The organism is Desulfitobacterium metallireducens DSM 15288 (assembly GCF_000231405.2).
Classification (GTDB): domain Bacteria; phylum Bacillota; class Desulfitobacteriia; order Desulfitobacteriales; family Desulfitobacteriaceae; genus Desulfitobacterium_A; species Desulfitobacterium_A metallireducens.
In genome coordinates, this window is the sequence record NZ_CP007032.1 from 3,111,696 (window position 1) to 3,169,366 (window position 57,671).

Annotated in this window: 59 protein-coding genes, 4 tRNA genes and 1 riboswitch (2 of these 64 cut by a window edge); of the genes, 4 read left to right on the forward strand and 59 right to left on the reverse strand. The window is 41.9% G+C overall.

Annotated elements, in window-relative coordinates:
- The 17 genes from DESME_RS14940 to asnS all read right to left on the reverse strand — a co-directional run.
- On the reverse strand, window positions 1–540 hold the 5' portion of the coding sequence (locus tag DESME_RS14940; protein WP_006716789.1) for a M23 family metallopeptidase. Its footprint begins 189 nt before the window's first position; only the first 540 of its 729 coding nucleotides appear in the window; it begins with the start codon at window positions 538–540; its stop codon lies beyond the left edge, outside the window.
- Window positions 541–772: 232 nt separating this feature from the next.
- Window positions 773–1,765: a class II fructose-bisphosphatase gene (glpX, locus tag DESME_RS14945; RefSeq protein ID WP_006716786.1), complete on the reverse strand. Its 993-nt coding sequence runs from the start codon at window positions 1,763–1,765 to the stop codon at window positions 773–775.
- 188 nt (window positions 1,766–1,953) lie between these two features.
- The gene (fsa, locus tag DESME_RS14950) at window positions 1,954–2,595 is read right to left on the reverse strand and encodes a fructose-6-phosphate aldolase (protein WP_006716785.1); all 642 of its coding nucleotides are present in this window, start codon (window positions 2,593–2,595) and stop codon (window positions 1,954–1,956) included.
- 35 nt (window positions 2,596–2,630) lie between these two features.
- A complete protein-coding gene (locus DESME_RS14955; RefSeq protein WP_006716783.1) occupies window positions 2,631–3,485 on the reverse strand; it encodes a class II fructose-1,6-bisphosphate aldolase in 855 nt (284 codons plus the stop codon).
- Window positions 3,486–3,489: 4 nt separating this feature from the next.
- Window positions 3,490–4,164: a hypothetical protein gene (locus DESME_RS14960; RefSeq protein ID WP_006716781.1), complete on the reverse strand. Its 675-nt coding sequence runs from the start codon at window positions 4,162–4,164 to the stop codon at window positions 3,490–3,492.
- A gap of 132 nt (window positions 4,165–4,296) precedes the next feature.
- Window positions 4,297–4,710, reverse strand: coding sequence for a response regulator (locus tag DESME_RS14965; RefSeq protein WP_174377969.1), 414 nt, complete (start codon window positions 4,708–4,710; stop codon window positions 4,297–4,299).
- On the reverse strand, window positions 4,697–5,896 hold the full coding sequence (gene alr, locus DESME_RS14970; protein WP_006716777.1) for an alanine racemase: 1,200 nt from the start codon (window positions 5,894–5,896) through the stop codon (window positions 4,697–4,699). Before alr ends, DESME_RS14965 begins: the two co-directional genes overlap by 14 nt.
- A 15-nt stretch (window positions 5,897–5,911) precedes the next feature.
- Window positions 5,912–7,006, reverse strand: coding sequence for a lipid II:glycine glycyltransferase FemX (locus tag DESME_RS14975; protein WP_006716775.1), 1,095 nt, complete (start codon window positions 7,004–7,006; stop codon window positions 5,912–5,914).
- Window positions 7,007–7,128: 122 nt separating this feature from the next.
- Window positions 7,129–8,721 carry a CTP synthase gene (gene pyrG / locus DESME_RS14980; RefSeq protein ID WP_006716773.1) on the reverse strand — a complete coding sequence of 531 codons (1,593 nt, stop codon included), beginning with the start codon at window positions 8,719–8,721 and terminating at the stop codon, window positions 7,129–7,131.
- Between the two features lie 210 nt (window positions 8,722–8,931).
- Window positions 8,932–9,372, reverse strand: coding sequence for a DNA-directed RNA polymerase subunit delta (gene rpoE / locus DESME_RS14985; RefSeq protein WP_006716771.1), 441 nt, complete (start codon window positions 9,370–9,372; stop codon window positions 8,932–8,934).
- Between the two features lie 109 nt (window positions 9,373–9,481).
- Complete coding sequence (gene argS, locus DESME_RS14990) at window positions 9,482–11,167, reverse strand: arginine--tRNA ligase (protein ID WP_006716769.1); 1,686 nt, start codon at window positions 11,165–11,167, stop codon at window positions 9,482–9,484.
- A complete protein-coding gene (locus DESME_RS14995) occupies window positions 11,164–11,571 on the reverse strand; it encodes a YwiB family protein (protein ID WP_242837408.1) in 408 nt (135 codons plus the stop codon). Before DESME_RS14995 ends, argS begins: the two co-directional genes overlap by 4 nt.
- A 172-nt stretch (window positions 11,572–11,743) precedes the next feature.
- The gene (locus DESME_RS15000; RefSeq protein ID WP_006716766.1) at window positions 11,744–13,108 is read right to left on the reverse strand and encodes a PepSY1/2 domain-containing protein; all 1,365 of its coding nucleotides are present in this window, start codon (window positions 13,106–13,108) and stop codon (window positions 11,744–11,746) included.
- Window positions 13,109–13,119: 11 nt separating this feature from the next.
- A complete protein-coding gene (gene sleB / locus DESME_RS15005) occupies window positions 13,120–13,803 on the reverse strand; it encodes a spore cortex-lytic enzyme (RefSeq protein ID WP_006716764.1) in 684 nt (227 codons plus the stop codon).
- Between the two features lie 174 nt (window positions 13,804–13,977).
- The gene (locus tag DESME_RS15010) at window positions 13,978–15,147 is read right to left on the reverse strand and encodes a pyridoxal-phosphate-dependent aminotransferase family protein (protein ID WP_006716762.1); all 1,170 of its coding nucleotides are present in this window, start codon (window positions 15,145–15,147) and stop codon (window positions 13,978–13,980) included.
- A gap of 46 nt (window positions 15,148–15,193) precedes the next feature.
- Entirely contained in the window at window positions 15,194–15,460 is a 267-nt protein-coding gene (locus DESME_RS15015; protein WP_006716760.1) for a hypothetical protein, read from the reverse strand.
- Window positions 15,461–15,582: 122 nt separating this feature from the next.
- On the reverse strand, window positions 15,583–16,974 hold the full coding sequence (asnS, locus tag DESME_RS15020; protein WP_006716759.1) for an asparagine--tRNA ligase: 1,392 nt from the start codon (window positions 16,972–16,974) through the stop codon (window positions 15,583–15,585).
- Between the two features lie 349 nt (window positions 16,975–17,323).
- On the opposite strand from asnS, the gene gdhA reads away from it, so the two are divergent.
- Window positions 17,324–18,658: an NADP-specific glutamate dehydrogenase gene (gene gdhA, locus DESME_RS15025; RefSeq protein ID WP_006716757.1), complete on the forward strand. Its 1,335-nt coding sequence runs from the start codon at window positions 17,324–17,326 to the stop codon at window positions 18,656–18,658.
- Window positions 18,659–18,822: 164 nt separating this feature from the next.
- Here gdhA and lysA read toward each other — a convergent pair whose 3' ends face one another.
- Both lysA and DESME_RS15035 read right to left on the reverse strand, forming a co-directional pair.
- Window positions 18,823–20,076 (reverse strand): diaminopimelate decarboxylase, encoded by a 1,254-nt coding sequence (lysA, locus tag DESME_RS15030; protein WP_025248853.1) that lies wholly within the window; start codon window positions 20,074–20,076, stop codon window positions 18,823–18,825.
- 118 nt (window positions 20,077–20,194) lie between these two features.
- A riboswitch (Lysine riboswitch) is annotated at window positions 20,195–20,369 on the reverse strand.
- 62 nt (window positions 20,370–20,431) lie between these two features.
- On the reverse strand, window positions 20,432–20,656 hold the full coding sequence (locus DESME_RS15035; protein WP_006716753.1) for a hypothetical protein: 225 nt from the start codon (window positions 20,654–20,656) through the stop codon (window positions 20,432–20,434).
- Window positions 20,657–20,841: 185 nt separating this feature from the next.
- Here DESME_RS15035 and ybaK point away from each other — a divergent pair, with 185 nt between their 5' ends.
- Complete coding sequence (ybaK, locus tag DESME_RS15040; protein WP_006716751.1) at window positions 20,842–21,315, forward strand: Cys-tRNA(Pro) deacylase; 474 nt, start codon at window positions 20,842–20,844, stop codon at window positions 21,313–21,315.
- A 150-nt stretch (window positions 21,316–21,465) separates the two neighbouring features.
- Here the strand turns inward: ybaK and DESME_RS15045 are convergent, their stop codons facing one another.
- Window positions 21,466–23,133 (reverse strand): glutamine--tRNA ligase/YqeY domain fusion protein, encoded by a 1,668-nt coding sequence (locus tag DESME_RS15045; RefSeq protein WP_156922823.1) that lies wholly within the window; start codon window positions 23,131–23,133, stop codon window positions 21,466–21,468.
- Between the two features lie 265 nt (window positions 23,134–23,398).
- Complete coding sequence (locus DESME_RS15050; RefSeq protein WP_006716747.1) at window positions 23,399–23,770, reverse strand: VOC family protein; 372 nt, start codon at window positions 23,768–23,770, stop codon at window positions 23,399–23,401.
- Window positions 23,771–23,876: 106 nt separating this feature from the next.
- Between DESME_RS15050 and DESME_RS15055 the strand changes: the two genes are divergently transcribed.
- Window positions 23,877–24,578: an MBL fold metallo-hydrolase gene (locus DESME_RS15055; protein ID WP_006716745.1), complete on the forward strand. Its 702-nt coding sequence runs from the start codon at window positions 23,877–23,879 to the stop codon at window positions 24,576–24,578.
- Here the strand turns inward: DESME_RS15055 and DESME_RS15060 are convergent.
- The 34 genes from DESME_RS15060 to DESME_RS15215 all read right to left on the reverse strand — a co-directional run bounded on the left by DESME_RS15060 (window position 24,565) and on the right by DESME_RS15215 (window position 54,146).
- Window positions 24,565–25,746: a benzoate/H(+) symporter BenE family transporter gene (locus DESME_RS15060; RefSeq protein ID WP_006716743.1), complete on the reverse strand. Its 1,182-nt coding sequence runs from the start codon at window positions 25,744–25,746 to the stop codon at window positions 24,565–24,567. The two genes, DESME_RS15055 and DESME_RS15060, sit on opposite strands and share 14 nt — an antisense overlap.
- A 37-nt stretch (window positions 25,747–25,783) precedes the next feature.
- Window positions 25,784–26,263 carry a 23S rRNA (pseudouridine(1915)-N(3))-methyltransferase RlmH gene (rlmH, locus tag DESME_RS15065; protein WP_427846196.1) on the reverse strand — a complete coding sequence of 160 codons (480 nt, stop codon included), beginning with the start codon at window positions 26,261–26,263 and terminating at the stop codon, window positions 25,784–25,786.
- A gap of 90 nt (window positions 26,264–26,353) precedes the next feature.
- Entirely contained in the window at window positions 26,354–27,490 is a 1,137-nt protein-coding gene (locus tag DESME_RS15070; protein WP_006716740.1) for a S1C family serine protease, read from the reverse strand.
- Between the two features lie 26 nt (window positions 27,491–27,516).
- A complete protein-coding gene (locus tag DESME_RS15075; protein ID WP_006716738.1) occupies window positions 27,517–28,329 on the reverse strand; it encodes an MBL fold metallo-hydrolase in 813 nt (270 codons plus the stop codon).
- 129 nt (window positions 28,330–28,458) lie between these two features.
- Window positions 28,459–29,109 (reverse strand): tetratricopeptide repeat protein, encoded by a 651-nt coding sequence (locus DESME_RS15080; RefSeq protein ID WP_025248854.1) that lies wholly within the window; start codon window positions 29,107–29,109, stop codon window positions 28,459–28,461.
- A 61-nt stretch (window positions 29,110–29,170) separates the two neighbouring features.
- Window positions 29,171–31,150 carry a molybdopterin-containing oxidoreductase family protein gene (locus DESME_RS15085; RefSeq protein WP_006716736.1) on the reverse strand — a complete coding sequence of 660 codons (1,980 nt, stop codon included), beginning with the start codon at window positions 31,148–31,150 and terminating at the stop codon, window positions 29,171–29,173.
- Between the two features lie 34 nt (window positions 31,151–31,184).
- The gene (gene scfB / locus DESME_RS15090) at window positions 31,185–32,621 is read right to left on the reverse strand and encodes a thioether cross-link-forming SCIFF peptide maturase (protein WP_006716735.1); all 1,437 of its coding nucleotides are present in this window, start codon (window positions 32,619–32,621) and stop codon (window positions 31,185–31,187) included.
- A 192-nt stretch (window positions 32,622–32,813) separates the two neighbouring features.
- Window positions 32,814–32,954, reverse strand: coding sequence for a six-cysteine ranthipeptide SCIFF (gene scfA, locus DESME_RS15790; protein WP_006716734.1), 141 nt, complete (start codon window positions 32,952–32,954; stop codon window positions 32,814–32,816).
- 235 nt (window positions 32,955–33,189) lie between these two features.
- A tRNA-Phe gene (locus tag DESME_RS15095) sits at window positions 33,190–33,265 on the reverse strand.
- An 8-nt stretch (window positions 33,266–33,273) separates the two neighbouring features.
- A tRNA-Glu gene (locus tag DESME_RS15100) sits at window positions 33,274–33,349 on the reverse strand.
- 5 nt (window positions 33,350–33,354) lie between these two features.
- Window positions 33,355–33,430, reverse strand: a tRNA-Lys gene (locus DESME_RS15105).
- Between the two features lie 70 nt (window positions 33,431–33,500).
- Window positions 33,501–34,784: an adenylosuccinate synthase gene (locus DESME_RS15110; RefSeq protein WP_006716733.1), complete on the reverse strand. Its 1,284-nt coding sequence runs from the start codon at window positions 34,782–34,784 to the stop codon at window positions 33,501–33,503.
- 47 nt (window positions 34,785–34,831) lie between these two features.
- Window positions 34,832–36,133 carry an adenylosuccinate lyase gene (gene purB / locus DESME_RS15115; protein ID WP_006716732.1) on the reverse strand — a complete coding sequence of 434 codons (1,302 nt, stop codon included), beginning with the start codon at window positions 36,131–36,133 and terminating at the stop codon, window positions 34,832–34,834.
- A gap of 248 nt (window positions 36,134–36,381) precedes the next feature.
- Window positions 36,382–37,710 carry a replicative DNA helicase gene (gene dnaB, locus DESME_RS15120; protein WP_006716731.1) on the reverse strand — a complete coding sequence of 443 codons (1,329 nt, stop codon included), beginning with the start codon at window positions 37,708–37,710 and terminating at the stop codon, window positions 36,382–36,384.
- Window positions 37,711–37,723: 13 nt separating this feature from the next.
- Window positions 37,724–39,622: a Lon family ATP-dependent protease gene (lonC, locus tag DESME_RS15125; protein ID WP_006716730.1), complete on the reverse strand. Its 1,899-nt coding sequence runs from the start codon at window positions 39,620–39,622 to the stop codon at window positions 37,724–37,726.
- A 36-nt stretch (window positions 39,623–39,658) separates the two neighbouring features.
- The gene (gene rplI, locus DESME_RS15130) at window positions 39,659–40,105 is read right to left on the reverse strand and encodes a 50S ribosomal protein L9 (RefSeq protein ID WP_006716729.1); all 447 of its coding nucleotides are present in this window, start codon (window positions 40,103–40,105) and stop codon (window positions 39,659–39,661) included.
- An 11-nt stretch (window positions 40,106–40,116) separates the two neighbouring features.
- On the reverse strand, window positions 40,117–41,064 hold the full coding sequence (locus DESME_RS15135) for a DUF2232 domain-containing protein (RefSeq protein ID WP_006716728.1): 948 nt from the start codon (window positions 41,062–41,064) through the stop codon (window positions 40,117–40,119).
- A 14-nt stretch (window positions 41,065–41,078) separates the two neighbouring features.
- On the reverse strand, window positions 41,079–41,381 hold the full coding sequence (locus tag DESME_RS15140; RefSeq protein WP_006716727.1) for a MazG-like family protein: 303 nt from the start codon (window positions 41,379–41,381) through the stop codon (window positions 41,079–41,081).
- A 274-nt stretch (window positions 41,382–41,655) separates the two neighbouring features.
- Window positions 41,656–41,886, reverse strand: coding sequence for a 30S ribosomal protein S18 (gene rpsR / locus DESME_RS15145; RefSeq protein WP_006717755.1), 231 nt, complete (start codon window positions 41,884–41,886; stop codon window positions 41,656–41,658).
- Between the two features lie 20 nt (window positions 41,887–41,906).
- Window positions 41,907–42,320 carry a single-stranded DNA-binding protein gene (locus tag DESME_RS15150; RefSeq protein ID WP_006717753.1) on the reverse strand — a complete coding sequence of 138 codons (414 nt, stop codon included), beginning with the start codon at window positions 42,318–42,320 and terminating at the stop codon, window positions 41,907–41,909.
- A gap of 17 nt (window positions 42,321–42,337) precedes the next feature.
- Window positions 42,338–42,625: a 30S ribosomal protein S6 gene (gene rpsF / locus DESME_RS15155; RefSeq protein ID WP_006717752.1), complete on the reverse strand. Its 288-nt coding sequence runs from the start codon at window positions 42,623–42,625 to the stop codon at window positions 42,338–42,340.
- 147 nt (window positions 42,626–42,772) lie between these two features.
- On the reverse strand, window positions 42,773–43,873 hold the full coding sequence (gene ychF / locus DESME_RS15160) for a redox-regulated ATPase YchF (RefSeq protein WP_006717750.1): 1,101 nt from the start codon (window positions 43,871–43,873) through the stop codon (window positions 42,773–42,775).
- A gap of 60 nt (window positions 43,874–43,933) precedes the next feature.
- Entirely contained in the window at window positions 43,934–44,137 is a 204-nt protein-coding gene (locus DESME_RS15165; protein WP_006717749.1) for a DUF951 domain-containing protein, read from the reverse strand.
- A 97-nt stretch (window positions 44,138–44,234) separates the two neighbouring features.
- Window positions 44,235–44,951 (reverse strand): CvpA family protein, encoded by a 717-nt coding sequence (locus DESME_RS15170; protein ID WP_006717747.1) that lies wholly within the window; start codon window positions 44,949–44,951, stop codon window positions 44,235–44,237.
- A gap of 122 nt (window positions 44,952–45,073) precedes the next feature.
- A tRNA-Sec gene (locus tag DESME_RS15960) sits at window positions 45,074–45,171 on the reverse strand.
- A gap of 38 nt (window positions 45,172–45,209) precedes the next feature.
- Window positions 45,210–45,836 carry a CBS and ACT domain-containing protein gene (locus tag DESME_RS15175; protein ID WP_006717745.1) on the reverse strand — a complete coding sequence of 209 codons (627 nt, stop codon included), beginning with the start codon at window positions 45,834–45,836 and terminating at the stop codon, window positions 45,210–45,212.
- 97 nt (window positions 45,837–45,933) lie between these two features.
- Window positions 45,934–46,638 (reverse strand): ABC transporter ATP-binding protein, encoded by a 705-nt coding sequence (locus DESME_RS15180; RefSeq protein ID WP_006717743.1) that lies wholly within the window; start codon window positions 46,636–46,638, stop codon window positions 45,934–45,936.
- Window positions 46,638–47,405 carry an ABC transporter ATP-binding protein gene (locus DESME_RS15185; protein ID WP_006717741.1) on the reverse strand — a complete coding sequence of 256 codons (768 nt, stop codon included), beginning with the start codon at window positions 47,403–47,405 and terminating at the stop codon, window positions 46,638–46,640. Before DESME_RS15185 ends, DESME_RS15180 begins: the two co-directional genes overlap by 1 nt.
- Window positions 47,383–48,339, reverse strand: a complete 957-nt coding sequence (locus DESME_RS15190; RefSeq protein ID WP_006717738.1) for a branched-chain amino acid ABC transporter permease — start codon at window positions 48,337–48,339, stop codon at window positions 47,383–47,385. Before DESME_RS15190 ends, DESME_RS15185 begins: the two co-directional genes overlap by 23 nt.
- Window positions 48,340–48,348: 9 nt before the next feature.
- Window positions 48,349–49,236: a branched-chain amino acid ABC transporter permease gene (locus DESME_RS15195; RefSeq protein ID WP_006717736.1), complete on the reverse strand. Its 888-nt coding sequence runs from the start codon at window positions 49,234–49,236 to the stop codon at window positions 48,349–48,351.
- 153 nt (window positions 49,237–49,389) lie between these two features.
- Window positions 49,390–50,565 carry an ABC transporter substrate-binding protein gene (locus DESME_RS15200; RefSeq protein WP_006717734.1) on the reverse strand — a complete coding sequence of 392 codons (1,176 nt, stop codon included), beginning with the start codon at window positions 50,563–50,565 and terminating at the stop codon, window positions 49,390–49,392.
- A 148-nt stretch (window positions 50,566–50,713) separates the two neighbouring features.
- The gene (selB, locus tag DESME_RS15205) at window positions 50,714–52,612 is read right to left on the reverse strand and encodes a selenocysteine-specific translation elongation factor (protein WP_006717732.1); all 1,899 of its coding nucleotides are present in this window, start codon (window positions 52,610–52,612) and stop codon (window positions 50,714–50,716) included.
- Between the two features lie 21 nt (window positions 52,613–52,633).
- Entirely contained in the window at window positions 52,634–53,026 is a 393-nt protein-coding gene (locus DESME_RS15210) for a tetratricopeptide repeat protein (RefSeq protein WP_006717731.1), read from the reverse strand.
- Window positions 53,027–53,114: 88 nt separating this feature from the next.
- Window positions 53,115–54,146, reverse strand: coding sequence for a YkvI family membrane protein (locus DESME_RS15215; RefSeq protein ID WP_006717729.1), 1,032 nt, complete (start codon window positions 54,144–54,146; stop codon window positions 53,115–53,117).
- A gap of 110 nt (window positions 54,147–54,256) precedes the next feature.
- On the opposite strand from DESME_RS15215, the gene yyaC reads away from it, so the two are divergent.
- A complete protein-coding gene (yyaC, locus tag DESME_RS15220) occupies window positions 54,257–54,823 on the forward strand; it encodes a spore protease YyaC (RefSeq protein ID WP_006717728.1) in 567 nt (188 codons plus the stop codon).
- Between the two features lie 9 nt (window positions 54,824–54,832).
- On the opposite strand, the gene DESME_RS15225 is transcribed toward yyaC, so the two are convergent.
- From DESME_RS15225 to DESME_RS15240, 4 genes are all read right to left on the reverse strand, one after another.
- The gene (locus DESME_RS15225) at window positions 54,833–55,333 is read right to left on the reverse strand and encodes a DUF4446 family protein (protein WP_006717726.1); all 501 of its coding nucleotides are present in this window, start codon (window positions 55,331–55,333) and stop codon (window positions 54,833–54,835) included.
- A gap of 40 nt (window positions 55,334–55,373) precedes the next feature.
- Window positions 55,374–56,075 (reverse strand): DUF554 domain-containing protein, encoded by a 702-nt coding sequence (locus DESME_RS15230; protein ID WP_006717724.1) that lies wholly within the window; start codon window positions 56,073–56,075, stop codon window positions 55,374–55,376.
- 399 nt (window positions 56,076–56,474) lie between these two features.
- Window positions 56,475–57,323 carry a ParB/RepB/Spo0J family partition protein gene (locus DESME_RS15235; RefSeq protein WP_006717722.1) on the reverse strand — a complete coding sequence of 283 codons (849 nt, stop codon included), beginning with the start codon at window positions 57,321–57,323 and terminating at the stop codon, window positions 56,475–56,477.
- Window positions 57,316–57,671: the 3' portion of a ParA family protein gene (locus DESME_RS15240; protein WP_006717720.1), read on the reverse strand. It continues 406 nt past the right edge of the window; the window shows 356 of its 762 coding nt (coding positions 407–762); its start codon lies off the right edge, out of view — the gene reads right to left on this strand; its stop codon occupies window positions 57,316–57,318. The genes DESME_RS15235 and DESME_RS15240 overlap by 8 nt, the downstream gene beginning before the upstream one ends.

Consider the following 57,671-nt stretch of genomic DNA (forward strand, 5'->3'; position numbering starts at 1 on the left):
TTGAATACCATTCCCGTGGTCAATCAAAACTGCTAACCCATAAACTCCCATCCAACCTGCTTTGATGACTTTACCCTGTCGTGCAGCACTAATCGTCGTACCGGTAGGCACAGCAATATCAATCCCATGATGGAAATTTTTGTATCCTCGCCAACCATAATCTGAACTAATCCGTCCCCAAACCGGCCAGTGATAAGAAGCCACAGCGCCACGAGATATCTCTCGTGATACCTCTTTGGGTTTCGAATTCCCGAGTAGAGTCGTATTTTCACGAATAGTTAAAGTCGCACCTAACCCGAGCTGATTTGCTTGCGGATTATCTTTTAGGATCTGATCACGCGTTGTTCCATACTTTTTAGCCAAATCATTCAAGCCTTGCCCTGGTTCTACTGTTACGACTGAAAAACAAGTCACTGATCGCATCCCGCTTGAATATACCGGAACTGCAAAGTACCCCGTAGTCAAAAAGGCCATGAGAAAAGCGGCACACCTCCACACGACTTGGGCGCGCCGCTTTCGCCCATGTTCTTGAACCCTCATTACTTTTAAAACACCTCGAAGTTTTAGAATTGAATTTGCTCAAAAAGCATACTAAACTATTGTTTCCAAACTTCGGGGAATAAATACTCATAAAAAAGACCTGTTGCAAAATTGATGGTCATGTAGCTTTACGCACACCCGTTCACTCCTGTGCGTGAAACTACGCTTGAGGGTCTATTGGGAGGAAAAGAAAGGGGCTGTTACGTTGCAACAGCCCCTGAGAAATTTCTTCTTATGCCCGGGTATTTTCTTTCAAAACACCCTTCATTGCATACTGAGGCTTTTTATCAAAGCGATGTTGTGCTTCGATAAAACGGACTGTTCCAGTCCGTCCCCGCATAACAACCGTATGGGTCGAAGCGCCCTGGGATGTAAAATTAACTGCACGTAAAAGGGGTCCTTCAGTTATCCCAGTAGCGGCAAAGAACACATCATCAGACTTAACTAAATCCTCCATGGTCAGAAGTTTGCTAACATCATCAATTCCTAACTTCTTCGCCCGTTCAATATCAGCATCATTTTCCGGCCAGAGACGACCTTGCATCTCTCCCCCTAAGCAACGCAGAGCTGCTGCAGCTAGAACTCCTTCCGGAGCACCACCAACTCCTATCATCATATCCACGCCGCTTCCTTCAATACCACAAGCAACGGCTGGAGAAACATCACCATCAGTAATCAGACGAATTCGGGCACCCGCATCGCGTACCTCTTGAATTAATTTTTCATGCCGCGGACGATCCATAATCACAACCGTCAAATCATTGATGTTCTTTCCAAGGGCTTCGGCTACATTGCTGAGATTTTCTTTAACTGGAGCATCAATATTAATCTTGCCTTTCGCCGCTGGCCCAACTGCAATTTTATCCATATACATATCCGGAGCATGCAGAAGTCCGCCTTTTTCAGCGATAGCCATAACAGCGATTGCGCCTGCCAAGCCTTTCGCACAACTATTTGTGCCCTCCAAAGGATCGACTGCTACATCAAGCTCAGGCGCCTCTCCCGAACCTACACGCTCACCAATATAAAGCATGGGGGCCTCATCCATTTCCCCCTCACCAATAACCACCGTACCACTCATATGAATGGTATCAAACACCGAACGCATTGCCTCTACTGCTGCATCATCTGCAGATTCCTTTTCTCCACGTCCAACCCAACGAGCAGATGCTAGAGCAGCTGCTTCCGTAACCCGAGCAAATTCCATTGTTAGCTCTCTTTCCAAAATGATCCCTCGCTTTCCATTATTTTATTATCGTCAAAATATCTGGTAAACAAATTTGATTTGTTCATCATAATTCTTAGGATCGACTCTTATTGTGCCATACTTTTTAAGGAGTTTCAAGGTAAATAGGGATACTTTCATCATCGAACATACAAAAGGTCCCCTTAATAAAAGGGACCTTTTGTATGTCATCCGAGTTTTTTCCAATCCGCTAAGAACTTCTCAATTCCTGCATCGGTCAGTGGATGTTTAAAAAGCTGGAGCAACACCTTAAAGGGAACTGTAGCAAAATCCACCCCCAGCTTTGCTGATTCAGTAACATGTACCGGATTTCGTATGCTAGCGGCAATCACTTTCGTTTCAATTCCATGGATACTAAAAATATCGCAGATCTCTTCGACTAAGTTTAGTCCATTTTCTCCAATATCATCTAAACGCCCTAAAAAGGGGCTAACATAGGTGGCTCCTGCTCGTGCAGCAAGTAACGCCTGAATTGCATTAAAAATTAGAGTGACATTAGTATTGATTCCTTCTTGACTAAGGACTTTAACCGCCTTCAATCCTTCTTCAGTCATGGGAATCTTAACCACGATATTCTTGTGCATTCCAGCAAGTTCACGAGCTTCTTTTAACATTCCATCCCGATCAAGCGCAATGACTTCAGCACTAATGGGTCCATCAACGACTTGCACAACTTCTTGAAGTAAAGTATGAAAATCTTTTCCTTCTTTGGCAACCAAGCTAGGATTTGTAGTGACTCCAGCGATAACCCCCATGTTCCATGCTTGATTGATTTCCTCTAGGTTAGCAGAATCTAGGAAAAATTGCATGAGCAGTCCATCCTCCTATTTAAGCCTTTCCTCTGTTATGCCTTACCACTGCTGCCAAAAATCTGAATCTTCCCTCTAATAATGGCGATCGTCGCTTCCCGAGCTGGCCCAAGCATTTTACGTGGGTCAATCTCGTTCGGATTCTGCTCCATCACTTGACGTGCTGCAGCCACAAACGCTTCACGAATATTCGTATCAATATTAACCTTACAAACGCCTAAAGAAATCGCTTCACGAATTGCTTCTTCCGGAACACCTGAAGAACCATGAAGAACAATCGGAGTATCCACTCGTTTCCTAATTTCTTTCAAACGTTCAAAATCAAGTTTAGGTACTCCTTTATATTGCCCATGTGCCGTTCCAATGGCAATAGCCAAAGCATCCACTTTTGCTTCTCTTACAAAGCGTTCTGCATCACTGGGGTCTGTGAAGAGTGTATCACGCTCACTCACCGAAATATCATCCTCAGTTCCCCCGATTTTTCCAAGTTCTGCTTCAACAGAAACTCCAATCGAATGAGCTACTTCAATCACTTTGTTGGTCAAAGCAATGTTCTCTTCGAGTGGAAGTTTAGAACCATCAATCATGACCGAACTAAAACCATTACGAACGCATTGCACCACTTGAGCAAAGCTTGTTCCATGATCGAGATGCAAAGCAACCGGAACGCTCGCCTTTTCAGCTGCTAACTGGGTTAAGGTCGAGATATACTCAATTCCTGCATATTTAATTGCACCTTGGCTCGCCTGAATAATAACAGGTGATTTTTCCGCCTCAGCTGCTGCCACAATCGCTTGAACAATCTCCATATTATTACAGTTGAAAGCACCTACTGCATAATGTCCTTGCTGTGCTTTCTTCAGAAGTTCCGTCATAGGAACCAAACTCATAATATTATTCCTCCTCATTCGTCTTTGCAAGTTGATGCGCTCGCTGGGGACGATTAATTAACCATGTTTTATTTTCTTCTAATTTAAGCGATCTCATGCCTTCAAAAATACTTATATTTTCATTGCAATCTCCGTAGATTATGCCCACTGCTTCACACTCTTCACAATAAAGTTCGACTCGGTCCGGCAATAACTCGAAAGACAGATGCTTATTCCCGCAACCGCACTCCAAAGACCCGTCCTTAGCCAAATCATGAAGGTGATCTAAAAGTCTTAACATGACCTCCGGATTTTCGAACTCTTCTTCGTAACCCAGCTCTGCCGCTAATTCTCCAATCGATTTCTCTCGTTCATGACAAGCCTGGGTCACTTTTTGCTTCGGCCCAATAAAACCCGCCGAAGCTTCAACCTCTAGACAGATCAGAGGCAATGCTGCTTTTCCCCAAATCGCACCGCGTTTTAATCGCAAATAGTGCACCCCACCACAAAATGCACAATGAAAAGATACGTTAAAATGCTGATGATCACGGCTCGCTACCGATAATAACAGTTCACCACAATGGCAATATAAATTTTCTCGCCCTTTGCCTGCGAATGCAAAAAGAGAAAGGGCATGAAACTCTAGTTCACCACATTTTGGGCATTGGATGGCCACTGACGTATGAGTCGTCAGGATCATAATTCCCACCTCTTTCTACATGAACTATACTTCGGCATATCTCGGTGTTTTCCTGCATTACTTTAGTCAAAAAAATTAAAGAGCCTTCCAGCGGAAGGCCCTAAATTTTTACTTATCAGCTCGATAAAAGAATTAGCTAGCCGAAGAATCTTTTTCTTGCTTATTCGCTAATATTTCGCGCACATGATCTCTAAGTTCAAACAGGTCAAACGGTTTACTCATATAATGAAGAACTCCTAGCTCACGAGCTTGCTCCATATTTTGAGCATCTCCATAGGCAGTCATCATAATGACACCGACTTCCGTGTTGAACGTTCGGATCTGTCGAAGAGTATCAATTCCATTCATCCCAGGCATCTTCATATCCATCAAGATCAGATCGGGTCTAAAATTTTCTAGACTCTTGAGTGCCTCTTTACCGTTGGCCGCCATTACTACTTCATGCTGTTCTTCACGAAACGTTTCATAAAGTAGCCTTCTAACCCCCAGCTGGTCATCAACAACCAGAATATTAGCCAATCTCCTCACCCTTTCACTCAAGATCATAATTAGAATATTCTGGATCGATTGGTAAAAACCCTTCTTTTATTTCTCTTTTTGTAAAAATTCTTTTATCTTTTCGATAGATTCGGGGAATACGAGCGTTGGCTAATGTTCTCCTCAAAGGAATAATGACCTCATCCCCGACCTGGCAGGGACGATCACCGACATCCAAAATCGTCAATTGCATTCCTACTTTTCCTGCAACAGGTACAGTATGACCTTCCAACGTTGCGTTTTCTCCCCCTAAATAAACTCCAAAGAGAGCTAAAAAATTTTTAATCACAATTTTAATAAAATCCATCAGACCTTGAGGTATCATATGAGGTATCAACCCAAATCCATCAGCATACCCAACAGGAATAACCGCAAGCTGTGTCTCTTTCTTCGTTCGGTAAATACTTTGGTACCCTACAAAAGTTCCTTTAGGCACTTTCCGAAGATGAACAATCCGAGCCTTAGCAAGCCAAGGATCTTTAAGATTCAGCTTACCCGCAAATCCTGTTGAAGGAACATGCCCAATCAGAAGCGTGCCTATTCTCACAAAATCATGATGCCATTCCGGATAATCCAAAAAAGCAGCACTATTGCAGACATGTTTTAATAGCCCGCTTATTCCCATTTCCTCTAACCGGTTCACGCCTCTTTGAAAACGAGTGTATTGTTCTTGCGAATAGGTGCGATCTCTTTGCGCGCCACGAGCAAAATGCGTAAAGATTCCTACAGGTTTAACCCATGAGCATTCTCCAAGCGCTTGAGCCAAATCCTCTAAGTTTTCATAAAAGAAGCCCGTCCGTCCCATACCTGTCTCCAACTTAATATGAACTAAGGCAGTCTTCCCTAGGCTCTGAGCGCTCTGCTCCAAATCTCCAATCTGTCCTAAACTAGAGAGAGTTAATAGCAGATCAGCTTGTAAAGATTCGGTAAATTCGTCCTTTAGCACTGGACCTAGGACAAGAATTTGGCCCTTAATTCCATGCTCACGTAAAATAACTCCTTCAGCAACCGTAGTCACTGCAAACGATTCGCAACCTGCTTCTTGGAGAACACGAGCAACCTCTACAGCCCCCATCCCATACGCATCTGCTTTCACAACGGCCATCAGTCGGCTTTGAGGTTGAAGTTGACTTACAATTTCCTGATAATTATTTAAAATGGCATCTAAATCAATCTCAATCCAAGTCCCACTCAATCCTCTACACCTTCCTTACTGACTGCTCTGGCTTTTCCCAATATGCCGTATTTTACCGATAATCCCCTTCACGACATCCGAATAGACCGGTTCGAAATGGGTCCAAAGGTAATAAACCAAGGGACGATAGACTAAGTCCCATTCGCCAATGAACTCTGTGAATTCACCGTTGAAGCCTTTCTTGAAACGGTAAAGTCCGTAAAGCGGGTTATCTTCCGTCAATTTCCCTGGGACGCCTCGGAAATCATACATAGTACAGCCCTTGGATTTAGCCCAACGGATCATTTCCCATTGAATCAGATAGTTCGGCATAACATTCCTGTGTTCATTAGAGGAAGCACCATATAAGTACCATGCTTTATCACCAATAATCAGAGCTAGTGTTCCAGAGATAATCTCACCCTCATACTCTGCTAGAAAAATTTCGGCTAAACCCGCTGGATGAAGTAGCTCATACATGTCCTCAAAGTAACTATAAGCACGAACAAGGAAGTGATCTCGTTCTGTCGTTTCTTTAAGAACTTGATAAAACGCGGGGAGCTCTTCCTTTGTCCCGACCCGAATCGTAACCCCTTTTTTCTGAGCAAGTCGCACGTTATAGCGCGTTTTCTGATGCATTTGTTTAAGTAAGGTTTCTTCGTCTGGAGAAATATCTAAACGGAACACATATTTTGGCTGAACACCTTCAAAGCCTTTTCCCGTTTCTGCAGACTGAAACCCGCATGAACGCAAATAATTTTCAAGTTCTTGCTCTGACGAGGGAACATCTGGGTCAACTTTTAAGAAAATGGCTCCCCTTTTCTTCGCTAGACTCTTCACTTCAGCTAAGAGTGCGTCAAAAAGTTTCTCATCCTGCCAGGATAACACTGGACCTCGGGATGCATAGAAAATGGGGATTCCCACTACAGGGAGTTTCCGTTCCAAAATTGAAACCGCAGCTACAATCTCACCATTTTCTTCTAAAATCAGACGCCAGGGATGCCAGCCTGTCCGACTTTTAAGTTCTCCCCATTCCCAGGTTTGTAAAACATGACCTTTAGGATGACGAGCCATAAATTCATTAAAACGATTCTTTTCTATTTCATCAATCCAACGCGCAGTATAGGGCATTCCTTCCAGCCTCCAAAATTCCAATCTATTTAAATTCTTCCCGTTTCTGAAGATTCACAAACTATTCTAATTAAAAGGATTCCATGGCTTAGAAAGCCATGGAAGTATGTTTAAATTCATTCTTACTTCAGCGCTGCATTGACAAAGTCTCTGAAGAGAGGATGAGGGCGATTGGGTCGAGACTTAAACTCCGGATGGTATTGCGACGCAACAAACCAAGGATGCTCAGGATATTCTGTAACCTCAACCAAGCGTCCATCCGGTGAGGTCCCTGAAAATTTCAGCCCAGCCTCTTCCAATTCCTTTCGATATTCGTTATTCATTTCATAACGATGACGATGACGTTCATAAATAACGTTCTCTTGATATGAAGAATGGGCCTTACTCTCTCCTTCTAATTTTACAGGAGAAACACCAAGTCGCATCGTACCGCCTTTATCTTCAATATCCTTTTGCTCAGGCAGGATATCAATGACAGGATATGCTGTGTCTTCATTAAATTCCGTGCTATTTGCACCTTCCATTTTACAAACATTGCGAGCAAATTCGATAATCGCACATTGCATCCCTAAGCAAATTCCTAAGAAAGGAACTTTATTTTCACGGGCATAGCGAATGGCCTCAATTTTTCCTTCAATTCCTCGATTGCCAAACCCACCCGGTACAAGAATTCCTTTTACGCCTTCAAGAAGTTCTTCTGCCGTTTTTTCTTCAATTTCCTCCGAGTTTACCCATTTGATTTTAACTTTTGCTGAATGCTCAGTCGCAGCATGACGAAGCGCTTCGGCTACACTGAGATAAGCATCCGGTAATTCAACATATTTTCCTACAATTGCAATCTCAACTTCACGAGTTGGCGCTTTAATTCGCTCAACCATCGCCTTCCACTCGGTCATATCTGCTACCGGAGCTTCCAAGCCAAAATGACGAAGTACGATATCATCCAGCCCCTCCTTCTGAAGGGTTAGAGGTACTTCATAAATGGTCGGGGCATCCACGGTTTGAACAATCGATTCCAAATCTATATCACAGAGAAGTGCTAACTTTTCTTTCATCTCCTGGGAAATTTCATGTTCAGCGCGGCAAACCAAAACATTGGGCATAATTCCTAGTCCACGCAGTTCCTTCACTGAATGCTGAGTCGGCTTGGTTTTGAGTTCTTTTGACGCCGCAAGGTAAGGGACCAAGGTTACGTGAAGATAAAGCACATTCTCACGACCAATATCGCTCCGCATCTGGCGAATCGCTTCAATAAAGGGCTGTGATTCAATATCTCCTACCGTTCCACCGATTTCAGTAATGACAACATCCGGATGGGATTCCCGGGCTACCCGATAAATCCGTTCCTTGATTTCATTAGTGATATGCGGAATAACCTGAACCGTACCTCCGAGATAATCCCCTCTCCGCTCTTTGTTAAGAACCGTCCAGTAGATTTTACCTGTTGTTACATTACTGCTTTTAGAGACTGGAACATCAATAAAGCGCTCATAATGGCCAAGATCCAAATCGGTTTCTGCTCCATCATCCGTTACGAACACCTCACCATGTTGGTAAGGGCTCATCGTTCCAGGGTCGATGTTAATGTAGGGATCAAACTTCTGAATTGCAATCTTTAGTCCCCTATTCTTCAGTAGACACCCAAGAGAAGCCGCCGTAATCCCCTTACCTAAAGAAGATACGACCCCACCCGTTACAAAAATAAACTTCGTCATGTTTCCCTATCCTTTCTCGACCTATTTCTAAGAAAACTTTTAAAAAAATTAAAATTTAACAGCTAAGTTATTCACTACAAGAGCAAAAAACATAAAAAAAGCTAGTCCGCAAGACGCACTAGCTTTATTTTTACCCACTGTTCTTAATTCTAGCCATATTAATCGACACTGTCAATACAGATATCGACAGAAACCCATTTAAACCATGAATTAATTCCAAGAATCTTCCTTCGAGCGTTTAGATGCCCTTTTATTCTTATAGGAGACTTCCGGTAACTCATGCGCGTCTCCCTCTTCTTCATCCGGCTCTCCCTCAAAGTCTTCTTCTAGTAACAGATCTTTTTCCTCATCCGCCTCGTCATCATCCTCAACTGCGTTCTTACTTAATGAGCCAACCGACTTTCGTGAACCTTTGCTCGTAACCCAAGCTCGAAGACCCCATTCCCCTTTGCCCAGGTAGGTAAAACGGGTGTCCAAATTAATTTCTGTTAGTACCTCCGAAACCTTCCCCGGTTCAAATGGGAGATTTCTCGCCTTAAGAACCCCTTGAATTAAATCCTGATAATTCATCGAATGACCTTGGACTAGGAGAAGATGATAGGCAATATCCGAATTAGACGATTGTGATTTCGGTATGAATGGATGGGTCAAATAATTCCACCGCCCTTCCCTACAGATCGAGCTAAAATTTAAATCATTATATTCGACCCATCCCTAAAAATTTCCTGCATCACCTAAAAAGAATTAATACGCGGAATAATTACATACGTTCTGGCGCCGTCACGCCAAGAATCCTCAGAACGTTAGCTAACACTTGTTTTGCCGAATGAATTAATGATAAACGTGCTTTCCGCAAACTTTCATCATCAACAAGTACCCGTTGACTGTTATAAAAAGTATGGAACAACGATGCCAAATCTAAAACATAGCGTGCCATCCGATGAGGCTCTCTTAAACGCGCTGCAATACTAATCTCTGAGGGTAAATCGGCTAGTTTTTTCAGCAGTTCACGTTCCTCATTGCTATCTAAACGAGCTAGCTCATCTTGCGAAGGGATCCCAGAGTATGCATACCCTAATTCCTCGGCTTGTCGAAGAATACTGCACATACGCGCATGTGCATATTGAACATAATAAACCGGATTATCTGAAGACTCAGCCTTGGCTAAATCGAGATCAAATTCCACCGTTGAATCTGGATCCCGCAAAATGAAGAAGAAACGAGCCGCATCCTTACCCACTTCATCCAATAACTCACGTAACGAAATATATTTCCCCGAACGTTTAGACATCTTCACCACTTCGCCATCTTGGATCAGACGTACAAGTTGCATCAAAATAATCTCTAGTTTTTCCGGATCGTAATCGAGTGCCGACATTGCCCCCTTCATCCGGGCTACATGGCCATGATGATCGGCTCCCCAGATATTAATAACTTGGTCAAACCCTCGTTCAAATTTATTCCGATGATAGGCTATATCTGCCGCAAAGTAAGTTGGAGTTCCATTGCTGCGAACAACCACCTCATCCTTTTCATCTCCGAAAAGAGTAGACTTCAGCCAAAGGGCGCCTTCCTTCTCATAAATATATTCTTTCTTCTCAAGGTCCTCCATAGATTGCTTGACGGCTCCCGAGTCATGAAGGGATTGTTCACTGAACCAAACATCATAATGCACACCTATATCAGCGAGTGTCTCTCGAATATGAGTTAGTTTTTCCTCCAGAGCGTAGCGAACTAAGAATTCACGGCGAAGCTCCGCCTCAACATTGAGATATTTATCCCCGACCTTAGCAATTAGGCCTTTAACGGTATCAATCAGATCTTCCCCATGATATCCCCCTTCAGGGAAAGGAACATCCTGTCCTAGCTGTTGAAGATAACGTGCTTCTAACGAGAGGGCAAAATTATGAATTTGGTTTCCTGCATCATTAATATAAAATTCACGGCTTACTTCATAACCAGCCATGGCAAGAAGAGAAGCTAGACTATCTCCTAACGCTGCACCCCGAGCATTTCCCATATGGAGAAGTCCTGTCGGATTAGCACTTACAAACTCAACCTGAACTTTCTGCCCTTTTCCAAGGTTAACTTTGCCGTAATCCTCTCCCTGGCTTAGAACCTGAGGGATCACGCCGGTCAACCAAGTTGGATCTAACTTAAAATTAATAAAACCAGGACCCGCAATTTCACTGGCTTCAATCCAGGTTCCTTCCGTATCGATATGCTTAATCAGTATTGCTGCAATTTCACGAGGAGACTTATGCGCTTGTTTCGTTAAAACCATCGCTAAGTTTGTCGCTAAATCGCCATGTTGTTTTTCCCGAGGTTCTTCTAGGACAAAATTCGGTAAACTTTCAAAAGACAATTCCCCAGCTGTTTGCGCAGATTGAGCCGCCTGAGTTAAGTTGGCTAAAACCTTTTCTTTAATTCCTTCATATAAACTCATTGAGGAGTATCCTCCTTTATTAAAATCATTAGAGTATTTTGACTGATCTTCTTATCATCAGCAAATAGCTTATATTTTAGAGTAATATGTCCGCCAAGCTCTGTCAAGCTAATCTCCATTTCTTCCGCTAGTGCGCCCAAATAAAATGAAGCAAATGGGGTCACATAAGTCGAATGATGAAGAACGTCTTTTTCGAAAATTTGCCGTTGCTCTGCAGCCCCCATCCGATTTAAAGTCAGTTTATTCTTCTCGACCCTCAATGCTGTCGAAACTCCGACCATTCCCGTCACCTCGGATTCTTGGTAGACAATATAATAATCCCCTTGTCGCTTATAAAACGAACCCATGACTTGGGAATCCTGCTTATCCTCTCTTCCATCGGGATAAACTTGTATTCCTTTCACCTGGATTCGTGCCGACTTACGCAATAACTTTCCCCTTCCCTTTCCTTTATCCATATTTTCTATAAAAATTATAGCTCAAAATAGCTTGTTCTGTCAGATATTCTTTTTTAAAAAGATTAGAGGGGGTAAATCTACCCCCTCTAATCTTCCCATTATTTTTGTTTTCTTAACCTTACTGCAGATATTCTCCACGAGGAGTCTTTATAATCCGCTGAATCTTCTCTTCAAGGCCGCTTTCTGCATTTACATAAACTAGATATTCTTCACCCTGATACGTCCCCCGAAATTCATAAGCCAATACTTCACGATTGCCTAACACCGGAATGACCGCTAGACCGGTCTCCTTAATTTGAAAGCCGCTCCGCAACTTTGTTTTAGCTTGTTCAGCAGATATTTTGGACTTCAGGTTTCGTGTATGATGATAAGCATAATATGGAGTCGCATCATACGCCGTAATCTGTCCATTATCTAAGGCAACGGTTAAGCGTATTTTATCTGGATAGTGACGTACCTTAGCCACTTCATCGATGACTTCAAGCCGAATATAACCCCCATAATCCTCTACCGAGGTGGGTACCAACGTCCACCCTAAGCCCTTTAATGTCGTCATCGCCTTGCTTTTCGCTTGGTCAGCAGTCAAAGTCCGTTCCTGAAGTGTTCTTTGATCCCAGAACTCAGTAACTACTCCACCCCTTTTACTCACCGTTAGGCTAATATCCCCTTGCTTCCAAAGATATCCTCCCAGCGGTCCTGAACTTACCCCCGCAAATTCCAAATTTACACCTGGTGAACCCACTTTCGCTAAGAAGTCATTGGCTACGTTAAGCGCCTGATCCTTAGTAATGTCTTGTTTGGGCAATCCGAGCGGCTCCGCCACAGAGCGAGTTGCAAATTCTCCAGTATAAGAAAAAGGGGGTAACTTCTGCAGACTCGCATTCAGTTGATCCAAACCCGCTCGCACTGAACTTGGCTGAACATCCTGACCCTCGGCTGAGGCTTCTGCTACCTGAGCTTTACCCCAACTCAACCTTTGCCGCAGAGTCGTCGGTTTATTCGTCCAAGCTAGATTTTCCGTATCCACACGCACTAACAAATCCTGAACCTGGCGGTTCATCGTTTGTACCCGATCATGGACATCTGCTAGTGTTTTCTCTTCTTCAGTCGTTAAATTTGTTCCAATAGCCACCTTCTGCGCAGCATTTCGCGTGAAATCTCCTACTTGATTCACAAACTGCCCAACATAACTCAACCCCGATTCCTCTGCTGGAATTTGGGCTAAATCCTTCATCGTAGCTTCACTATGGCTCCCTGCCTGACTCAAATATAGCACCTTTTGATTCGTAGTTGAAGCAACCTGACCTTTTGCTAAATCCGTTTCGAGTTGATCCAACTGACTCGCTAAATCTCGAAAAGCGCGCTGATTCTGATTTTCTGTAGCCTGCCTTAACTCTCCCGCTTGCCGGTATTCATTCCATCCCCAGCCTAAAGAAAGGACAAGCGCAATCGCCAATACACCATACCAAAACTTTCTGTTCATCCTTTTCCCTCCTAGCGCGTGAAGATATGATTTCCGATTTGGAGAATTTGCGGTCTGGACCAAATATATTTATTCTTAGTTTTAGCGGGATTGAAGAAAAAGAGCGCACCCTGTGAGGGATCTGATCCATTAGCCGCTTCTTGAGCCGCTTTTATGGCTGATGCTGTTGGTGGGAGATTGATTTGCCCATCATCCACGCTTGAAAATGCCCTTGGCTGATAAATAATATCAGCAACTGTATTCGGGAAAGCAGGATCCTTAATTCGATTTAAGATAACCGCTGCCACAGCCACTTGCCCTTTGTAAGGTTCCCCTCTGGCCTCCGCGCTCACGCATCGAGCTAAGAGATTAATATCCACGTTTTTTGAGCCGACCAGTTTGCCTGAAGCAGTTGTACTTTCGCTGGTCAATCGTTTTAATTCTGTGATCGTAGCCGTTCCTGCCAAGCCATCAACTTTCAAGCCATGATCTTGTTGAAATTTACGGACGGCAGTCTGAGTCTGTGATCCAAATTTCCCATCAAGCGAACCGACTGGATAGCCCAGCTGTGCCAGGCGTTTTTGCAGTTCTGTGACTTCTGGTCCGTTAGAGCCCTTGCTCAATAGTCGATCGCCCAAGGCCCCATACGCCACACTTGTCAGAACTAAAGCTAGAATTAAGGCAAGCCCCCCGACCCAAAGTTTCTTGCGTGTCATACTTTCTCACCTCACTCAAAGATTTCTCCTTTAGTGTGGCTAACTTTTGGTTCAATTATCCATAACAAAAAAACAAGGGATCTAGTCCCTTGTTTTTCTCACTCTTTACTTTCAATATAAAAATCGCATCAAAATCTTGCTATGAGATGAAACGAAGAATATATTTCCACGTTTCTACAGATTTCCTTCGTAAACACGTTTAAATTCGTTTACAGCGCCTTGAACGTCGGCTTCTTTCCCCATCTCATGCAAAGTCTCCCCGACAAGCTCTATGGCTTTAACAAAATTAGCCTCTACAACATTACCCATATGGCCAATCCGGAACGCTTTACCTGCTAGTGAGGCTAAAGAACCTGCAATGATCATTCCTTTAGCAGCTAACTTCGAACGGAATTCCGCATCATTAACCCCTTCAGGATAGAGAATACAACTCAAGGTTGGTGCTGCAACTTCTTCGGAAGCTAAAGGTTTCATGCCATAGACAGCTAAGCCTGCTCGGACGGCTTTGCCCAATGCAGCGTGACGACGATAGCGAGTATCTAAGCCTTCATTGATTACCATTTCCAACCCTTTTTCAAAAGCATAGATCATGTTAACCGGTGGAGTTGCATAATACTTTCCAGGATCCTGCATAATCGGGATCCAATTTTTGATATCGGCATAATATCCCAAAACACTTTCTCTCGCTTCACGAGCAGCAAGCGCCTTCGGACCAAAAGCAACAATCGCCAATCCCGGTGGAACACCGATTGCTTTTTGAGATCCTGTTAAAACCACATCAAGCCGATATTCGGCATTTCCGTATTCCTTCTGCATATCCTCTTCAATTGCGGCTGATGCACAAACTCCATCCAAAATGAAAAGCGCTCCACTTTTCTTTACAGCGGGCACCAGCTCATCAAGGTTAGCCACGACGCCAGTCGAAGTATCCACGTGGGTTACAGTTACTGCTTTATAGTGACCTTCTGCGCATTTCCTTTCAACTTCTGCAGCATCGACATGCTGACCCCATTCAGCTTGAATCGTATCCACTTGAATACCAAATGCTTTAGCTAAGGTCGTAAAACGATCACTAAAGAAACCATGACTAACAACTAATAATTTTTCACCTGGAGCCACCGTATTCATGATGGCAATTTCCATGGATAATGTCCCGGATCCAGCTACAACAAAAACCTCGCCATCTGTATTGTTAAACAGTTGTCGGGTCATTTCCAAGCTATTCTTGAAGATTTTGACGAACCTAGCATCAGTATGAGCCATGGTCTCACCAGCTAAAGCTTTGTAAATGTCGTCGTGGACCGGTGTCGGACCTGGGATGAGTAATAATTCCCGATTTGGCATTAAAATTTTCCTCCTTAGATTGGTATATAATTACAATTAAAGTTAATTATAATCCTCTTAAAACTAATTTTTTCCCAAAAAGGCCCCATCCTGTATCTATTTTAAGGTTATAACTATCATCCAAGTTTAATAGAGATAAATGGATATATACTCTAACTTGACCATTAAGCAGAACTTCCTTGTAAGTGTTGACGTCAGCTTTAGTTTCATCCGGACAACCCAATTGTATTCTTGGGTGACGCAAATTAGCTAATGCATTCCCACCATTCAGTAAAATGTACTTTTGAGCCTCAGAGGTAACCATTAAATTCATACCATTCCTCCTATAACTAACGTTATCACATTCTAAATGCCCTGTCCAGGTGGACAAATGTCTACTGATAAAAAATCTAAGGTCAAAAGATCGGATTCAACCTATCTTTTGACCTTATTGTATTAAAACTCTGCGTTCTTTACCGTCCTTGGGAAAGCAATAACGTCTCGGATGTTCGAAATACCTGTCAAGTACATTATGATTCGCTCAAAGCCCAGGCCATATCCCGCATGATGGGTTCCTCCATATTTACGCAAATCAAGATACCAGCTGTAATCCTCTTGCTTAAGTCCAAGTTCCTTCATTCTTTTCTCTAAAGCCTCTAAACGCTCTTCACGCTGACTACCGCCAATAATTTCTCCAATACCAGGAACAAGAAGATCCATCGCTGCAACCGTCTTCTGATCTTCATTCATTCTCATATAAAAAGCTTTAATATCTTTAGGATAATCGATAACAAAAATAGGTTTTTTAAAGACTTGCTCTGTCAAATAACGTTCGTGTTCTGTTTGCAAATCTGTTCCCCACTCCACAGGATATTCGAACTGATCCTTGACCTTCTCTAATAACTCAATGGCCCGAGTATATGTGACCCGCTCGAAATCCGATTGAACAATATTATTCAGTCGTTCCAGTAAGTTTTTGTCCACAAATTCGTTGAAAAATGCCATCTCTTCTGGAGCTTTTTCAAGAACATAATTGATAATATATTTAATCATGTCTTCAGCTAACTCCATATCATCCTCTAAATTAGCAAAAGCAATCTCTGGCTCAATCATCCAGAACTCTGCAGCATGACGAGCGGTATTCGAATTCTCCGCTCGGAAAGTTGGGCCAAAGGTATATACATTTCGAAAGGCCATGCAGTAGGTTTCAGCATTGAGCTGCCCACTTACCGTCAGATTCGTTTCCTTTCCAAAAAAATCTTTGCTGAAATCGATTTTCCCCTCTTCTGTCCGTGGTAAAGCATTTAAATCTAAAGTAGTTACGCGGAACATTTCCCCGGCCCCTTCAGCATCACTCCCGGTAATAAGCGGCGTATTTACATAGACGAAACCTCGCTCCTGAAAAAATTGATGAATCGCGAAGGCGACTATGGAACGCACCCGGAAAACAGCAGCAAATGTATTCGTTCGAGGACGCAAATGGGCAATCGTCCGCAAATATTCAAAGGAATGCCGTTTCTTTTGGAGAGGATAATCTGAAGCACACTCTCCTTCAACAACGATCGTTTGAGCTTTAAGCTCAAAGGGTTGCTTTGCTCCGGGTGATTCAGCTAAGATACCCTTAACGATAAGCGAGGTTCCGGTCGTTAATTTCGTGATTTCCGCGTAATTCTCCAAACCCTCTTCAAAAACAACTTGAATATTTTTAAAGAAAGTCCCATCGTTTAACTCTATAAAGCCAAACGCTTTCGAGGCGCGGAGAGTCCGAACCCATCCTGAGACCTCTATTTCTTGATTTAAATACAGCGCAGAATTTCGGTAAATATCTTTAATTAAAGTGCTCTTCATCCATAAAATCTCCCTTCACTCTGATTCTATTATGTTGATGTGATTTAAATTTGATTCGCAATTTATCTGAATAATAAATTCCACCCCGCACCTCCAAAATCCTTCTTCTTTCTAATCTATCGTCAGTTGTCACTCATAAACAAAGAGGGCTGAGTCCATTTTTCTCCTCATTTATTCTCATTGTACAAACGAATCCAATAATGAATACAATACACATAACATTTATACGAAGGAAAATGCAGTTTTATCGAGAATATATCTGTTGCACAACACAAAATATAGATTCAAGGATGGCTCCTCAGTTGTTACTCACTCATAAATTGTCTAAAAAATATTAGGAGGTAAAGTTATGTCCTACGTACAAGAAGTACTCGAAAAAGCCGTTAAACGCAATCCAGGTGAAGTTGAATTTCATCAAGCTGTCAAAGAAGTTTTGGATACCTTAGCCCCTGTATTCGAAAAGCATCCTGAATATGTTGAGGCTGGAATTCTTGACCGAATCGTTGAACCGGAAAGACAACTGATGTTCCGCGTCCCCTGGGTTGACGATCAAGGAAAAGTCCAAGTTAACCGTGGTTTCCGAGTTCAATTCAATAGCGCTATCGGACCGTATAAAGGCGGCCTCCGTTTCCATCCTTCCGTTTACCTCGGAATTATTAAATTCTTAGGTTTTGAACAAATCTTCAAGAATTCCTTAACAGGGCTCCCTATCGGCGGCGGAAAGGGAGGAAGCGACTTCGATCCTAAAGGAAAATCTGACGCTGAAGTCATGCGTTTCTGTCAAAGCTTCATGACTGAGCTCTACCGTCACATTGGCGCAGATGCTGACGTACCTGCAGGAGATATCGGGGTTGGCGGACGTGAAGTTGGATATCTGTTTGGGCAATATAAAAGAATTACCAATCTCTATGAAGGTGTTCTAACCGGTAAAGGTCTTACCTTTGGCGGCAGCCTTACACGGACAGAAGCCACAGGTTATGGATTAGTCTACTTCATGGATGAAGCCATCAAAGCTCAAGGAAAATCCTTCAACGGTGCAACCGTTGTTATTTCCGGTTCAGGTAATGTCGCAATTTATGCTGCTGAAAAAGCACAACAACTCGGTGCTAAGGTTGTTACCATGAGCGATTCAAACGGCTATATCTATGATGCAGATGGCATCAAGCTCGACACGATTAAGCAACTTAAAGAAGTTGAACGTAAACGGATTAAAGCATATGTAGAAATTCACCCAAATGCTAAGTACCATGAAGGCTGCGCAGGCGTCTGGACAGTTCCTTGTGACATTGCACTTCCCTGTGCAACTCAAAACGAACTTGATGGTAAAGCTGCAGAAACACTGCTCGCTAATGGCTGCTTTGCAGTCGGCGAAGGTGCTAATATGCCTTCCACTCCAGAAGCTGTTGACCTATTCTTAAACAAAAAAATCATTTATGCACCAGGTAAAGCTTCGAATGCTGGCGGAGTTGCCGTTTCTGCTCTTGAAATGTCGCAGAACAGCATGCGCTACTCTTGGACTTTTGAAGAAGTTGACGCTAAACTCAAGAATATTATGGTTAACATCTACAACAATGCAAGCCATGCTGCAAAAGAATACGGATTTGAAGGCAACCTCGTTGCCGGAGCTAATATTGCCGGATTCTTAAAAGTAGCAGAAGCCATGAAAGCACAAGGGATCGTTTAATACTTATACTTATACTTAAAATCGTGTAGCTTCTCAACATCCGTTCACTAATAGGTTCTTAGAAGCGGGTTCGATTACTGTAAGCAAAAACGGCGGAAAAGATTCACTATGAATCCTTCCACCGTTTTTCTTTATCTACCGTTTTTCCTAACGCGTTAAACTCATTAAAGTTTTGAGAAATCCAGAGTGGCAAAATAATCCTCAAGCGTCTCCGCTCGACGAATCATATCAACAGTTCCATCCTCTTTGAGAAGAAGTTCTGCTGAGCGAAGTTTGCCATTATAGTTGAAGCCCATAGCATGCCCATGCGCACCCGTATCATGAATCACGATAAGATCTCCCAGGTCAATGCGTGGAAGTTGCCGATCCACAGCAAATTTATCATTATTCTCGCATAGACTACCGGTTATATCATAGACATGATCCTTCGGCAAAGCTTCTTTTCCCACGACTGTGACGTGATGATAGGCCCCATAAATACCCGGTCTCATTAAATCCACCATACACGTATCTAATCCAATGTAGTTTTTATAGATTTCTTTCTTATGAAGAGCTCGTGTAACTAAGTACCCATAAGGTCCTGTAATCACCCGTCCACATTCCATGGCCAATTTAAGGGGATGTAAATTCTTTGAGGCAATCCGTTCCTCATAAGCTTTACGAACCCCTTCGCCAACATATTCGAGTTTAATGGGTTCTTGTTCTGGACGGTAAGGAATTCCTATTCCACCCCCAAAATTAACAAATTCAATTTTTATTCCTAACTTTTCTTTGAGTTCAACAACGAGATCAAACATCATCTCTGCAGTCTCAATAAAATAATCCGGATTAAGTTCATTCGAGATCACCATGGTATGCAGCCCAAAGCGCGTCACGCCCTTGTCCTGCACAATCTTGTATGCATGAAACAGTTGTTCTTTCGTCAACCCATACTTTGCATCTTCAGGAGTTCCTATAATGGAATTACCTCCTGATCTTAAGGGACCTGGATTATAGCGAAAAGAAATGAGATCAGGTATACCCGCTACTTTTTCTAAAAATTCGATATGGGTAATATCATCTAGGTTAATAACCGCACCAATCTCTCTTGCCTTCATAAATTCCTCAGCAGGAGTGTCATTTGATGTAAACATGATATTTTCGCCGGTAATTCCACTCTTCTCTGCTAAGACCAGTTCTGCGAGAGAGCTACAATCCGCGCCAAAGCCTTCCTCGCGCAGAATCTTTAAAAGATACGGATTGGGTGTCGCCTTCACTGCAAAATACTCTTTGAATTCTGGCGCCCATGCAAAAGCTTGAGTTAAACGCCGAGCATTCTCGCGGATTGCTTTTTCATCATAAATATGAAAAGGAGTTCCATACTGGGATACAATTCTTTTTAATTTTTCCTGGCTAAAAGGTAATGTTTTATTGGCCACGATCCAATCCTCCCTTTTATCTTTGGTGAATGGTTCGATTAAAATCCCCATCAAAAAAGCGGTCACGAGTACACTCACAACCGCTTCAAAGGTAGAAGGATAATCCTCCACCCTTAATGGACGAGATAGCACTCCACCAATTTCCGGTGACAGTCTTGCACTTTTTCACTGCAAGCCCAGCCTAAGATTCATTGCCCTGAACCTAGACTTCGGCGGGAATTCCTTTCCGTATTGGTCATTGTTTGGCTACCTCACAATACGTACTCTTTATTCACCGCACCTCTATCATTCACTTTTTTATTATCATCTATTATGCAACAGATTGAATCCTATGTCAACACAACACTCGCCTGACCTATGATTGCATCTTGTCTGACTTTGAAGTATTGTGTGAGACGCCTTCCATTAGTCCTTTATTATGGAGAGCCTCCTCGACCTCCAAAGTAATTTGGCCTCCTTTTTTGCTCTCATGCGGTTCAGAACCATAATCATCTCCCGTTTGACCCGTAACACTGACAACGCCTGCAGGCTCCCATAATTGGCGTTGAAGTTCTTCTGGCTTGCTTTTTTCCTCATTCATTAACATATGCCTCCTCAAAATTTATTGTGCTGTCGTATCGAATATAAGTTAGAGTGCCCAAATAAGTTCAAAAACATGATTATAAGAAAGTTCCTTGTGGAAACTCCCTTGACTCAAGACTGTTCATTCCTTATATTGAAAGTATCCAAAAAAAATAGAAACTTACCTGTTAAGGAGGTCTGGATATGTCTCAAAAAACAAATGCTGCACGGATCCTCGATCAAGCGGGGATTTCCTATAAACTGATTCCCTACGAAGTAGATGAATCAGACTTGTCTGCTGTTACTGTAGCTCGAAAAGTCGGAATTCCACCTGAACAGATCTTTAAAAGTATCGTTGTGCGCGGAGATAAAACAGGCGTTCTCATCGCTTGCATTCCTGCTGACAAAGAACTTAACCTTAAAGCCTTAGCCCAACTCAGCGGCAATAAAAAAGTCGAAGTCGTCCATTTAAAAGAGGTTCAGCCCCTAACCGGATATATCCGCGGTGGAGTCTCCCCCCTCGGTACAAAGAAAAAATATCCTGTATTTTTCGACGAGACAGCAGAGTTAGTTGATGGCTTATCCATCAGCGCCGGAATGCGGGGCTTACAGATCTTCATCGAACCCGAAGATCTCCTCCAGGTCACAGAAGCGAAAACTGGAGCAATCACTACTTAGTTTCCCTTGATTAAACAAGGTGCTGTCGCAAAACCTATGGTCGTGTAGTTTCGGGTCTTTTGCAATAGTCTATAATTATTTTGAGCACCGAAAAAGGGACTGTTTTGCGACAGTCCCTTTTTCATTTCTAGGTACCTTTTAGTAGTTTCTTTAATTGATTTTAAATGAGCTCTTCATTGAGACAATCCGATTAAATACCGGCTTCTCGGAAGTCGTATATTTCGAATCGACATTAAAATACCCATGACGGTAAAACTGGAATTTATCCTGAGCCTTAACCTCTTCCATATTCCGTTCGACAAAGCCTTGTTGGACTTCGAGCGAATTAGGATTGATATAATCGAGGAACGTCTTACCTTCCTCTTCTTCCGCTTTCATTTGTTCATCAAGAATTAGCGGCTCATAAAGACGGAACTCCGCGGAAAGCGCTTGACTCGCTTCTACCCAGTGGATCGTTCCTTTAACCTTTCGACCCGTAAATCCAGATCCGCTTTTCGTCTCTGGATCATAAGTACAATGAATCTCGATTACTTTCCCTTGTTCGTCTTTAATAACCTCTTCGCATTTAATAAAATAAGCATGCTTTAACCTAACTTCATTTCCAGGAAAAAGTCTAAAATATTTTGGTGGTGGTGTCTCCATAAAATCATCTTGTTCAATATAGATTTCCCGAGAGAAGGGAATTTGCCGATTTCCCATTTCCGGATTTTCTGGGTTGTTTTCAGCCTCAAGCATTTCCACTTGTCCTTCTGGATAGTTTGTGATGACAACTTTCAAAGGCTGAAGAATTGCCATTGTTCGAGGAGCCTTTAACTTTAAATCCTCCCGAATAAAATGCTCGAGCATCTTTTCATCGACGATACTATCTGCTTTAGCAACCCCAATTTCCCGTGCAAAATTACGGATTGACTCAGGCGTATACCCTTTACGGCGGAGTCCTGAAATCGTTGGCATTCTAGGATCGTCCCAACCATCAACGACTTTTTCATCCACCAACAGTTTGAGTTTACGTTTGCTCATCACGGTATTGGTGATATTTAAACGAGCAAATTCATATTGATGAGGAACATTAGCCATCTCACATTCACCGACTACCCAATCATAAAGGGGGCGATGGTCTTCAAATTCCAAAGTACAAATCGAGTGAGTTACTCCTTCAATTGCATCCTCTAACGGATGAGCGAAATCATACATTGGGTAGATACACCATTTGTCTCCCGTGTTGTGATGAGTGGCATGAGCAATTCGATAGAGAATCGGATCACGCAAATTAATATTCGGGGAAGACATATCAATCTTTGCTCGGAGAACCTTCTCCCCATCCTTAAACTCCCCTTTACGCATCCGCTCAAAGAGATCTAAATTCTCCTCAATGGACCGATGACGATCCGGACTTTCTTTTCCTGGTTCAGTTAAGGTTCCCCGTGCTTTGCGGATTTCCTCAGCCGAAAGATCACAGACGTAAGCTTTCCCCTTTTGAATTAACAAAACTGCACGCTTATAAAACTCCTCAAAATAATTGGATGCGAAGAAAAGATTATCCCATTCATAACCCAACCATTCTACATCTTGTTTAATTGACTCCACATATTCCGTATCTTCTTTAACCGGATTCGTATCATCAAAGCGAAGATTGGTCTTTCCCTTGAACTCATCCGCCAAATCAAAATTTAAACAGATTGATTTAGCATGGCCAATATGTAAATAGCCATTAGGCTCGGGAGGGAAACGCGTTTGAATATGATTGACTTTACCGGACTTTAGATCCTCGATGATAATATTGCGCAAGAAATTAGACGAATTGTTTTCCACAGATATCAACCTTTCTATCTCATTCACATCTACCCTAAGATTTTATATGCCTTATTTCCTAGCCACCAATCGTGATCATCTTAGTGGCGATTATTCATCCGAATAAAATTCTACACCGGAATAAGTTTTTCCTTCTTCTATCGCTTTTAGTGTTCCCATTTGTTTCATATATGAATCTTCTGTCAGATTTAAAGAAGAGCTGAACCCTTTATTAAAGAAGTTTCAGCTCTTTGCATTTCAACAACCATTCCTTATATTGATTGCACTACTTTTAAAATCGAGCAGGTAAAATCTCTACCCAATAATTATCGGGGTCATTAATAAAATAGATTCCCATTTCTTTATTTTCAAAACAAATACATCCCATTTTCTGATGATGTTCATAGGCCGCTTCAAAATCATCGACCGTCAAAGCAAGATGAAATTCATTATCCCCTAAATTATAAGCTTCTGATCGATCCCTTAACCAAGTTAACTCAAGCGAATGTTGTGTAGATCCATCACCAAGGTAAACAAGAATAAAGCTCCCATCCTGGGGTTCAATTCTCTTAACCTCAACTAAGCCTAACGCTTCACTATAAAAATTAAGACTTTTCTCTAAATCAAGGACATTAATATTATTATGATTGAATGTAAATTCCATTTAGAATCCCTTCCTCCTCAATTTTTCAGTATACCTTTAACTCTATAATCAATAATAATTAATAAGCTTATTAGAATTATTGTATAATCATTACGAGGTGATAACAATGGGAGATAATACGATTAAAATTAATTATTTATATCACAGTGGTTTCAGTGTTGAAACCAAGGGTCACATTCTTATTTTTGATTATTATCAAGGTCCTATTCAGCTTAGCGACAAGCCTACTTATATTTTTTCTTCACATAGCCATGCTGACCATTTTAATCCTATCATCTTTGAATGGCAAAGAACAAAAGCAGATATCCACTACATTCTGAGCAGTGATATTAGTATCCCTCCCGAAGTTACACATACTCAGTCACTATCTCCCTATGAGGAATGCACTATTGATGGACTTAAAATTAAAGCGTATAACTCCACCGATATCGGTGTTTCATTTCTCGTCGAATGCGAGGGAATCCATCTCTTTCACGCCGGTGATTTAAATTGGTGGTATTGGATCGATACTCCCGAAGAGATGGAAAAAGCCGAATCAGGCTATAAAAATGAAATCGAAAAAATAAAGGGAGAACCTATTGATATTGCCTTCTTCCCTGTCGATCCAAGACTAGAGAAGAATTATTCTGCTGGTGCAGAACATTTTATTCAGGAGGTTCATCCACAGGTTTTGATTCCCATGCATTCCTTTGGTCATGATGAAGTGGCTGTACAGTTTGCAGAAAAAATGGAAGATTCTCCAACCCAAATCCTCACTTTTAGCGATAGAAGCAGAGAAAGGAGCCTCTCCTTTCCTACCGAGAAGTAACTGCCTCATTTTCAACATAGCGAGCAATCAACGTTCCCACTAACAAGGACCATACCGGGGCGCTGATATTGAAAAGCGTAATATTTGATAATGCGATAACAAAAGCTAGTGCAGCACTTAGTTTCATCGTAGGCCGGGAGAAACTAATCTGCAAACTATTTCCGAACACACCGAGCAGGGCAAAGCCAACAAGAATTGAAATAAAGGCTGGCGGTAAAGATTGAATCCAAGGAATAAGCATCCAAGAGAATAACCCAAAAAATAGAATGATCACTCCAGAAACAACCGCTCCCATATATCTCTTTTCCCTCGGACCGGCCTCTTCACCCGCACATATTGCAGTCATCATTCCCGCAACATTTGCCGATTGCCCACCAAAAAAACTCGTAATGATCGAAAAAACACCACTCAATGAAACAAGCCGATTAACCGGTGGATGATAATCATTTTGCTCTAATGCTCCAATCCCCACTGCTGCATCATTACTTAGAATAAGAAGAGCGAGTGGGATAGAAACAGAGAGAAAACTGATATAGCTAAAATCAGGAGTTTGAACCTGTGGAAAGGCAAAATCAGCTATCATCCCCTTACTGCTTAAAGGATAGGTCAAAAGCAAGAGGGCCGTTCCTGTTATAACCCCAGCAACCATAGGCGGAATCCGCTTCTTCCCTTTACTAAAATAGAGATAGGCAAGAAGGCCTATACCCCCAACGATAAATAGCTGCGTAGTGGAAACTACAAAATTAACGATATATTTTGTGATCATGCCTGCGAGCATTGCTGAGATTATTTCCTGGGGTACATAATCCATAAGCTTTGAAAAAATACCCAAAACGCCAACAAGCAACATCAATAATGCGGAAAGAAGATAAGCCCCAATCAGTTCGGGATAGGTAAATTGTGTAGTGACTGTCGCAAGAAAGGCTACTCCTGTAATCGAATGAGCTCCCACAATTGGCATTCGATAACGTAAGGGCATTATTATGCTCAAAATTCCGCCGAATACATATACAGAGAACATCCAGAAAATAGTTTGTTCTGTCGTGAAATTCCCTTTGGTAGCTGCTTCTAAGATCAGAGCAGGTGGACCGGTAATTGCTAATAACGCAGCTACAATACCTACTGTTATATTTCTTGAATTCAAATCTCGAAATGGATGAATTTCCATGCTTGCTTCTCCTTAAACCGACGCTCAAATCTGCCTATCACTTATGATAAGGCTCACCCTTGCTAATTTTCATGGCCCGATAGACTTGCTCTAAAAGCATCATCCGCATCAACTGATGAGGAAAAGTTAGTTTCGAAAAGGACCAGCGGAAATCCGCTCGCTCTCTGACTTCATCCGCAACTCCTAGTGATCCGCCAATCACCCAAGCGATATTACTTCGTCCATGCAAAGCTAACTCATCAATAAAATTAGCGAGTTCTGGAGAGGTCAATTCCTTGCCCTTGAGATCAAGCAATACAACATAGTCCTGAGGATTTAAAACTTTAAGAATCCGCTCTCCTTCCTTTTCCCGAACACGATCTTCCTCCGCAGCAGAGAGTTTTTCTGGACAAGGCTCATCCGCAACCTCAATAATATCTAGCCGTAAATAGGAACTTAATCTCTTGGTATATTCTTTTATCCCGTCCTGCAAATACTTTTCTTTTACCTTACCGACGGCTATAGCCTTAGCCTGCAACATTTTCTCGCCTCAAATTCTAGAAGGGGAGGATACATTCTTTGTATTCTCCCCTTCTCCATGTATATCCTTGACTCACACAAATCATTATTACTGTTTCAGCTCAGCCAAAGTAACGGATACTTCCTTAGTTGCACCGTCCCTATAATAGGTTAACTTGACTTCATCCCCAGGCTTAAATTTAAAGAGTGCACGGGTGAGATCTAGAGCATTATTTATCGTGACCTCATTAACTTTCGTCACAACATCTCCTGCTTTTATTCCTGCTTTATCTGCTGTTCCACCAGAAAGAACCTTAGCAATATAAGCCCCAGCTGGCCAACCTTGCTGCGCTGCCCATTCTTCAGTATAACGATCATCGATTGAAACGTACAAACCAGGATGGCTAGCATATCCTTTTTCAATCATTTGTTGAATGAAAGGCAAGGCATCTGTTATTGGAATTGCAAAACCCATTCCTTCAAAGCCTGGCTCGGCATTTTTCACTGAATTAATCCCCACGACTTGCCCTTGGTAATTAACAAGCGGACCGCCACTGTTTCCTGGGTTAATTGCAGCATCTGTTTGAATCAGGTTGAAACTGGATTCGCCCTGAATCTGTAAAACTCTGTTTTTAGCCGAAACAACCCCTGCCGTCACCGAACGAGCAAATTCTTGACCTCCTGGATTGCCGATAGCTACAACTGGCTCTCCGACTTGAAGTTTCTCTGAATCTCCGAGTTGAACAGCCGTTAAGTTATCCACACTCGAAATTTTTATGACCGCCAAATCGGTACGGGCATCAGCTCCGACAAGAGTAGCATCAAGATTTCGTCCATCAGCCAAACTCACAACGAGTTTTTTAGCCCCTTCTATGACATGATTATTGGTCACAATATAACCATTCTTAGCATCTACAATAAAGCCAGAACCGCTCCCCGCCTCAGACAATCCGCTATTTCCAAAAAGACGGCCAGATTGCTGAAAATTACCCACCCCAACTACAGCGGGGCCTACTGCCTTAGAAACCTCAGCCACCGGAAAGCCAGTAGGATTTGTAACGTTTACGGGCGGGGTCGTTTGGCCCTGACCTAAAACGACCTGATTGGTTGCGCGATTAGCATTAACATTTGGAACGACAATACCTACTGCAATCAATCCACCCACAATAGCACTTACTAAAGCTATGACCACAATAAAGAACGTGCTTGGCCTACGTTTAGAAGAACCGTCATTATAATAACTCATATTCTAGACCTCCTCGATACTCCAATTTAGTCTTCTCCTAAAATAATGAGTTCATGCGGCGTATGACGTGGTGCAACCCTTAAGCGTAACTCTGGATTCTCTTTTGCCACTTTTGAATTCTTGAGAATTTTAAGGATAGTAGAAAGAGCAAGTTCTGGAGTATTATTTTCTTCGCTTAAGTGGGCAAGAACAACCCGTTCTGTATTCTCTTGGATCCATTCCAAAAGTCCCTCAGCTAACTGTTTGTTTTCAAGGTGACCTCGATCCCCACTAATTCTTTTTTTCAGATACCAGGGATATCTTCCATTCCATAACCGTTCTCCATCATGATTAGCCTCGACAACAAGGCCATCACACCCCTTTAGATAGCGATTCATTTCCTCGGTAATAATCCCGGTATCCGTTGCAATTCCAAGCGCTTTTGACTGAAAAGATCCCGTCTCAGGGCTTTGAATTCTAAATCCGTAACTTTCCCTGCTATCATGTGACGTTGGAAAGACCTGAACATCAAGTCCTGCACAAGAAAACTGATCTGAAATAATAACCTTTTGCTGTTCATCAATTTTCCCGAGTGAAGAGGTCATTTCCTCCCAAATTCCTGCTGTCGCATAGATTGGAATCTTTAATTTACGGGCGACTGGGCCAATTCCTTTAATATGATCCTTATGTTCATGCGTCACAATGATCCCCTCAATCTCTGAGGAAGAAATATCAATGAGCTCAAGATTATGGAGTAACGCCTTAAGAGAAACACCACAGTCAACAAGGAAATTTCTATTTTTATGTCCAACGACAGTTGCGTTGCCAGAACTTCCACTTACGAGAGTCGCAAAATGCACTGTCTTTCACCTTCTTCATTTTAACCACTAGGGAATTTATACCTTAATATGCATTATAACAAAAAGAAATCTCCAAAGAAATGGAGATTATGTGAACATCCTTTAAATTAAATAAATTAATATATTTTATTATTTTGTAACATCACCACTCAGTTTTGATTGTGCAAAACTGATTAAGCTATTGATTTGTTGTACATTTTCAGATGAAGGATTTGTATTCAATGCTTTGTTAAATTCAGCAATAGCCCCCAAATAATCTCCTTTGGCTTCCATTAAATAAACTCCGTGGTTCATTAAAGCATTCAAAAAATCTGGCTTTATTGCTAAAGCTTGCTGAAAAGTTGTCTCGGCTAAAGTATTATCGCCACTGTAAAAGGCTGCTGTTGCCATATCAACTAATATACCGACGTCATCCTTTTTACTCTTAAGTACCTCTTGATATTCCGTAATTGCCTGTTTCAAACTCGTCTTTCCCGCTTCTACAACAGCTTGATCTTGTGAACTGTTTAATTGCGCCATTCCCAAGTCATAATAGGAATTCGCTAAACTAAGACGAAGTCCTGAATCCTCCGGCTTCGCTTTGAGCGCCTGATCAATACCATCTACCTGACCCTGTAGACTTTGAATTTGAGCATCAGCCGTGTCTCCAGCCTGAGTGGCCGTTTGGGCAACTGGGGTATCATTAAAGAAAAGAACAAAGGAAGAACCTATCATGCTTAAACTAACTAAAGAAACAATGATAATCGCAACTGTCCGATTCCTTTTATGTTTTTTATTCACTCTTAATCCCTCCCGAATCAATTGAAGCATGTTCTTCCTTATTTTAACATTTCAAATCCATTTAGTCCACAAGCCATTTGCGGATTTGGCACCCCACCTCATAATAGGATGTTGATTGACCCAAATCAGAGGATAAACCTTTAATGAGTTGATTCACCCCAACCCCATTACTCGTATTTCCTTCAGGAATAACAACAGCTTGCGGATGAATATCCTCCGAAACATAAACTCGAGCCAAAAGCTGACCTTGTCGTGTTTCCACGAGAGCTTGATCCCCCGGGAAAAGATAAAATTTTTCCGCTAACTCCGGATGGATGAACATGTGGAACCCCTCATCTTCTTGAAACTGAGAGTGAATCGCTTGCCGGGGATGCGGAGTGAGCAAATAATAAGGATATTCTGCCGAAAGAATAGCATTTTCGTTGTCTTGCTCTATCCGAGGAGAAGCTACTTTTTCTCCCACTTCCTTAAGGGCGAGATCTGAAGATAATTCTATCTTCCCACTTTGGGTCTTAAAGTTTAAATCTTCCCAAGCCACATTCTGAATATAGGGCGCACGCACAGGACCTTGATGCAGGGATTCAAGCGTGATTCCATATTCATGTAATGGAGTAATAATTTCTTCAATCCACTCAGACGAAGTCAAGCTAAATTTCTTCCCAATTCCGAGACGCTTAGCTAACTCACTAAAAATCTCTAATTCTGATTTTGTTTCACCTTGAGGCTCCACAACTTTTTCCGTGACCTGAAGCATAGGATTCCAGGAAGATACAATTAAATCTTCCTCCTCAAAAATGGTCGTCACTGGCAAGACTAAATCGGATTGGCGAGCCGTTTCGGACATAACCAGCTCCAATGTCACTTTGAAGGGGATCTTGCTCCATACTTCCTTCCAAAGCAGCGAATTGGGTTGTTGGAGCAAAGGATTAGAACGAGTCACAACAGCCATTTGAATGGGGGGATCCGCTTTCTCAATACTTTCCGCAAAAAGTGGATGTGGGAATCTCCGAACTTGATAGTGCTCTTCTGGTAACCTGACCGTATTTAAATGGTCCTGATGATCCTGATGAGCGTAATAAACCCCTGCTCCCGGTTTTCCAATATTTCCAGTTAAGGCCGCTAAAGCATCAATCGCGCGAAGGGTATTCCCTCCTTGAACATAACGTTGTAAGCCATAGCCTGGTAAAAAGCTCACTGGACCTGAGTGACTGATCCGACGTGCTAATGCATTCATCTTTACTTCACTAATTCCAGTCAACTCGCTAACACGCGCCGGCTCATACTCCTTCGCCTTAAGGGCAAACTCCTCAAACCCATGGACATGATTACGGACAAACTCCCAATCAAGCCAGCCCTCGCGCAAAATGATATGCGCAAGTCCTAAAGCTAAGATCCCATCTGTACCTGGATTAATTCGAAGATATTCTTGAGCCAATTCCGCGCTTTTCACTTGAGTCGGATTAATGACAATGAGATAGGCTTCCTCTTTTTTGGCCGCCAGTAAATGCGGGATAAGATGGATATTCGTCACTGCAGGATCTTTACCCCAGAGAATGATTGTTTTGGACTGTCTGAGACTAGCCCAATCATTCTGATACACTCCACCAAAGTCAATTGCTTGAGCATGGTATCCAGCGCCCCAACACATACTTCCCTCTGGCACTGTCATTCCCCCAAGAGCTTGGAAAAAACGCTGATCTAAAGCACGCAAAGCACCATTATGAGCATAATCATAATGGTGCAGAATTCCTAACGGGCCTGTTTGCTCCAGAGTCTCTTGAATCTTTCTTGTCAAAAGGGTATAGGCTTCTTCCCAGGAAATCCTCTTAAAACGTCCTTTTTCTTTACGCAGAGGAAATCTTAAGCGATCGGGCGAGAAAACGAGTTCAGCAAGAGCTTGTCCTTTAGAACAGATGAAACCCTGAGTTATAGGATGCTCTTTCTCCCCTTTAAGTTGTAGTCCTTGTTCTTCCGTATAATTGACAAGAAAGCCACAACTATCTGGACAATTTAACGGGCAAGCTGATCGTTTCCATGCCATATTTTCTTTCCTCCGCTCGTTACTTTTGAAACTCTTAATTCTTTTCCTTAATTTGCAAATAAAGTGCGACTTCTAAGCGCTTCTTTTGAAATTCGCAGCCTAAAGTATAAACTTCAGTCAATTTCCCGCTAAACGCATGGTTAGCGGCATGACAGCCCCCGCTACAGGAAAATCTAGCCCAACACTCACGACAAGACGCTTTGGAATAGACATGAGCATTACGGAACGACTGAACCAAGTTGGAGTCAAGCTCCGGCTTTTCATCCCACAAGGAACCCATTTTAAACTCCTCTTGCCCTACAAATTGATGACAAGGGTATAAATCTCCCTCAGGCGAGATCGCGACGTATTCATGTCCCGCTCCACATCCCGTTAAGCGTTTAGGTAAACATGGGCCACCATCTAAAGCAACATTAAAGTGGAAAAAGCTAAAATCTTCTCCCTTCTTTTTACGTGCTAAAAGATCCTCCCCGAGGCGATCATAACTTTTTAAAATCTCAGGTTTATCTCCCTCTTGGAAAGCATACGGTTGATCTGGTGTTGCCACGACCGGCTCAAGTGAGATCTGGTTTACTCCTAAATCGAGAAGATGATCGACGTCTTTATCAAAATCGAGATTAAAATGAGTATAAGTTCCCCTTGCGTAATAATAGGTTCCGACGGCATAAGGGGAAGACTCTGGTCGTTTCTTCGCAAACTGTTGTATACGTGGGATGACTTGCTCATAACTTCCCTTGCCACTCGCATAAGGACGCATACGGTCGTGAACCTCGGGTCGTCCATCAATACTGAGGACAACGCTAATATCTTCATTCTCCAAGAAGTTCTGAACTTCTTCCGTGAGAAGTACAGCATTTGTGGTTAACGTGAACTTAATCGTTTTGCCTCGTTCAGCGGCAGCCTTCCGTCCATAAGCCACAAGATCTTTAACGACTTGAAAATTAAGCAGCGGCTCCCCGCCAAAGAAATCCACTTCACAGTGTTTGCGATGGCCTGAGGCATCCAGGACAAAGTCAATCCCCTTTTTTCCGGTCTCCAAATTCATTAAACCTCGATCTCCACCAAAAGCTCCTGTACCTGCAAAACAATACTTACACCGTAAATTGCAATCATGGGCAACATGTAAGCAGATTGACTTAATAATTGGGCGCTCAGGGTAAACTGGATTCCACTCTTCTGCTTCTGAAGAAAAAAGTGTGCCTTCTTGTTGAAGTTCTTCGAATTCCCCTAAAATCTCCTCAAGTTCCTTCTCCGAACAATTTTTACCTTCACTTTGAAGCGAAGAGGAAATTTCTTGCACTAAAAGAGCTTTTCCCTCCTTTTGGAGTTTATCCATAATTTGCAAAACATCAAACGTCAAATCATCTAAAACATGGAGTGACCCAGAATTAATATCATAAGCCACATTGATATCCCCTTGGTGATAGGCGTGAACATTCTTTCCAATTTTATATCCCTCTAAATTTAACATCAATTTCTCTCCTTCTATATAAAGAAAACTTGGCTTGTGCCAAGCCTCTGGGGCAGGCAGGAGCCTTAGTGGCACTTCGAGTTGATCTGCAGGAAAAATTTATTTTTCTGTTAGTACAGAAACAGAACCCGCCTGAATCAGGTGGGTTCCTTGATAACCTATGTGCGATTTTCCTTTCAGAAAAGTAAGTACTTACTTAACGCAAACTTGGTTACCTACGGTGCAAGACGTTTTGCATGCGGATTGACAAGAAGATTGGCATTCTCCGCAGCCACCCGTTTTGACCGTCTCACTGAGGTTAGCTTTAACAATAGTTTGGATGTGTTTAGCCATTTAAAACATCCTCCTCTCACACTTTGAAATTCATTTAGATTATAGCACGTTGACAAGTTGTAACGCAATTATCATAATCCTTGCTTCGGCTGGCTAAAAAGATATCTGTTTAATGACTTTCACACGTTTCCCTCACTCAACTTTAGATCAAGTTAAGTTTAATCCATTGATGGAAATATAACAATAAAAATTAAACCTCCGCCTAGCGAAGGTTTAACATATTAAATGATAAAGATGGTGCCTCAGGACGGAATCGAACCGCCGACACGAGGATTTTCAGTCCTCTGCTCTACCGACTGAGCTACCGAGGCAAAAACAATGGTGACCCGTACGGGATTCGAACCCGTGTAGCCGCCGTGAAAGGGCGGTGTCTTAAGCCGCTTGACCAACGGGCCATATATGGTGAGCCATCCGCGACTCGAACGCGGGACACCCTGATTAAAAGTCAGGTGCTCTACCGACTGAGCTAATGGCTCAAAACTTACTCACAAAACAAGATTTTACACGAACCTTTAAATCCTGTCAACCTTTTTATTTTCTCAAGTCTTAAAAAATCTCTCCACGGACAATCGTTTGCTCTCTGCCCGGTCCTACTGCGATAAGGGTAACCTTGGTTTCAGTAAGCGCCTCAATACGGCGTACATAGGCTTGAGCCGCTTGTGGCAGGTCTTGAAAAGTCCTGGCGCCCGTTATATCCTCCTGCCAGCCAGCCATTTCTTCATAAACTGGCTCACAGGCTGTAAAGATTTTTTGGCTTTGAGGGAATTCATAGATAACTTCCCCTCCTACGCGATATCCAACACAGATCTTCACTTTTTCGATACCTGATAAAACATCAAGTTTCATCAAAGCGAAGTCGGAAATTCCACTAACTCGAACAGCATAGCGACCAATTACCGCATCAAACCAGCCACAGCGGCGCGCACGCCCTGTCGTTGTGCCAAACTCGAAGCCAGCTTGACGCATTTGTTCTCCCATTTCATCAAGCAGTTCCGTAGGGAATGGTCCCTCACCGACTCGAGTGGTATAAGCTTTAATCACACCGACCACCTTATCAATTTGAGTTGGGCCGACACCCGCGCCGACGCAAGCTCCTCCTGCCGTTGGATTGGAAGACGTGACATAGGGATAGGTTCCATGATCCAAATCCAAGAGCGTTCCTTGTGCGCCTTCAAATAGGACCTTTTCACCCGCTTTAATTGCCCCGTCAACAGTCAACGAACTATCGGTGACAAAGGCACGTAATTTTTCTGCATAGCCCATATATTCTTGATAAATGCTCTCGTAATCTAAGGGCTTGCTGTTATAAACCTTAACCAAAAGGTTATTTTTCTCAGCTAAATTTCGTTTTAATTTAGCTGCAAATTCTTCAGAATCTAAGAGATCCATCATCCGAATCCCAATCCGGGCCGTTTTATCCATATAAGCAGGACCAATTCCTCGTTTGGTTGTCCCAATTTTAAACTCTCCGCGCGCTTCTTCTTCTAGTTCATCAAGCAAACGATGATAAGGCATAATAACATGCGCATTGCTGCTAATGAGTAATTTTCCTGTTTTAACCTTACGCTCAGCCAAATAATCAAGTTCTTCCAAAAGAACCTTGGGATCTACAACTACGCCATTACCAATAATGCAGGTTTTATCCGCATAAAGTATTCCTGAGGGAATCAAGTGAAGTTTAAATTCCTCACCTTGGGCGACTACAGTGTGACCTGCATTATTTCCCCCTTGATAACGAACAACGAGATTCGCCTTTTCGGCAAGAAAGTCTGTAACTTTTCCTTTTCCTTCGTCTCCCCATTGTGCACCAAGCAAAACGACTGCTGCCATTTTCATTCCTCCACATCATATTTTCGAATCGATGAACAGACAAGCCCTTAGGCTTGGATCAACCCTAATCGTATAAATATATCATCGATATGCTTAAGATGGTAACTCCAATCAAACAAGGTATCGAAATCTTCTATTTTTAGATATTTCATAACCTCCGGCATTTCCGGAAGGACCTGACGCAATTCCTTGCCCTCATCCCAGGCTGTAAAGGCAGCCTGTTGGACCCATCGATAGGCATCCTCACGCATACACCCCTTCTCTACTAAGGCCAGTAATACACGCTGTGAAGAGGTAAAGCCATAAGTCTTAAGAAGATTGCGCTTCATATTATCATCGTGAATCTTTAACCCTTTAATAATCCAAGTCATTTTCCTCAGCATATGATCCAATAAAATATTACTATCCGGAAGAATGACCCGTTCCACTGATGAATGCGTCATATCCCGCTCATGCCAGAGGGCTACATTTTCCATCGCGGCTAAGGCATTTCCCCGGAGTAAACGCGACATTCCGGCGATCTGCTCACTCACAATGGGGTTTCTCTTATGAGGCATAGCTGAAGAACCTTTTTGACCTTCCGCAAACGGTTCCTCAACCTCAAGAATATCCGTCCGCTGCAAGCTGCGAATTTCTGTCGCCATTTTTTCTAGAGTACTGCCAATCAAGGCGAGCGTTGTTACATAATGAGCGTGGCGATCGCGCTGTAAAATCTGATTACTCACGTAAGCAGCTTTTAAGCCCAAGTGTTCGCAAACTTCTTCCTCTATATCGGGAGAAACATTCGCATAGGTGCCAACGGCTCCTGAGATCTTGCCTACCCTAATCGACTCGGTTGCCTGTTGTAAGCGTTCAATTTGACGATCAATCTCGGCAACCCATAAGGCCAGTTTCAAACCAAAAGTAACAGGTTCAGCATGAACTCCATGCGTACGACCGACCATAATAATATTTTTACTTTCGATTGCCCGCTCAGCCAGTGCGACTCTCAAATCCGCTAAATCCTTAAGTAAAAGCTCCCCTGAGTCTCTAAGAACAAGACTTAACGCTGTATCTTTTACATCAGAAGAGGTTAAACCCAAATGAAGATACTTACCCGCTTCTCCAACTTCCTCAACTACAGCTTGCAAAAAGGCGATAAGATCATGCCGTACCGTTTTCTCGATTTCCGCCACTCGCGTAGGATTAACTTTAGCCTTTTCGTGGATTACAGGCCACACCTCTGCAGGAATCTCTCCACGCTTAGCCATAACCTCCGCAACAGCCAACTCAACCTCTAACCAGCGGTCATATTCATAACCTTCGCGCCATAAATTACCCATTTCTGGATGAGTATAGCGATCTATCAATAAAATACCCCCTAGATTTCCTGTGCAAACTAAAATTCAAAATTCAAAACGATTGATCAATGACTTCAAATTTCTATTATACCATGGTTAAGAGTCTTCATTCATGAAACCCTACACCTTCACAAACAGTTTTATCTTAACAAGCCTCAACCTCGATGTCAACGGATTTATCGAACATTAATCATGTATACACGTTTAATATTCGACAAATACAAAAGTTGCTAGGGCCTAAACCCTAGCACTTTATCCTATAAATGTTGACGATCTAAATTCACAAACTTAGTGAACTCCTTTAAGAAACCCAGTTCGACCGCCCCTACCGGGCCATTACGGTGTTTGGCAATGATAAGCTCTGCTATTCCCTTTTTCTCAGATTCGGGGTTATAATACTCATCCCTATAGATAAAAGAAATCACATCGGCATCAGCCTCAATTGCTCCAGATTCCAGAAGATCCGACATAATGGGTCGTTTATCCTGACGCTGCTCAACCCCCCGGTTAAGCTGAGAAAGCGCGATCACAGGTACACTTAGTTCTCGCGCAATTCCTTTAAGCCCCCGGGAAATTGCAGCTACCTCTTGTTGCCGGCTTTCGGCGCGCCGACCTAAGGTCATAAGTTGAAGATAGTCGATGACGATCAGCCCTAAGCCATGTTCAATTTTTAAACGTCGTGCCTTTGAGCGAAGCTCAAGTAAGGAAATCCCTACTGTATCATCAATAAATACCGGAGCATCTGAAAGAGGACCTACAGCCCGTGTAAGTTTCGGCCAATCGGTATCCAATAAATCCCCTGTTCTCACTCTTTGCTGGTCAACCATAGCTTCAGAGCAAAGCATTCTTTGCACAAGTTGTTCTTTAGACATCTCTAAGCTAAAAACGGCGACAGGCACATTAGCCCGTACTGCAGCATTCTCAGCCATATTTAAAACCAGAGCCGTCTTACCCATCGAAGGACGTGCTGCAATAATGACTAAATCTGAGGGTTGCCATCCAGAAGTCATTCGATCTAATTCCGTAAAAAAGGTAGGTACACCTGTGAGATTTCCCTTATGGGCATAAAGTGTTTCAATTTTTTCAAAGGTGTTGAGCAAAATATTACGAATGGACTCAAACCCATCTTTCACTTGGCGCTGGGTCAGGTCAAGAATCAGCTTTTCAGCTTCTGCTAAAAGTGTTGTCGCCTCTTCACCAGGTTCATATCCTTTTTCAGCAATCCGTCCCGCCGTACGAATTAACTGCCGAAGCATCGATTTTTCAGCAACAATCTTTGCATAAAATTCGATATTCACTGCTGATGGCACCGAACGGGCAATTTGCGAGACAGTAGCGATACCTCCGACCTGCTCCAACCGCCCATTTTGGCGTAAGGCTTCGGCCACTGAAACTAAGTCTACCGGATCACCGCGTTCAAACAAATCCCGCAACGCAATAAAAATCAAACGGTGATTATCGCGGTAAAAATCCTCCGGCTGCAATATTTCAAAAACGGAACTCCCCGTTTCTGGTTCAAGCATTAAGGCTCCAAGCACTGCTTGTTCAGCCTCTAGATTCTGGGGAGGGACTTTGGCGAGTTCCATCTACTTTCTCCTCCTAGACAATATACTCTAAGGCTTCCTGAATCGTCTCCACCGTTCGCACTTCAATTCCCTGTATGCCTAACGGTACATCGACCAAATTATCCTTTGGAATTAAAACGGTCTTAACCCCCGCCTGTTTTGCACCAAAAAGCTTCTCGGCGATTCCTCCTACCGGACGAACCTTCCCCTGAATGGAAATCTCTCCAGTTACAGCAATATTTTGGCAGATAGGTTTTCCCTTTAGTGCACTATAAACTGCCAGAGTAGTCGCTAAACCAGCTGATGGGCCGTCAATTCTCCCACCACCGACAACATTGACATGAACATCATAATCTCGAATATCTTCCCCTGTTAATAATCGTAACACGGCGGTCGCATTAAAGACCGCATCCCGTGCCATACTCCCTGCCGTTTCATTAAAACGGATCGTGCCCTTGCCATTCTGTCCAGGAAAAACGATCGCTTCAATTTCCAAGACAGAACCGACGAACCCAAGAACACCTAACCCGAGAATTCGGCCAACTTCAACTGTTTCCTGAGCCTTTCGCGAGACATAGGGACTTAAGCGAGCAGAACGAAGGACCTCATAAACTTCTGTGGCACCAACTTTTGTTTCTTTCTGGTCCGGGTACCGAAAACGGGCCAGGCCATAGGCATCCGTCAAAATATTATTGGCTTTCCGTCCCTCAATAACATATTCACTAATGATTTGAGGAACATCTTCCTCGATTTCGGTATTCAGTTTTTTGGCGGCTTGATAAACGATCTTCTGGATATCTTGGGGTTCTAAAGGATTGAAATAAATTTCAGCACACCGCGACCGCAACGCAGGGTTTATTTCACCTGGATCACGTGTCGTTGCTCCAATTAAGACAAAATCAGCAGGAGCACCTTCTTCAAATAACTTTTTTATATAGAGTGGGACCTGAGGATCTGAAGCGTCAAAATAAGAAGAATCGAAAAAGACCCGCTTATCTTCTAGAACCTTTAACAACTTATTTAAGAGTAGTGGGTCCATTTCTCCAATTTCATCAATAAATAAAATTCCACCATGAGCATCGCTGACTAAACCTAGCTTCGGTTCAGGGATTCCCGTATCCGCAAGCTCGCGTTTAGCCCCTTGATAAATAGGATCATGTACTGATCCAAGTAGAGGATTTGTCACGTCTCGAGGATCCCAACGAAGAGTTGTTCCATCAACTTCAATAAAGGGAGCAATCCGTGAGAAAGGCGAATGAGGATGTTGTTTCACCGTTTCCAGGGCTACCCGAGCTGCAGAAGTTTTACCTACTCCTGGAGGCCCATAAATCAGGAGATGCTGAGGATAAGGGGTCGCCAGCTTGGCCAACAAAGATTGAACTGCATTCTTTTGACCAATAATCTCCTCCACCGTCTGTGGTCGGAGAACTTCAATTACAGAATTAGCAAGTTTAACCGAGTTCATTTTCTCAATCTGGGCCAGTTTTTTCAAAGTCTGGGCATTATCAGGACCTGCCGAATCTTTGAGAACCTGACTTTTTATTTCTTTAACATAATCTTCATGATGTTCTTGCATCTTTTCGGCAACCGCTTTATCTAATTTTTCTTCAACTGAACGCCGTGCCTGCAATTCTGCGATGTGTTCGTCGATTTCAGTTAAAACCTGTGGAACCTCTTCATAAGATGAAATAGGAGGATCCGTTGGGTCCTCAAAAGCGATCTTTTGTAACCCTTTAATCCGTTCCAATAAATTTTCAGATCGCATTAGACTTAATGCATCTAGGCGAATTGCCTTAAGTACTAGCTTATCGGGCCCATAGAAATCAGATAACAAATGGTAATAGGCATCAATTTCGAGTTTCAATTGTTCCTCATTGGTTTGATTCTCTGGCGTCTTATCCTGTTTCAACCACTTTGTTAAAAACCCTTTCATCGGGCTCCCCTTTCACTGTTCAAAAAAGTTCCGCTATTAAATTGCTTTAACTTCTACTTTGAGTTGGGCAGAAACTTCTGGATGAATTTTAGTCTGAATAGTATAGCTTCCTAAGGCTTTAATCGGTTCTTTGACCTCTATTTTACGTTTATCAATTTCAATACCATACTTACTTTTAAGCGCTTCAGCTATTTCTTTATTGGTCACAGATCCAAAAAGCCGTCCGCCTTCTCCTATCTTCGTACGCACTTCAACCGTAATCGAAGATAATTTTTCAGCTAATAACTGTGCGTCTTCTTTTTCTTTAGCCTTTCTTTTGTCTTCATTCGCCTTCTTAGACGCTACATCATTTAAATTTCCTGTTGTGGCTTCAATCGCCCACTTTTTAGGGAAGAGAAAATTTCGGGCATAACCATCCGACACTTCACAAACTTTACCTTTTTTACCCAGATTTTTTACGTCCATTGTTAAAATTACTTTCATGAAAATCCCCCCTAATTACTATTATCCTCCGGTATACGGCGGAAGTTTAAAACTAAGTCAAAAAGGCCTAGCAAGATTAAACCCATTATTGTTACTTGAAAATAAACGAACCCCATGAAGATTAAAATCCACTTTATGAATCCCGATAATCGAGGAGAACGTAAATAGTATATGAAAATCGCACTTCCTAAGACAAACGCCACGCCCGCATAAATCAACATTACGTTCAGTCCAAAGGTACGAATACTCAGCAAATTCCATTGATCCCCAACCAGATAACTGACTATTCCAAGATTTACTCCCCAGATCGCAAACCACGGTAATCTGAAAGAACTAAACAAGGGGAAAGGTTGGTCTTTTTGGGGAAACCAACGGGCAAAGAAATAATAAACGGCCCCGTATTCCATCATCGACCCCAATGCTGCTAACGCAGGAATAAATAAAAACAGATACTGAAGAAATTGTTGCACATAGTTTTCTATATCTGCTTCACTAATTCCCTGCTGAGTAAAACTCGTCAACATTCCGGATTGGCGGTATTGATCCATCATGGACCGGCTGATTTCTTGCATCAACTCTGTGCCCATTCCTTGTAGTATCATGGGGATAACGGGCAGAACACCTAAGACTCCAGCCAAAACTAAGGACCAAAACAAATTCGATTTACGTGACCAAACATGCTCTACTCCCCATATTGTCAGTACACTAACCCATGGTAAAAATCCGATATTTATGACTGAGGAAAGTCCACCACCTAACAAAAATGCGATACCATAACCTATCGATAAACATAAGGTCATCCATTTAAATCCTATACTGCGTCCTACCGAAAGGGTGGCAATGAGCAGCGCAACCTCAAGTAGCCAACCTCCGCTCCCTTTCGCCACTCCAAACCACGGTCCTGCTAAAAGGGCAAAGATCGCTAACCCCTTAGTTACTTTTTGGTCACTCACGTACATTCAACTGCTCCAATCTATTCTTCGGGGGCGAGATAGCTTAACAAGAGGCTCAAATCCCCCCACTGACTTTCTAACTTCATAGTATCATTTTCTTTCCATTCTACCAAACCCTGTATTAAAGTTCGGTCCAATCTCGTGAAATCGAAACCTAATCGTCGAGTCAGTAAATAACTGATCCCAACTATATCCGCTAAACCTTGCATCATCGCAGTATCTGAACCCTCAATTGCACCGCGTTCAAAAATCCATAAAGATTTTAACATTTCAACTTTTAACTCATCAATCGCTTTTAATCCTTTAACAACATCAACTTCCATCGTGGATGCCCTCCGGTATCTCTCTAAAAATTTAACAGCTATCTAAGCCGTATCAAGGAAATGTTCGCTGAGTCTTGGCCTATTTCCTGCAAGGCATATCCTTTATACTCTCAACCGATAAAGAACATATACTTTTAAAAAGTGATAAAGAAAACTTGGCTTGCGCCAAGCCTTAGCGCAGGCGGAAGCCTTAGTTGCACTTATACTATCTACCGATAAAAACTTATACTTTCTGATACGTAAAATAAAAAAGGGAGCTTCTGCTCCCCTTTTACTAATCTACCATATAAGGCAACAGCGCAATGGCCCGGGCTCTTTTAATAGCAACGGTAACTTGGCGTTGATGCTTTGCGCAGTTTCCTGAAATACGACGAGGCAAGATTTTGCCACGCTCGGTCACATACTTGCGCAATTTATGAGTTTCCTTATAATCGATCGATTCAACTTTATCAACACAGAAACTACATACCCGTCTTCTTGGACGACGTCCGCGTTCGCGTTTCATACGTTCACTCCCCTTCCCGTTTAGAATGGGATATCATCATCTAAACTTACTTCATGGCCATAGGTTCCCACATTACTGGCATTACCGGATGTACCGTTCCCTGAGTTACCGTTTTCCTTAGGACTCAAGAACTGAACATTCTCTGCAATTACTTCTGTAACCCAGCGACGTTGCCCGTCTTGACCCTCAAAAGAACGAACTTGAAGTCGTCCGTCAACGGAGGCCAATCTACCTTTTGATAAAAAGTTAGCGCATAACTCAGCCAGTTGTCGATAAACGACACAGGGAATAAAATCCGTATCCCTTTCACCGTTGGAATTCTTAAAATTGCGATCCACGGCTAGAGTGAAGGTCGCTACTGCAACTCCACTCGGGGTATAACGTAACTCGGGGTCTTTCGTTAAACGGCCAATTAAAACGACACGATTCAACATCTATAACCCCTCCAATACTACTCTTCTTTTTTCGTGGTTAAGAAACGCACAACAGAGTCGGAGATCTTCATGACCCGCTCCACCTCTTGTGCCGTACGAGCTTCCCCATTAAAGTTCATCAGGATGTAAAAACCTTCCCGAAGATCCTTAACTTCGTAAGCTAGGCGGCGTTTGCCCCATTTATCCACAGTAACATCTGCTCCACCATTGTTGTTCACAACTTCAGAGAACTTGTCCACTGTAGCGGCAATAGCCTCTTCATCCATATCAGGACGAATGATATAAAGTAATTCGTACGCTTTCATATTTGCACCTCCCCTCGGACTAAGCGGCCCCATATGAGTGGGGCAGGGATTTATAGTCTATTTAGACTACCGATTAAACATTATACCATCATTGCAAAACATTTGCAAACTAACGATACTCTTAATTTATTTCCAATTTATTTCTGCTTAAACATTAAATCTAAAATGAACGATATCTCCATCAGCCATCACATAATCTTTGCCTTCAAGGCGAACAAGTCCCTTATCCCTAGCTCCATTTAGGCCACCCATCGCCACGAAATCGGAATAAGAAACAACTTCAGCGCGAATAAATCCACGTTCAAAATCTGTATGAATTGTACCTGCAGCTTGAGGTGCCTTTGTTCCTCGGCGAATCGTCCAGGCTTTAACCTCCATCGGTCCTGCTGTAAAGAAGGTCATCAGACCCAGAAGATGAAAAGCTGCACGTATTAAACGGTCAAGTCCTGATTCCTCTAATCCTAAATCCTCTAAGAAGGCTTGTTTCTCCTCGTCCTCTAGCTCTGCGATTTCTGATTCGATCTTAGCGCAGACCATAACGACTTCCGAATTTTCCTCAGTGGCAATTTCCCGTACTTTTTGAACATAGGAATTTTCTTCGCCACGGGTTAAATCTTCTTCGCTCACATTAGCTGCGTATAATATCGGCTTCATAGAGAGAAGCGAAATTGTTTTAAGTATTTCTTTTTCCTCATCTGTATAACTAAGACTACGGGCTGCTTTGCCCTCATCAAAGGCCTCTTTTAGTTTCGTTAATAATTCAACTTCAACGTGAGCTTTCTTATCACCGGATTTAAGAAGCTTCTCTGATTTCTCTAAACGTTTCTCAATACTCTCTAAATCTGCAAGAATAAGTTCGAGTTGAATCGTTTCGATATCTCGTTTAGGATCTACATTTCCCTCAACATGGATAACGTTACTGTCATCAAAACACCGAACAACATGCACAATAGCATCAACTTCCCGAATATGAGATAAAAACTTATTTCCAAGCCCTTCCCCTTTGCTTGCACCTTTGACTAAACCGGCGATATCTACAAATTCAACCGTCGCAGGCACAATCCGATCAGGATGAACCATATCTGCTAAAACTCCCAATCGAGAATCGGGAACATGAACAATCCCAACATTAGGATCAATCGTACAGAAGGGATAATTAGCTGCCTCTGCCCCTGCTTGCGTAATCGCATTAAATAACGTTGATTTTCCCACATTGGGCAAACCTACAATACCTGCATGTAATGTCATTTTATATCCTCCATAAAAACATATTATTAAGAATTAGTGTGTTAGATTCTCAAATCGCACCTAAGCTTCAGGCGGGACATCTGCTTTTTGCAAAATCTCTTTAATTTGACGTTCCAGCTTTATCCGAGGAATCCACGCCTGATGCTGACAGCCCAGGCATTGAATTCTAAAGTCCATACCCGTACGCATAACCTTCCAATCTGTACTCCCACAAGGATGAGGTTTACGTAGTCGAACAATATCTCCAACTTGTAAAGGGATCACTCATACTCCTCCTAACTCATAAGGCGACGTTAACAATGATCGTAAATGTTATAACATAAAAAGCAACGCTACGCAAAAGAGGAAATAGGTTGTTCGCTTAGAGCATGTTTAGACTCTGAATAAGTTCTAATTTAAAAAACGATTGCAACCCCGCAAAAATTTGAACGAGATATGAATAAGACCAGGCTTGTTGTAAAAGGACGAGAGGCTGGTTTTGGCCAAAAATCGGCAATATTGGCGAAATCAAACCCACAAAAACAGCAATTCCAACCAAGGCACTCAAAGCACCGAAAAAAAATCCTCCCCCATGATTAATTGTCCTACCAAAAAGTCCGAAAGGAGCCAGTACAATGGAAACCCCAATTTGTAGGATGACGACTACCGCTAAATATGTTGCCAAAAAGGCGAGCATCCGCATCAAATTATCCGTCAAAACTCCAGCCATATTTTGAGCAATCGTTTGCACAATATTTTGTGTATAGGATTTCAAACCAGGGATAGAACCTGACCCAACTAAACCTTGAAGTTCCTTAGGAATTATTGAAAAGATGCGGTCTAAAGTTTGTTGTTGGGTAATTTGGGTCTGAGATTCAATCAAAGGAAGCAGGAAACGATAGACTACGGGTTCTAACCACTGCCTAAGAGGCGTATGGAGATCTAGCCATCCGAGTAAATTAAGATATTCTTTAGATGCAATATAGAAACCCAAAAGATTCCCTAATAAACTCACAAGGCCAGAAATCAACCCTTTCCGATATCCTTGTAAAGCACCTAGTATGAGGAAACCAAGGATCAGAATATCAAATATATTCATAAAATCTCCTCCGCTCCGAGCTCTACGACCATAATCTTATACTATTCGATTTCTGTGTAAAAAATCCTGCATATAAATAAGGAGCAGCCTAAGCTGCTCACTTACATCCTATTAATTAAAATTGGCGGGGATGCGTGCGAATCGAACACACCCCGGAACGTTCTACGTCCCGGCACGCGGATTTGAAGTCCGGGGGCAGCACCAGCCACCACTCATCCCCAGCGATTTCGCGCTTCACAATATTATAACAAATTATACTTAATTACTCAACTCATAGCCTTTTCCCAAAAGAGCGTCCTTTACTTCCTTCACCCGATCTCCATTCAACCGAACCAATATTTGCACTTTATTATTTTTGAGGTGATAAACAGCTAAACTGGTAATATTCACATCGTAATCTTGAATGATAGAAGAAAGATCTCCGATCACCCCAACTTCATCTTTTGTCTCAATTACCATGCGATCACCGGGACTACGGAAGCCCATAATATCGAGAAAGGTGTCAAAAATATCAGTTTCCGTAATAATTCCGACTAACTTTTCTTGATCTAAGACGGGCAAAGACCCGATACCATGATCTCTCATCAAAACAGCTGCGTCTTCAAGTTTCGTATCTGGAGAACAGGTAATCACCTTTTTGACAGCAACCTCACGAATCGAAGTCTTAGCAACAAGATAATTCAATTCAAATATACTGAGAGTCGTTGCGGGAGAAGGAGAGACTTCTCGAAGGTCTCCATCGGTAACAATACCTACCAGTTTTCCTTTTTGAACAACAGGAAGCCGATTAATCTTTTTCTCACGCATCAGGGCCATAGTATCTGCAACATTATCCTCTGGACTCACGGTAAAAACTTGTGAGGTCATAAATTGCCTAACGTACAATCAAATCTCCCCCTTCGTTTATCCTTAATTGATTATGAATGCTTAGTCCTTAAACCTATATTCTAGAACTAAGCTGCATTTTCCTTTTTCGGCTCAATTAACCTCCTAAGTAGGCATTTCGAACCGCTTCACTTTTTGCTAATTCTACAGCATTCCCGGAAAGGACAATCTTCCCAGTCTCCAAAACGTAAGCTCGCTCCGCAATCGAAAGCGCCATATGCGCATTTTGTTCGACAAGCAAAACTGTAGTTCCCGTCTTATTAATTTCCTTAATGATGGAGAAAATTTGTTTAACAAGAATAGGTGCTAACCCCATCGAAGGCTCATCCAGAAGGAGTAACTTTGGCCGGGACATCAGAGCTCTGCCCATCGCGAGCATTTGCTGTTCTCCTCCAGATAGCGTTCCCGATAATTGACCTTTGCGTTCCTGCAAACGCGGAAACAGAGTATATACTTTCTCGATGTCTTTTTTGATCTCCGCTTTATCCTTCCGAAGATAAGCTCCCAACTCCAAATTCTCTAATACCGACATATTAGTGAAAACATGTCGGCCTTCAGGCACTTGAGAAATCCCTTGCGAAACAATCTCTTGAGGTTGAACGCGAGTGAGATCCGCTCCGTTAAAGGTTATACTTCCCTCTTTGGGACGAAGAAGTCCTGAAATTGTCTTCAGGCTTGTACTTTTACCTGCTCCATTAGAACCAATCAGGGTCACAATCTCCCCTTCGTTCACTTCTAAAGAGATTCCCTTGAGAGCATGAATTGCGCCGTAATAAACATGAATATCTTGAAGAACAAGCATTAGTCAACCTCCTCTCCCAAGTAAGCTTCGATAACCTTAGGATTCGCCTTAATTTCTTCTGGCTTCCCTTCAGCAATAATCGTTCCATAATCCAAAACATAAATTCTCTCACAAACTTGCATTACAAGTGACATATCATGTTCGATTAAAAGAACGGTCAACTGAAATTTTTCCCGTATGAAACGAATCAGTTCAGTCAATTCACGAGTCTCTTGTGGGTTCATCCCCGCTGCTGGTTCGTCTAAAAGCAAAAGTTTAGGTTGTGTAGCTAAAGCTCGGGCAATTTCTAGGCGGCGCTGCTCACCATAGGGCATGTTTTTAGCTATTTCTTGGGCTTTACCTTCTATGCCAAAAATCTTCAGTAAATTCATAGCCTTTGCTTCTATCTCTGCCTCGCCTTTATAATATGAAGGAAGGCGAAAAATGGCGCTTAGTGTTGAATACGTCGCATGTTGATGAAAGGCAATTTTAACATTGTCAATAACACTTAACTCACCAAAGAGTCGGATGTTTTGGAATGTCCGAGCAATACCTCGTTGCGTGACTTGATGGGGTTTTAGAGCAGCCACATTTTTTTCAGCAAAGAGAATTTCTCCAGTTGTCGGTTCGTAAACTCCGGTAAGAAGATTAAATATCGTGGTTTTTCCCGCACCATTAGGTCCAATTAAACCAATTAATTCACCGTTCTCGATATTAATATTCAAATTTGAAACAGCTTTTAAGCCCCCAAAGGATTTTGAGAGATTATTTACTTTGAGAAGAGTCATTTCTCTCACCCTTCTTTCCTAAGAAATTGAGGCTGAATTCCTTCGTTCCCATGAGCCCCGATGGCCGGAAAAGCATTAAGAGAATCATTAAAATAGCCGTTATGACCATACGCCATTCAGATAGCCCTGATAAAAGAGCAGATAAAAAGGTCATAACAATTGCTCCAAGAATACTTCCCGTAAGACTTCCTAACCCTCCTAGAACAACCATAACTAAAAAGTCAAAGGATTTAAGGAAGTTAAATTGTATGGGATGAATGAGATACATGTAGTTCGCATATATTCCTCCAGCTAACCCTGCGAACATCGCCCCAAGCGTAAAAGCAAGCACCTTATATTTTGTGGTATTAATCCCCATAGCTTCAGCTGCGATCTCATTTTCTCGGATGGAAATACATGCTCGTCCATGTGTGGATGCTGTAAAGTTATGAATGGCCAACACTGAAATGACCATTAACCAAAACGCCCAAGTCCAATTAATTGTACTCGGCACCGAAAAACCTGATGCTCCACCGACATAATCCATGTTCATAAAAATAACACGAACAATTTCTCCAAGACCTAACGTGGCAATGGCAAGATAATCTCCATTTAAGCGCAGCGTGGGTAACCCAATTAAAACACCGGCAATTCCTGCTGCTAAGGCCCCTGCAATCAGGCCCAAATATAAGGGTCCGTTTAAATTGACTATTACAATAGCCGAAACAAAGGCACCTATCGACATAAAACCAGCATGTCCAATAGAGAATTGCCCTGTGATACCATTAATCAAATTTAAGCTCGCTGCCATGATGATATAAATACAAGCGAGTATTAAATTAAGTTGTAAAAACGGGGGTATGATATCCATCAGGTTCAAACCCTGAACTATACCATATATTAAAATAACTCCGATTAATACAATGACATTTCTCATCTGAAACCAGCGCTTCATCTTTATCACCTACACTTTCTCGCGTACATTTTTGCCAAAGATCCCCGCAGGTTTAACGATAAGCACAAGAATTAAGATTAAGAAAGCTGCGGCATCCCGCCACATTGAACCCCCTAGTCCCGAGACTAAGGTCTCTATCAACCCTAAAATTAATCCTCCAGCCATAGCTCCTGGAATAAGCCCGATCCCGCCTAGTACTGCGGCAATGAAGGCCTTTAAGCCTGGCATAACCCCCATTAGTGGATCGATTTGGTTAAAGTAAACACCAAAAAGCACACCTGCTGCAGCGGCTAACCCCGAGCCAATAGCAAAAGTTGCGGAAATAGTATTATTCACGTTTATCCCCATGAGTAAAGCAGCATCCTGATCAAGGGAAACAGCGCGCATTGCTTTACCCACTTTTGTATACCTCACTATGACCTGGAGAAGAACCATGAGAATAACCGAAGTCACAAGCATCACAACATCACCGTATTTAAAAGAAATTCCTCCAATATTATAAATTGTCTCTGGTAAAACCGGAGGATAAGTTCTTACTTGGGGACCGAATAGAAGCATTCCCCCATATTCAAGGAAAAATGAAACGCCAATTGCCGTAATAAGGGCAGCAATCCTTGTGGAATTGCGTAAAGGTTTATAGGCAATGCGTTCAATCAAAACCCCGAGAATTGCAGAGCCCACCATGGATACTAAAAGCGAAGGAATAAACGACCAATGCAATTTAGTAATTGTAAACCAACCAATATAGGCCCCGATCATCAAAATATCGCCATGTGCAAAGTTGATTAATTGAATAATTCCATAAACCATTGTATAGCCCAAAGCCATTAATGCATAAATACTTCCTAAGGAAATTCCGTTCACTATAAGCTGAATGAATTGCTGAAAACTGACCATGCGCTCACTCCTTTCTAAAATATAGAACAGATTTCAAGAAAATTTATTTTAGTACAGGACAGAATTAGGAGGGGGCGATGCCCCCTCCGTATTCCTTCTCATCTGAATTAACGAAGTAAAAGTTACTTTGGGCTAACAACTAAAACAGTCAATTTATTTTGAATCAATTCTGCTTGCAAAAGCCCACTTGCCATCTTTAAATTGTAACATTACAGCACTCTTATTTGGATTGTGTGTCGCAGGATCAACAGTGATGTTCCCGGAAACACCTTTTAAGTCTTTAATGCTTTCAAGAGCTGTACGAACTTTATCAGGATCGGTGCTTCCTGCAGCTTCAATGCCCTTAATCAGCATCGTTGCAGCATCATATCCTAAAGCTGAAAAACCAGTAGGCGCAATATTATACTTAGTTTGATATTGCTTAGCAAATTCAACAAGACCAGGATCATCCATCGCAACATGGTCTGAATAGTAGACATTCGTCATATTGTTTGCTCCAGCAATCTTAGTCGTTTCGTCTCCATTCCAACCATCTCCACCTAACATAGGTACCGTAATTCCCAATTCGCGGGCTTGCTTAACGATCAAACCCACTTCATTATAATACCCTGGAACATAGATGAGATCAGGATTTTGAGCTTTAATGCGTCCTAAAATTGGTTGGAACGCTTTATCCCCAGCAACATAATTTTCTTTAGCTACAATCTGTCCGCCAGCTTTTGTAAAGGTATCTTCAAAAGCCTTAGCTAATCCTTTTGCATAATCTCCATTGGTATCAATAATAATAGCAGCTTTCTTAGCTTGCAATTTTTCTGTTGCAAACGTTGCACCAACATTTCCTTGGAAATCATCAATAAAGCAGGCTCTAAAGATCCATTGATTCAATTTTCCATTTGCAACTGTTAAGTCTGAAGCTGTACCCGATGGAGTAACAAGCGGTACTTTATTTTGGGTGACAATAGGGATAATCGCTTTAAGTGTTTTGGTTGTCATCGGTCCAAGCATTCCAACAACCTTTTCAGAAGTTACAAGGCGTGTTGCTTGAGCTGTCGATTCACCTGGCTCAGATTTATTATCTGCTGTAACCAGTTTAATCTGTTTGCCTAATACGCCACCTTTGGCATTTTGTTGATCAATCGCAAGTTGTGCGCCATTTAAACCAGCTGTCCCATACTGAGCCGCTCCACCTGTTTGCTCAAAGAGACCTCCAATTTTAATTTCTCCACCATTACCTGCTCCGCTACCCGTTGCTCCGCCTGATGTGCCACAGCCCGCAAGCAAAGATAAACTCAATACTGCGACTGTTGCCATTGTAAAGATCTTTTTCATCCAAGTTTTCCCCCTCAACGATTAAATTTTTAATAATTTCCTAAATATGATTCCATTTTTAGTTTATTTTTAATTTTATATTTTATATATCAAGCTGTCAATGACTAAAACTGTCTTAGTATAAATTGATACGCTATATATACCCGCATTAGCGGTTAAGAACTCGTTTATCTCCTAACCGTTTCGTCACCTTATGTTGATCAAAGTATTCAAGAAGCGGAACAGTATATTTTCGTGAAGTTCCCCAGAGTTCTCTTACGTCACCGACTGCGACTTCCTTATTCTGTTCTAGCAAATCAATTAACGCTTTTTGGGCAAGAACTACAGCCTCACGATTAAAATACAATCCTGTGATCGACATCCACTCTCCTTGTTCCACCAAGTAACTCGCAAATTCTAAACTATCCCCTTTATTAATTCCACATTCTTTTGCCCCTTCTTCTAGTTCTGGAGGCATCAGTCCTGCATTCTTCCATCGCTGCTTTAAGCAATCCACCTTATGGCCTAATGCTTCAGGTAGTTTAAGGTCATGATTAGAGCCCACCCTGCTTCCCATTACGCGGTAGTAGCCTTTTTCAGCACCCCGTTCCAAAATGTTCTGCCAGCGTCGTTGAGTCCATTTAACCCCAAGTTTGCCCTTTAATTCCTCACGGCTAATTCCCCCTCGTAGAGGGAATTCTTTTTGGTTGGATAAGACAATCTGATCCACTTGTTCACGCCAGTATTCTGCAGCTCCCTTTGCCCAATATAACGGATTGTTTTCGTCCTTCCAGATTTCAATGCGATCTGAGCCTTCTAATTGATCCAATCTCTCTTGAATCTCTGTTTCTCCCCAATGAAAAGAACCCTGAAGTTCTTGAGCAGTGTGTGGTTCTTGCAATACCCGTTCAAGTAGGACCAAGGGGTCCCCCTGATCTTTTACTCTCAGTTGCGCTAAATCACTTTCTTTAAAACGCTTTCTTTTATATTCTGAAACTCCCAGGATTTTACCACCACCGATTGTAAAAGCAGGTGAATAAAATCGAATTACAAAACGATCCTCCGCTGTTGCTACGACTGGCTCTTCGAGAAGAATTTGGGCATAACCCTCCTGACCGGGAAGAAGTTCTTCATGCTCCAAAAGATGTATTCTTCCAAGTGCTTCAATTGTTCCGATATGAAAACGTACCCTTTGTCGTTGGCTGATCGATTTATCCATAGAGGATAAATTTTTAAGCTTTATATCCAAAATATTCCCGACAGGATACGCCCCAGGTGTTATTACCTCTGCCCCTTTTTCAACTTCATTAACATTAACACCTGCAAGATTTACGGCTACCCTTTGGCCTGCGAAGGCGCTTTCAACCTTTTCATTATGAACTTGAAGGGACCTGACCTTGCTTAATTTATGAACCGGCTCTATAGCCAATTCTTGCCCTAAACGTATTATTCCGTTATGGAGAGTCCCCGTCACAACAGTTCCAAAACCTTGAATACTAAAAACACGATCAAGGGGTAAGCGGATAGGTCCAGTAGCGGTTTTACTCTCTGCATCGCTTAGCAATTGATCTATGCCTATTTTTAATTCTGATATTCCTGAGCCTGTATGAGAAGAAACCAAATAGACTGGAGCATTAACAAATAATGTCCCTTTTAAGCCCTCACGGACTTCCTCTTGAAGCAGCTCAAGCCATTCGTCATCCACTAGGTCGATCTTATTAATGACCACAATTCCCTGAGATACTCCTAGTAAGGTTAGAATATCCAGATGCTCACGAGTTTGAGGCATAATCCCCTCGTCTGCAGCAATGACAAGAAGAACCCCATCCATTCCGGTTGCTCCAGCTAACATTTGTCGGATAAACCGCTCATGACCGGGAACGTCAATAATTCCGACTTTGCGTCCGCTGGGGAGATCTAAAGAAGCAAATCCTAATTCAATAGAAATTCCTCTTTGCTTTTCTTCTTTAAGCCGATCCGTTTCGATCCCTGTCAATGCACGAATAAGTTCGGTTTTACCGTGATCAACATGCCCTGCAGTTCCTATTAAATAATGTCTATCATCCATACTGTGACCCCTTGTCCATTTTTATTTTTTCCAAAACTTGCGGAAGAAACGTACTGGGTTTATTTTTAACTGTTTTTCAACTTGAATTAAATTTCGCTTAGGAATCGGATTATTCGGTTCAAGCTCCAAAGCTTTACTATAGAATTCTCTAGCTTCTTCAAGCTTGTTTTCATGGCGGGCCAAATTACCCAGATTATTCCACGAATGAACTAGCCTTGGATTATGTACTAATGCCTCATTAAAGTATGTTTTAGCTTTCGTATAACTTCCCATCTTTATATAAACCAAGCCCAGTTTATTATAACTCAAAGCATGGTTTGGATCTGTATGAATTGATTCTAAAAAAGCCCGTTCTGCTTCACGATACTGTCCAGACAGATAAAATTGCAACCCCTTTTCATATTCTTGATTCATAGAATTCTTCCTCGCTTACAACGAAAATCAATCACTATGGATATCTTATCCAAAATAGATCTAACCAGCAAGGGCTGAATTATCAAGTTTACCGTTTGTACCATCTCCAAAATATGAGGGGCAAAAAGACAAGTCCCATATAACCAAAAATGGGATAGACCAGCTTCACGATAAGAGAGAATTTAACTCCGGCTAAAGGAGAGGCTAAAAGAAGCAAAAATAAAATAGCTATACGATAATCAATTTTTCCGATATCCATAATTCGAGTCACTAAACTAAAAGCATTACCGATTGCTGCTGTAATCATTGCCAACCATAGAACGACAACATAGAAAAAGGCTGGCCATTCTCCTAGTTTTCCTGCGACAGCAACCATAGGAATTTCTAAGGCTTTAACTTCCGGAAACCGAAGTAGCGCTCCACCAATAACCCCTGCGAATAATCCTAAAGCAACCCCTCCAAGAAGGGCGCCTAACTTTGCCCCTGGCTTTTGTATTTCTTTTCCGAGGGAGGCAAAGACAACCAATGCTAATGTCAAGTTAAAGGAAACATAAAGTATTGCTGAAAAAGCCCAGTTCTGAATTAAAGGATTAACAGAATTGACGACCCCTTCACCATCTCCTTGAACTCCAAATGAAATAGCAAGAAAAGCAATTCCCAAACAGAAAAGAAATTTAAGAGGAATAAGAACACTGTTAATCCAAAGTACACCTTCCCCTTTGAACCACAGTGCTAAGAATATCACAATTGCAGTCAAAAAAATTCCTATCCAAGCACGTAAACCAAAGTATTGATTAAATAAAGCGCCTGCACCAGACATCATTGCTATCATGCCCACAAGCAATAAGATGCTGACGAGTATATCAAAACGCGGTCCCCATTTTACACCAAGTAGCATTTTGAAAAAATCAGAGTATGTAGACACTCGCCACCTTTCCTGAAGATCAATCATAATCCAACCTAATGCTGCAAAGAGACATGCGCTTAAAACTATTCCCAATATTCCCCAATATCCAAAATTTGCAAAGAACTGCTGAATTTCTTGGCCTGAAGCGAAGCCAGCTCCCATGACTGCTCCCACATAGGTTGCAGCTACCTGAAATGCTATTTTCCAATTCATTAAATCCCCTCCTGCCTCATGAATATGGCTTTTTCTTATTTATCATGCATAAATAAGCAGACAGAAGGTAATAATTTAGAAGAATAGGATTTTGACTTAGGAGGTATTCGATGAGCCTTCTTTCAGTACTTACTGAACAGCAAAAAATCAAAGCTCATTTTGATGATAAATTAGCCACAAATCATCTCGTAGATAAGTTAACAGATCTCTTCTCTGCCTCTCATCAACGGCCTCCTATCATTTTATGTATTGGCACAGATCGTTCAACAGGAGATTCTCTAGGTCCATTAACAGGCACTTATCTTAGCCGACTAGGTCTCCCACAGTTAAATGTCCTAGGTACACTTGATCACCCTGTACATGCAACTAACCTCGCAGAAAACCTTGCGTATATTAAGTGTTCGTACAATAATCCCTATATTCTAGCTATCGATGCATGTCTAGGCAAAATGGATTCTGTCGGACATCTAACTTTAACTAATGGCCCATTAAAACCTGGAGCAGGCGTACATAAAGACCTCCCCTCAGTCGGGGAGGCCCATTTGACCGGAGTCGTCAATGTCGGTGGTTTTATGGAATATATGGTTCTTCAAAATACGCGTCTAAATTTAGTTTGGAAAATGGCAGAGACGATGAGTGACGTACTTTCTAAGGCTTATATCCGTTCTCGTATTTAAATTTCCACCTTAAACGTGCAATGTATTTTGAGCTTTTTCAAGAGCTTGTTTTTCCTCATTCGATAAATGATAGGTTGATTGACCCTCAGTGACCGGTTTTGCATACACACGTGACTCTTCACGACTATTAATTGAAGAAAGTACAACTCCATTACCCTCTTGATTAAGCAAGGCGAGGGCAAAACTCAAATCACTTCCCATATTATCAAATGCATTAAAGCGAACTAATTCAGCGCGGTCAACGGATTTACGTAATTTCTCTTCTACTTTGATAAGACGTAAATTCTGGTTTTCCATTTGCTTTTCCGTATTTTCAACTTCTTTTATGTATCTTTCCAGAAGTTGATCTAGTGTTTTTCCATTCATAAATGATTGTAATGCTACATGTGCTTCCTTAAATTTTTTCAATTGTTTTCGTAAGGAATATATATAGAAGTAAGGAATAACTGCAAGTATGCCGACGCCTAGAACAATCCACCCATAAATTGGAACATTACTTATATAATCCATTATCTTTATCCTCCTATCAAAACTCAATTTTAGATTTATCTCAGACACCTAGATTAAAGTAACTAAAAATCAGAGTCAACGGTATAGCTACAAAAATACCTGGTAATAGATTTCCCACTTTAATCTCTTTAATTTCAAGAATCGTTAATCCAATTCCAATAATCAGTAAACCACCAGTAGAGCTCATTTCCGTAATTACAGGAGTTGATAAAACTCCTTGAAGAAATCCTGCTGCTAAGGTGATTCCGCCTTGATATAAAAAGACGGGGATTACTGACGCGATGACACCAATTCCCATTGAAGAAGCGAAAACGATCGCTGAAATACCGTCTAACATAGCTTTAGCAAATAAAATATCATGAATGCCCTTTAAACCGCTTTCTAAGGAACCCATAATAGCCATTGCACCAACACAAAAGATAAGACTTGAAGAAACAAAGGCCTTGGTAAAGTTACTTTTAGTATTTTCTCTTCCTAAAATTTTCTCTAGCCATTGGCCAAATTGTTCGAGCCGCTTCTCAATATCGATCCACTCTCCGATTACCCCTCCTATGACTAGACTTGCAATAACAATCAAAGTGTTTTTTGTTTGAAGAGCCATGCTTATCCCAATTAGTATAATTGCTAATCCGAGTCCTTGTATCACCGTTTTCTTCATTCTTTCAGAAATTGCATTTCCGAAGAGAATCCCTAATAATCCACCCACTAAAATAGCTATTGAATTGACAATGGTTCCTAACACATCTAAACCTACCTTCTCTGCTTTGTGTTCCACGTGGAACACTATTGTAGTTGAACTCGATTAGAGCATCATTTCAATAAAAATGGACGTTCCACGTGGAACATTGAGTGTTACTAGAAAAACTTATAATCACAAAAAGCGTAACACAACTGTTTTACCTCTATAATTCTTTAGGAAGAAGTAGATTAAATAAAATAAAATAAAATATGATAAAATATGATAAGGCAAGTTAAAACAATAAAATATGAAATAGAAAAAATATAATAAGTAATCAACACAGTTAAAAGATGTGCGTACACACTACAAGTAAAAAATAAATGTTCCACGTGGAACATTTCAAAACTTCAAAACTCAGATTGTACAAACTATAAAATGCTACGTCTCAATGTATGATAATAACTATTCAATTTCGATATGCCAGAGTTCAAGAAGTCTATTCAGTTCCTCTTCGGAAAAGAATTCAATCTCAATCTTACCTCGATTAGAATCCCCTTTTAATCTTACTTTTGTTTGAAAAGAGGATCTCAATTTATCTTCTACAGGTGCAAATAAATTGACGCTTTTCTTATTCTCGTGCACCGTTTTAGGGCTATCCGTCATTTTAAATAGAAGCAATTCTAAGTCACGTACAGAAATAGATTCTCGTGCCGCTTTTTCAGCACATAAAACTTGAAGAGAACTATCTTTAATTCCAAGCAACACCTTAGCATGACCTAAAGATAGTTTTTCTTCCCTTATAAGCTGTAAAATTCGTTCAGGTAACTGGATAACTCTTAATAAATTTGTCACAGTAGTTCTCGCTTTACCAACTCTGACAGCGATCTGTTCTTGCGTTAATCCATACTCCTGCATTAAACGAGCATAGGCTAATCCTTCTTCAACCGGTGAAAGATCAGATCTTTGAATATTTTCTACTAATGCGCGCTCAGCCATTTCCTGCTCACTGCATTCATGAACTATACAAGGGATTTCTTCCATCTCAATTGACTGCGCAGCACGGAATCGCCTTTCTCCTGCAACAATTAGATAATTATCCCCAGCTGGCTTAACCAGAATAGGCTGTAATAAACCGTGAATTCTGATTGAGTCTGCAAGCTCAATTAAAGATTCAGAATCGAAATCTTTACGAGGTTGATCCGGATTCGGTGAAATCTTATCCATACTAATCTGTCGGACACCCGTATCTGTAAGGATGGGATCTTCAGAGATCAGTGCGCTTAGTCCTCTACCCAAAGCTTTTTTAGACACGCTCGAGCACCTCCTCTGCTAAATCTCGATATACTTCTGCACCTCTTGATTTCGGATCATAGAGAACAATAGGTTTACCATGACTAGGCGCTTCACTTAATCTTACATTTCGTGGAACAATCGTTCTAAATACTTTATTTCGAAAATACTTTTTAACTTCATCTACAACTTGAATTGAAAGATTAGTGCGTGCATCAAACATCGTTAGTAGAACACCCAATGTGTTTAGATTAGGATTTAGACCTTTTTTAACCCTTTCTAGGGTGCTCATTAAAAGAGTCAACCCCTCGAGTGCATAGTATTCACACTGAATTGGAATCAAAATATCAGTTGCTGCGCCAAGTGCAT

Bases quoted from the DNA above. Each gene is read 5' to 3' on its own strand.
- fsa (WP_006716785.1), bottom strand. From the start codon at position 2,595: ATGCAATTTTTCCTAGATTCTGCTAACCTAGAGGAAATCAATCAAGCA.
- DESME_RS14955 (WP_006716783.1), bottom strand. From the start codon at position 3,485: ATGAGTTTGGTTCCTATGACGGAACTTCTGAAGAAAGCACAGCAAGGA.
- DESME_RS14960 (WP_006716781.1), bottom strand. From the start codon at position 4,164: ATGATCCTGACGACTCATACGTCAGTGGCCATCCAATGCCCAAAATGT.
- DESME_RS14965 (WP_174377969.1), bottom strand. From the start codon at position 4,710: ATGATCTTGAGTGAAAGGGTGAGGAGATTGGCTAATATTCTGGTTGTT.
- DESME_RS14975 (WP_006716775.1), bottom strand. From the start codon at position 7,006: ATGCCCTATACTGCGCGTTGGATTGATGAAATAGAAAAGAATCGTTTT.
- pyrG (WP_006716773.1), bottom strand. From the start codon at position 8,721: ATGACGAAGTTTATTTTTGTAACGGGTGGGGTCGTATCTTCTTTAGGT.
- argS (WP_006716769.1), bottom strand. From the start codon at position 11,167: ATGAGTTTATATGAAGGAATTAAAGAAAAGGTTTTAGCCAACTTAACT.
- DESME_RS15000 (WP_006716766.1), bottom strand. From the start codon at position 13,108: ATGAACAGAAAGTTTTGGTATGGTGTATTGGCGATTGCGCTTGTCCTT.
- sleB (WP_006716764.1), bottom strand. From the start codon at position 13,803: ATGACACGCAAGAAACTTTGGGTCGGGGGGCTTGCCTTAATTCTAGCT.
- DESME_RS15010 (WP_006716762.1), bottom strand. From the start codon at position 15,147: ATGCCAAATCGGGAATTATTACTCATCCCAGGTCCGACACCGGTCCAC.
- DESME_RS15015 (WP_006716760.1), bottom strand. From the start codon at position 15,460: ATGAATTTAATGGTTACCTCTGAGGCTCAAAAGTACATTTTACTGAAT.
- asnS (WP_006716759.1), bottom strand. From the start codon at position 16,974: ATGAAGAGCACTTTAATTAAAGATATTTACCGAAATTCTGCGCTGTAT.
- gdhA (WP_006716757.1), top strand. From the start codon at position 17,324: ATGTCCTACGTACAAGAAGTACTCGAAAAAGCCGTTAAACGCAATCCA.
- DESME_RS15035 (WP_006716753.1), bottom strand. From the start codon at position 20,656: ATGAATGAGGAAAAAAGCAAGCCAGAAGAACTTCAACGCCAATTATGG.
- ybaK (WP_006716751.1), top strand. From the start codon at position 20,842: ATGTCTCAAAAAACAAATGCTGCACGGATCCTCGATCAAGCGGGGATT.
- DESME_RS15050 (WP_006716747.1), bottom strand. From the start codon at position 23,770: ATGGAATTTACATTCAATCATAATAATATTAATGTCCTTGATTTAGAG.
- DESME_RS15055 (WP_006716745.1), top strand. From the start codon at position 23,877: ATGGGAGATAATACGATTAAAATTAATTATTTATATCACAGTGGTTTC.
- DESME_RS15060 (WP_006716743.1), bottom strand. From the start codon at position 25,746: ATGGAAATTCATCCATTTCGAGATTTGAATTCAAGAAATATAACAGTA.
- DESME_RS15070 (WP_006716740.1), bottom strand. From the start codon at position 27,490: ATGAGTTATTATAATGACGGTTCTTCTAAACGTAGGCCAAGCACGTTC.
- DESME_RS15085 (WP_006716736.1), bottom strand. From the start codon at position 31,150: ATGGCATGGAAACGATCAGCTTGCCCGTTAAATTGTCCAGATAGTTGT.
- scfB (WP_006716735.1), bottom strand. From the start codon at position 32,621: ATGTTAAATTTAGAGGGATATAAAATTGGAAAGAATGTTCACGCCTAT.
- scfA (WP_006716734.1), bottom strand. From the start codon at position 32,954: ATGGCTAAACACATCCAAACTATTGTTAAAGCTAACCTCAGTGAGACG.
- DESME_RS15110 (WP_006716733.1), bottom strand. From the start codon at position 34,784: ATGGCAGCAGTCGTTTTGCTTGGTGCACAATGGGGAGACGAAGGAAAA.
- dnaB (WP_006716731.1), bottom strand. From the start codon at position 37,710: ATGGAACTCGCCAAAGTCCCTCCCCAGAATCTAGAGGCTGAACAAGCA.
- lonC (WP_006716730.1), bottom strand. From the start codon at position 39,622: ATGAAAGGGTTTTTAACAAAGTGGTTGAAACAGGATAAGACGCCAGAG.
- rplI (WP_006716729.1), bottom strand. From the start codon at position 40,105: ATGAAAGTAATTTTAACAATGGACGTAAAAAATCTGGGTAAAAAAGGT.
- DESME_RS15135 (WP_006716728.1), bottom strand. From the start codon at position 41,064: ATGTACGTGAGTGACCAAAAAGTAACTAAGGGGTTAGCGATCTTTGCC.
- DESME_RS15140 (WP_006716727.1), bottom strand. From the start codon at position 41,381: ATGGAAGTTGATGTTGTTAAAGGATTAAAAGCGATTGATGAGTTAAAA.
- rpsR (WP_006717755.1), bottom strand. From the start codon at position 41,886: ATGAAACGCGAACGCGGACGTCGTCCAAGAAGACGGGTATGTAGTTTC.
- DESME_RS15150 (WP_006717753.1), bottom strand. From the start codon at position 42,320: ATGTTGAATCGTGTCGTTTTAATTGGCCGTTTAACGAAAGACCCCGAG.
- rpsF (WP_006717752.1), bottom strand. From the start codon at position 42,625: ATGAAAGCGTACGAATTACTTTATATCATTCGTCCTGATATGGATGAA.
- ychF (WP_006717750.1), bottom strand. From the start codon at position 43,873: ATGACATTACATGCAGGTATTGTAGGTTTGCCCAATGTGGGAAAATCA.
- DESME_RS15170 (WP_006717747.1), bottom strand. From the start codon at position 44,951: ATGAATATATTTGATATTCTGATCCTTGGTTTCCTCATACTAGGTGCT.
- DESME_RS15180 (WP_006717743.1), bottom strand. From the start codon at position 46,638: ATGCTTGTTCTTCAAGATATTCATGTTTATTACGGCGCAATTCATGCT.
- DESME_RS15185 (WP_006717741.1), bottom strand. From the start codon at position 47,405: ATGACTCTTCTCAAAGTAAATAATCTCTCAAAATCCTTTGGGGGCTTA.
- DESME_RS15190 (WP_006717738.1), bottom strand. From the start codon at position 48,339: ATGAAGCGCTGGTTTCAGATGAGAAATGTCATTGTATTAATCGGAGTT.
- DESME_RS15195 (WP_006717736.1), bottom strand. From the start codon at position 49,236: ATGGTCAGTTTTCAGCAATTCATTCAGCTTATAGTGAACGGAATTTCC.
- DESME_RS15200 (WP_006717734.1), bottom strand. From the start codon at position 50,565: ATGAAAAAGATCTTTACAATGGCAACAGTCGCAGTATTGAGTTTATCT.
- selB (WP_006717732.1), bottom strand. From the start codon at position 52,612: ATGGATGATAGACATTATTTAATAGGAACTGCAGGGCATGTTGATCAC.
- DESME_RS15210 (WP_006717731.1), bottom strand. From the start codon at position 53,026: ATGAATCAAGAATATGAAAAGGGGTTGCAATTTTATCTGTCTGGACAG.
- DESME_RS15215 (WP_006717729.1), bottom strand. From the start codon at position 54,146: ATGAATTGGAAAATAGCATTTCAGGTAGCTGCAACCTATGTGGGAGCA.
- yyaC (WP_006717728.1), top strand. From the start codon at position 54,257: ATGAGCCTTCTTTCAGTACTTACTGAACAGCAAAAAATCAAAGCTCAT.
- DESME_RS15225 (WP_006717726.1), bottom strand. From the start codon at position 55,333: ATGGATTATATAAGTAATGTTCCAATTTATGGGTGGATTGTTCTAGGC.